A 56,680-nucleotide genomic window follows, 5' to 3' on the forward strand; every position below is an offset into this window, starting at 1 on the left:
CGTTCCATTTTTTATAGCTGCTCTAAACATGTCTCCTGTCGAAATATGAGGAAAACCAAATTTTTCGACGAGTGGACTAGCCTGCGTCCCTTTTCCTGCCCCGGGGCCACCCATTAGAATGATTTTCATATCTCTTCCTCCTCTTTACTTCATAAAACCTTGATAATGCCTCGACATAAGTTGGGATTCAATCTGTTTCATCGTCTCGAGCGCAACCCCAACTACGATCAGTAGGGATGTTCCACCAAAATAGATGTTCTTGAGTCCAGTGAGTCCGATAACTAGTGTCGGTAGGACTGCGATCAAAGCAAGAAATAAACCACCGGCTAACGTAATACGGCTTAATATTTTAGACAAGTACTCTGCCGTAGGACGCCCGGGTCGAAGTCCAGGAATGAATCCTCCATACTTCTTCAAATTGTCTGCTACATCAACTGGATTGAATGTAATAGATGTATAGAAGTAAGTAAAGAATATAATGAGCACTCCGTAGACTAACAAGTATGGGATTGACGTAAGCTGACCGTTCATGCTAAACCATTTGGTAACGAATTGCGAAAATCCTGAAGTTGGAACCCACGTCGCAATTTGCTGCGGGAATGCCAGCAAGGAAATAGCAAAAATGACGGGAATAACGCCAGCCTGATTGACTTTCAACGGGATATGGCTACTTTGTCCTCCATAAACCCGACGTCCGACCACTCGCTTAGCATATTGCACTGACACTCGACGTTGGCCTTCCTGAACATAGATAACACCTGCAGTTATAAATATCACGATAAGAATCAAACCGATAATGGAGAATAGATTTATTTCCCCGACTCTTAACATGCCCCACAGTGATGTAATCGCTGAAGGGACTCGTGAAACGATTCCTGCAAAGATGATCAGTGAGATGCCGTTTCCGATTCCCTTCTCAGTGATTGCCTCTCCGACCCACATTAAGAATGTGGTTCCAGCGGTCATAACAAGTGCAATCAGTAGATAAGTTGGCCACTTCAGAGCTGGGCTAGGAATCATCAAGGCACTTCGTATCCCGAAGGTCAGTCCGAATGCTTGAATAAATCCAAGCACAACCGTACTGTATCGAGTATACTGTGTGATCTTTTTGCGACCATAGTCACCCTCTTTAGACAGCCGTTCAAGGGATGGAAGGACAATCGTCAGAAGTTGAAGAATGATGGAAGCTGTAATGTACGGAGTAATACTCAGTGCCAATACAGACAGATTTTTAAACGATCCGCCAGAAATCGTATCCATGAAATTCATCATGGCTCCCGATCCAAACATTTGATTCAGGATCTCTCGATCAATAAAGGGGGTTGGAATATGCGCTCCGATACGAAAGATCAGGAACATCAACAAGGTGTAACCAATCTTCTTCCTGAGATCAGAAACATTCCATGCATTCTTCACGGAATCGGCAATCATCCTATTCCACCTCTACTTTTCCACCCGCCGCAACGATTTTCTTGGCTGCAGCGGGGCTGACTTTATCCATTCGAATGGTCAGTGATTTGGTCAGTTCCCCCGTTGCAAGAATCTTTACGCCGTCCTTGACAGCCTTGATAAGGCCGCTTTCCAAGAGGCTTTCAATCGTTACTACAGTGTCGTTCTCAAAACGTTCCAAATCACGGACATTTAAGGCGACAATGTTTTTCCTTGAGATATTATTAAAACCTCGCTTAGGCATTCTACGGAACAATGGATTTTGTCCGCCTTCAAAACCTGGACGGACACCGCCGCCTGCGCGCGAGTTTTGACCTTTATGTCCCTTACCAGATGTTTTTCCATGTCCAGATCCAACACCGCGGCCCAATCGCTTAGGTGCATGTGTTGATCCTTCAGCAGGCTTAAGTTCATGCAGTTTCATGCTTGCCCACACCTCCTTCTATTGAGCTTGAGTCTCTACAGTAACCAAGTGCATGCATTTATGAACCATCCCTAGAATACCAGGGCTGTCTTCATGAACTGCACTTGATCCGACTTTTCCTAAGCCAAGTGCTTGTAACACTTTGTGTTGTGATTTTGAATATCCGATCGGACTCTTTGTCAGTGTCACTTTTACTTTCATGACCGACCCTCCTTAACCTAGAACTTCTGCTACGGTCTTACCTCGGAGTTTGGCAATCTCTTCTGGACGTTTTAGAGATTTTAGCGCCGCCATCGTCGCATTGACCATATTGTGGGGGTTTGCCGAACCTAAAGACTTTGTCAGAATATCGTGTACTCCGGCAACTTCGAGTACCGCACGGACTGCGCCGCCTGCGATAACTCCAGTTCCTTTAGAAGCAGGCTTTAATAGCACTTGTCCAGCTCCAAAAACTCCTATGATGGGATGCGTAATCGTGGTTCCGTGCATAGGAATGCTAAAAAGGTTCTTCTTTGCATCTTCAATACCCTTGCGAATCGCCTCAGGCACTTCGCCAGCTTTACCCAGTCCTGCACCGACGCGACCTTTACCGTCTCCGACCACTACGAGTGCGCTAAAGCTGAAACGACGTCCGCCCTTTACAACTTTGGCAACACGAGCAATATGAACGACCTTTTCATTCATATCTGACTTGTTAGCTTCGAATTTAGCCAATTTGATTTTCCCTCCTTTACCCTAGCTTAGAAGCTGAGACCAGCTTCGCGTGCTGATGCTGCCAACGCTGAGATTCTGCCGTGATAAATATTTCCTCCACGATCGAATACAACTTGCGTAATTCCTTTTTCAAGGGCTTTCTTCGCCACTAATTCTCCGACCTTTTGAGCGCCAGCGGTATTTCCGCCTAACAAATCAGCAGCTTTGAACTCTGCATCGAGGGAAGAAGCAGCAACAAGTGTTACACCCAGCTCATCATTGATAATTTGAGCATAAATATGATTCAAACTTCGGAAAACTGCCAAACGCGGGCGTTCAGCAACCCCGATAATAGCTTTACGGATGCTCTTATGCTTTTTAATGCGAAGAGCTTTTCGATCAATGCGCTTAATCAAAGCGAACACTCCTTTCACGATTGGCAAGAGATTTTGCCCTTGCCTATTTTAGGTTACTTCTTAGCGCCTTTTTTACCACCAGTTTTACCAACCTTACGACGGACGACTTCCCCTTCATAGCGAATGCCTTTGCCTTTGTAAGGTTCAGGTGGTCGCTCTGAGCGTACAACCGCGGCAAAAGCACCTACAAGTTCCTTATCCATCCCTTTAATCAAAATCTTATTAGGAGCAGGAACATCAAAGTCAATCCCTTCAAAGGGAGTGAGTTCAACAGGATGAGATTTACCAACCGTTAATGCCAGCTTATTTCCTTTTTTGGCAGCACGATATCCGACACCGACCATATCCAGGCCCTTAGTAAATCCATTCGTAACCCCTTCAACCATATTGGCGATTAGGGTCCGGGTTAATCCATGTAAGGATCGGCTAAATGGTTCATCGTTTGGTCGTGTGACAATGATTTGTGAGTCTTCGACCGCAATATTCATTAATGAATGTAACTCTCTGGTTAAGGTTCCTTTCGGTCCCTTAACTGTGGCCACATTTCCTTCTATTTTGAAGTCCACTCCACTGGGAATCCCAATGGGGCGCTTGCCAATTCTGGACATTACTGCACCTCCGTTGCGAAAATTACCAAATGTAGGAGATTACTTCTCCGCCTAAGCCTTCTTTTCGGGCTTTCTTATCTGACATAATCCCCTTAGAAGTCGAAATCACTGCGATTCCGAGTCCTCCAAGAACTTTCGGCATTTCATCCTTTTTCGCATAAACGCGTAGTCCCGGACGGCTTATCCGTTTTAGCCCGGTAATAACACGCTCACGGTTAGGACCGTATTTCAAATACATCCGGATCATGCCTTGTTTGTCGTCTGCAATATATTCTACATCCTTGATATACCCTTCTGCTTTAAGCAGTTCAGCAAGTTCTTTCTTAACGCGAGATGCTGGCACCTCGACTTTGTCGTGATAAACCATTCCCGCGTTGCGAATACGTGTTAAAAAGTCTGCAATCGGATCTGACATTGACACTTCAGTCGTCCCCCTTCCTTACAATGTTTTACCAACTGGCCTTAGTTACTCCAGGAAGTTCACCCGCGTGAGCCAAATCCCGGAAGCAAATCCGGCACATTCCGAATTTACGCATGTAAGCATGGGGACGTCCACAAAGTTTACAACGGTTATGCGAACGCACGGCAAATTTTTGTCCACGGTTTTGGCGGACAACCATTGATGTTTTAGCCACGCTCTTGAACCTCCTTTTCTTTAATCACGGTACGGCATTCCGAACCCTCGAAGCAACTCGCGCGCTTCTTCGTCCGATTTTGCCGTTGTTACAAAGACTACATCCATTCCACGAAGTTTGTCGATCTTGTCGTACTCCATCTCTGGGAAGATCAACTGCTCCTTGATTCCTAGCGTATAATTACCACGTCCGTCAAACGCCTTGGCGGAAACACCACGGAAGTCACGAACACGTGGTAAAGCCACATTTAAAAGGCGATCCATGAATTCATACATCCGTTGTCCACGCAAGGTTACTTTACAGCCGATTGGCATACCTTCACGAAGTTTGAAAGCTGCAATAGATTTCTTAGCCTTCGTGACCACTGGTTTTTGACCTGAGAGTTTCATCAGATCTGCGACAGCGGAATCAATCGCTTTTGAGTTTTGAACCGCTTCACCGACACCCATGTTGATAACAATTTTATCAACTTTGGGAATTTGCATGACATTCGTATAAGCAAACTTCTGCTGTAAGGCAGGAGCTATTTCGTTTTGGTATCTATCCTTCAGACGAGCCACTATGGTCCCTCCTTTCGCGATTAGTGTTTATCCGGTAAATTCACGCCGCATTTCTTGCAGACGCGTGTTTTTCCGTCTTCCGTTACTTTGAAACTTGCACGTGTCACGGAATTACACTCTTGGCAATATAACATGACGTTCGAGCTGGCCATTGGTGCTTCTTTGGAAACAATGCCACCTTGAGGCATGCTTTGAGAAGGTTTTGTATGACGCTTAATCAGGTTGGCCTTCTCAACGATCACGCGACCTTTCTTGAGAATCACATCGATGATCTTGCCTTTTTTGCCGGCGTCTTTACCGCTGATTACCATGACGAAGTCGCCTTTTTTGACGTGTATCTTCGCAGTTTGTACTTTATGCTTTGTAGCAGCCACTTTCTTCACCTCCACCTATCATGGTGTCTTAGATAACTTCCGGTGCCAGGGAAATAATTTTCATGAAATTATCACGCAACTCACGAGCAACTGGTCCAAAGATACGGGTGCCTCGAGGACTTTTGTCATCTTTAATGAGTACAGCCGCGTTTTCGCTAAACCGAATATAAGAACCATCCGGACGTCTAATTTCTTTTCTTGTCCGCACTATAACGGCCTTAACTACTTCCCCTTTTTTGACAACGCCCCCTGGCGTTGCTTGCTTAACAGAAGCAACAATTATATCGCCAATCGATGCATACCGACGCATTGAACCGCCCAGTACACGAATACACATTAGCTCTTTAGCGCCTGAGTTGTCACCAACCCTAACCCTGGTTTGTACCTGGATCATTCCCATTGACCCCCTTCCGAACTAAATATAAAACCTATTAGAGAGCAATTGCTTTCTGAGTAATCTCAACCACACGCCAACATTTATCTTTGCTCAAAAGGCGAGTTTCCATGATCGAGACAGTGTCTCCAATGCGAGCCTCATTGTTTTCGTCATGAGCCTTAAACTTTTTGGTGTGGGTAATCGTTTTTTTGTAAATCGGGTGACGTTGAGTAATATTTACAGCTACCACGACGGTTTTATCCATCTTGTCGCTTACTACCTTACCAATTCGGACCTTGCGCTGGGCTCTTTCCAATCTAAAAAGCCTCCTTTCTCAACTTAGGCACGTTCAAGCTTTAACTCGCGTTCACGAAGAATCGTTTTACCGCGAGCGATTCCTTTGCGGACTTCTCGAATTCGCATCGGGTTATCGAGTTGTCCCGTTGCCAATTGGAAACGCAAATTAAACAGTTCTGTTTTGAACTCGTCGATTTCCTTTAGTACTTCTTCGGTAGTCAGGTCACGGAAATCCTTAGTTTTCATTTGCGTCACCTCCTTCTTGATCCGCACGGGTAACGAACTTACACTTGATCGGTAGTTTGTGCATAGCTAGGCGCAGGGCCTCACGTGCTTGTTCTTCCGTTACGCCGTTCAATTCAAACATCACACGACCGGGCTTAACAACAGCAACCCAGTACTCCGGTGAACCTTTACCACTACCCATACGGGTTTCTGCCGGTTTCGCCGTAACAGGCTTATCCGGGAATATTTTAATCCAAACTTGACCACCACGCTTAATAAAGCGGGTCATTGCGATACGAGCTGCCTCGATTTGACGGTTGGTAACCCAGCCACATTCTAGCGCCATAAGACCATATTCACCAAAAGTGATGGTGTTACCGCGTGTTGCCTTACCGGACATCCGTCCACGATGTTGTTTACGATGTTTCACTCTGGATGGGACTAACATTTAGTTTCCTCCTTCCACCTGAGCGACGACCTTCTTGGCGGGAAGAACCTCACCTTTATAAATCCAAACCTTGATACCAATTTTGCCATACGTGGTATTGGCTTCCGCAAAACCGTAGTCAATATCAGCACGCAAGGTGTGAAGGGGTACTTTCCCTTCATGATACCATTCGGTTCGGGCAATTTCGGCTCCAGCTAGACGGCCGCTGCATTGAATTTTGATACCTTGAGCTCCTGTACGCATTGTCCGGCCAACAGTTTGTTTCATTGCCCGACGGAAGGACACTCGTTTTTCAAGTTGTAGTGCGATGTTCTCTGCTACCAGTGTAGCATCCATTTCAGGTTTCTTGATTTCTACGATATTGACAGCGACTTGTTTACCAGTTATCGCTTCAAGTTGCTTGCGAAGATTTTCGACTTCAATACCACCTCGACCGATAACAATACCGGGTTTAGCTGCATGAACCGACACCTTAACGCGACTAGCTGCTCGTTCAATCTCTACTTTTGGGCATCCAGCTTGCTTGAGTTTATTTTTAACAAACGCACGGATCTTCAAGTCTTCATGAAGAAGTTCCATATAGTTTCTGTCTGCATACCATCGGCTTTCCCAGTCCCGGATAATTCCGATTCGAAGGCCTTTGGGATTAACCTTTTGACCCACGGTTTAGCCCTCCTTCTTCTCGCCCACAACCACGGTTATGTGACTTGTCCGTTTCCGGATTTGGTCTGCACGTCCCATGGCTCGAGGCTTGATGCGTTTTAGAGTTGGTCCTTGATCCACACAAATTTCAGTAACATACAGGTCATCGACATTCATGTCATAGTTGTGTCCTGCATTTGCGACTGCAGACTTCAGTACCTTGGTCACATCATCTGTGGAACCATTTGGTGTAAACTGAAGAATAGCGAACGCATCACTGATCTTTTTGCCGCGAATCAGATTGACAACCTGGCGCACCTTGCGAGGAGAGATACGTACATATTTTGCCACTGCTTTTGCTTGCATATGCCTTTAGCCTCCTCTCGAATTAACGTAAGCCGCTGGATTTTTCGCTTCCAGCATGGCCCTTATAGGTGCGAGTAGGCGAAAACTCTCCGAGTTTATGCCCTACCATATCTTCTGTAACATAGACAGGAACATGTTTCCGACCATCATGAACTGCAATGGTGAGTCCGACCATTATCGGAAATATTGTTGAGCGTCTGGACCACGTCTTAATAACGCGTTTTTCACCTGATTTGTTCATCGCTTCTACGCGCTCGAGCAAACGAGGTTCGGCGAAAGGTCCTTTTTTCAGAGATCTGCTCATTTATGGGCCTCCTTTCGACTACTTAGTCCGCCGTTTCACAATAAAGCGATTCGACGATTTCTTCTTCTTGCGAGTTTTTGCTCCAAGTGCTGGTTTTCCCCAAGGTGTGCATGGGTTACGACCAATCGAGTTACGTCCTTCACCACCACCGTGTGGGTGATCGCAAGGGTTCATTACCGAACCACGAACTGTTGGGCGAATACCCATCCAACGTGACCTTCCAGCTTTACCGACGTTAATGTTCTCGTGATCTAAATTTCCAACTTGGCCAATGGTTGCACGACATTCAATACGAATCATGCGCATTTCACCAGATGGAAGACGAAGCGTTGCATAAGAACCTTCTTTGGCCATCAATTGAGCTGATCCACCAGCAGAGCGAACCATTTGTGCCCCTTTGCCAGGTTTCATTTCAATGTTATGGAGCAAAGTACCAACTGGTATATTTATCAGTGGTAAAGTGTTGCCTACCTTAATGTCAGCATCCGCACCGGAAACAACCATTTGATCAACTTGCAATCCGTTCGGAGCTAAGATATAAGTTTTAAGTCCATCCTGGTAGAACAATAAGGCGATATTAGCAGAGCGGTTTGGATCATACTCAATGCTCGCTACACGAGCAGGAATTCCATCCTTATTCCGCTTGAAATCTATAACGCGGAACATTCGTTTATGTCCGCCGCCTCTGTGGCGCACACTTAAACGTCCGTCATTGTTGCGACCAGCCTTTTTAGTTAAAGGCATTAGCAAAGAACGTTCAGGTTCTGTTCGAGTGATTTCTTCAAAAGTCGACGAGGTCATATTACGACGACTTGGTGTGGTGGGTTTATATGTTTTTAATGCCATCGGTTTTCATTATCCTCCTTTACTCCAAGCTGCTTACAGGCCCGCGAAGTTTTCGATCTTATCTCCAGCTTTAAGCGTAGCAATCGCTTTTTTGCGGTTAGAAGTTTTCCCAACATACTTGCCAACCCGCTTCTCTTTGCCTTTGACACTCATAGTACGGAGTTCGACAACCGATACTTTAAACATCTTTTCTACCGCAGCTTTGATTTCGATCTTGTTTGCAGCAGGATTTACCCAGAAGGAGTATTTGTTCTCCTCGACAAGCCCTACAGACTTCTCTGAGATTACTGGACTTTTGAGGACATCACGTGCGTCGCGCATTACGCTAACACCTCCTCTGTTTTTGTTACTGCTGCTTTGGTCATGACAAGAATATCATAATTGAGAATATCTACAACATTCATTCCTGCAACATCCGTTGTCTTTACACCTTCGATGTTTCGAGCAGAGCGTTGTACCGCATCATCAATATCGTCCATCACGATCATAGCCTTCTTGCCAATTTGAAGAGCTTTCAGTACTTTCACCATTTCACGGGTTTTTGCTTCACCCATGCTTAAGGTGTCTAGTACAATCAGCTGTTGCTCCATAACCTTTGAAGAAAGTGCCGAGTGCAAAGCCAATCGGCGAACTTTTTTAGGTAATTTAAATCCGTATTTGCGAGGTTTGGGTGCGAAGACAACACCACCGCCTCTCCACAACGGGGAGCGCGTGCTACCTGAACGTGCACGACCGGTTCCTTTTTGACGCCATGGTTTGCGTCCACCTCCGCGTACTTCTCCGCGCAACAAGGCAGATTGAGTGCCCCGTCTTGCTCCTGCTAGTTGTGACACTACTGCAGAGTGTAATACATGGATATTTGGGGTAATTCCAAACACGCTTTCGCTGAGTTCAATCTCACCGACAGCAGCACCTTGCATATCTAATACTTGAACTTTCGGCATTGCTTATTCCTCCTTTCTCAGTGTTACTTCGCCTTGACAGAAGGCTTCAGAATGAGCAACGATTTATTGGCTCCTGGGACAGACCCTTTGATCAAGATCAGATTCTTATCTACATCTACTCGCACGACTTCCAGGTTTTGTATCGTAACACGTTCGCCACCCATACGTCCGGGTAGCTCACGACCTTTAAATACTCGAGCCGGGCCCTTCGCGCCAAGGGAACCTGTACGACGGTGATATTTCGATCCATGCGCCATCGGTCCACGACTTGCATTATGACGCTTGATCATTCCTGCGAAACCTTTACCCTTAGAAGTGCCGACAACATCAATTTTGTCGCCAACCGCGAATAAATCCGCTTTTACTTCCTGACCGATTTCATAACTCTCAACATCACTGATCTTAAACTCTCTAACATACCGCATTGGCTTCAATGAAGCTTTTTGGAAATGCCCTTTGCGCGGCTTATTACTTAAGCTTTCGCGAAGTAGTGAGAATCCAATTTGAATAGCGTTGTAGCCATCGGTCGCTACAGTCTTCTTCTGTACCACTGGGCAGGGACCCGCTTCAACCACTGTGACTGGGACTACTTGCCCTTCGGGTGTGAAAATCTGAGTCATACCAATCTTTTTACCTAAAATTCCTTTTGACACGAATGCCACCTCCTAAACGCTTTGAAGTGCGCCAGATCATTTCCAGAGCACGAGAGCGTCGTTTTCTTATTTTGTCGCGATCCCCTCGGTAACTACTCCACGCTACCGGGCGTTTCTCGCACCAAACATAACGACAGTATATCACATAACTAAAAGTTTGGCTACTCAAAAACATAGCAAATTATGCTAAATCTATAGCTTGATTTCTATGTCCACGCCTGCAGGTAAGTCTAAACGCATAAGGGCGTCTACAGTTTTCGGTGTAGGCTCGAGAATATCAATCAAACGTTTATGAGTGCGCATCTCAAACTGTTCACGAGAATCCTTATTGACATGAGGAGAGCGTAAGATTGTATAGATGCTTTTCTCTGTCGGTAGAGGAATAGGTCCACTGACCTGTGCACCAGTTCGCTTTGCAGTTTCTACAATGCGTTCCGCAGATTGGTCAAGTGTTTTGTGGTCAAAGGCTTTAAGACGAATCCTAATTTTTTGGCTCATAAGTTGATAACTACCTCCTCATATTTCCCGTTACACGGGTTTCGAGCGTAAAAATTCCCTAGCACAAGCGGAGTCACCTGTCTAGCAACCTTCTACGCCAAGTCAGAATTCAGATTCCAGAGGCCGGATGAGTACTGCACTCAATAGTCCAGCGCAATTTCACCTGACTCGTGCTAGTAGAGAGGAAGAAATCTTCCTCTCTACTAAATCCACTAAGTTAACGATTAAGCATTAATCTTAGCAACAATACCTGAACCAACGGTGCGGCCACCCTCACGGATAGCAAAGCGAAGTCCTTCTTCCATAGCGATTGGGGTGATGAGTTCAACGTCAATCGTCACACGGTCTCCCGGCATAACCATTTCAGTACCCTCTGGAAGAGTGATAACACCAGTTACGTCCGTTGTGCGGAAGTAAAATTGGGGACGATAGTTGTGGAAAAACGGAGTATGTCGTCCGCCTTCTTCTTTATTCAAGATATAAACCTCACCAGAGAATTTTGTATGAGGTTTAATTGAACCAGCCTTAGCTAAAACTTGTCCACGCTCAATGTCTTTACGCTCAACTCCACGTAGAAGCGCACCGATGTTGTCGCCAGCTTGTGCAGAATCAAGGAGCTTACGGAACATTTCAACCCCGGTTACAATAGTCTTACGAGAAGTATCTGTCAAACCAACGATTTCAACTTCATCTCCAACTTTAACTCTTCCGCGATCAACACGACCGGTCGCAACTGTACCCCGACCAGTAATCGTGAAGACGTCCTCAATAGGCATCAAGAAAGGCTTATCTGTATCACGCTCAGGAGTTGGAATGTAGGAATCGACGGCATCCATCAATTTCCAGATATCTCCACACCATTCGCATGTGCGTAATCCGCAACCGCATTGCAGAGCCTTGAGACCTGAACCTGGGATAATGGGAACATTATCGCCATCAAACTCATACATCGTTAAGAGTTCGCGAATTTCCATTTCGACGAGTTCAATGAGTTCCTCATCGTCAACCATGTCTCGTTTGTTAAGCCAAACAACAATACTTGGAACACCAACTTGGCGAGCCAAGAGAATGTGTTCACGTGTTTGTGGCATAGGGCCGTCAGCAGCAGATACACAGAGGATTGCACCGTCCATTTGAGCTGCGCCAGTAATCATGTTTTTAACATAATCCGCGTGTCCTGGGCAGTCCACATGAGCGTAGTGACGATTTTCAGTCTCATACTCAACATGGGCCGTGGAGATCGTGATTCCACGCTCGCGCTCTTCAGGAGCTTTGTCGATTTGATCAAAGGCTGTGGCTACTGCGCCACCGACTTTGGATAGAACAACGGTGATTGCCGCTGTTGTAGTGGTTTTACCATGGTCGACGTGACCAATGGTTCCAACGTTAACATGTGGTTTAGTTCTTTCGTATTTCGCTTTTCCCATTTTTTTCACTCCCTTAAAATAATTATTTAATATCTCTATAACAATGAGGTTTAGAAGCTCGAATTTTGACCTTTTAATTTCAAGCCTCGATCATCGAACCTCGAACCTTGCTTATGAACCTTGGCGTTTGGCGATGATACCTTCGGCAATGCCTTTAGGCACTTCTTCGTAGTGGTCAAACTGCATCACATAGACACCACGCCCTTGGGTAGCGGATCGCAGGTCTGTCGAATAACCAAACATTTCGGAAAGGGGAACAAAGCCACGTACAATTTGTGCATTACCACGCGCTTCCATTCCTTCGATCCGTCCTCGACGTGAACTTATGTCCCCAATCACATCTCCCATGTAAGCCTCAGGAACAGTCACTTCAACCTTCATAACTGGTTCAATAATCGCAGGATCTGCTTTGAGGGCACCGGCTTTGAAAGCCATGGATCCAGCAATCTTAAAGGCCATTTCTGAAGAGTCAACATCGTGGTAAGAACCGTCATAAACGGTAGCACGTATGTCAAGAACAGGGTATCCAGCCAAAATACCATTTTGCAAGGCTTCTTGGATACCAGCACCAATAGGGTTAATGTATTCCCTAGGAATAACTCCACCGACTACTTTATTGACGAATTCAAAGCCGCTTCCTGGTTCTAGTGGCATAAGTTCGATCCAACAGTGTCCGTATTGTCCACGACCGCCCGATTGACGTACAAACTTACCTTCAGATTTGACAGTCTTCCGAATGGTTTCTTTGTAAGCGACTTGAGGACGTCCTACGTCGCATTGTACCTTAAATTCCCGCTGAAGACGGTCAACAATAATTTCAAGATGGAGCTCGCCCATTCCTGCAATAATCGTTTGCCCTGTTTCCGTGTCCGTGTGCATTCTAAATGTCGGATCTTCTTCAGCAAGACGAGCAAGTGCGCCACCCATTTTTTCCTGGTCGACTTTCGTCTTAGGCTCAATCGCTACATCGATTACCGGTTCAGGAAACACCATTCTTTCCAGAATGATAGGTGTCTTTTCATCGCACAAGGTATCTCCTGTTGTTGTGTCTTTCAAACCAATTGCGGCAGCAATATCTCCAGAACGCACCTCAGCGATATCTTCACGGTGATTAGCATGCATTTGAAGAATCCGACCAATACGTTCTCTCTTGCCTTTAGTTGAGTTGTAAACATAAGAGCCTGAACTCAGCACACCGGAATACGTCCTGAAAAATGCTAATTTGCCCACGAATGGGTCAGACATAATCTTAAAGGCCAACGCAGAGAATGGTTCTGTGTCAGAAGCTGTCCTTTGATCTTCCGCTCCGGTATCTGGATGTACACCTTTAATAGGCGGTACATCCAGCGGCGAAGGCATGTAATCAACGACACAGTCCAGCAGTGGTTGTACTCCTTTGTTCTTAAATGCTGAACCACAAAGGACTGGAATGAATTTGTTCCCGATGACTCCGCGACGGATACCGGCGCGAATTTCTAATTCAGTAATTTCTGTCCCTTCGAGATACTTCATCATGAGTTCTTCACTTGTTTCAGCGACTGCCTCAATCAGTTTCTCACGATATTCAGCGGCTAACTCGGCTAAATCTTCAGGAATCGCGCTATGCACTTCAGTTGTGCCTAAGTCATCCGTATAGACAGTAGACGTCATCGACACTAAATCGACAATTCCTTTAAAGTTATCCTCCGCACCAATCGGTAATTGGATTGGAACAGGATTAGCGCCCAACCGGTCCGATATCATTGAAACACCGCGGAAGAAATCAGCACCCATCCGGTCCATTTTATTAATAAAAGCGATACGTGGAACTTTATATTTGTCCGCTTGGCGCCAGACTGTTTCGGATTGAGGTTCAACTCCGCCGACAGAACAGAATACTGCTACTGCACCATCAAGCACCCTCAGAGAACGTTCAACTTCTACTGTGAAGTCCACGTGCCCTGGTGTGTCGATAATGTTAACACGATTACTCTTCCACTCGCAGGTTGTAGCCGCAGAAGTAATGGTAATACCACGCTCTTGCTCCTGAACCATCCAGTCCATTGTTGCTGCACCATCATGAACTTCACCAATTTTATGAACTCGTCCAGTATAAAATAGGATACGTTCAGTGACCGTTGTTTTCCCAGCATCAATATGTGCCATAATTCCAATATTACGAGTATTTTCTAATGCAAATGCTCTTGCCACTGTGATTCCCCCTTTCTGTCAAAATCAGTATGCATCAAATTACCACTTGTAATGCGCAAAAGCTTTATTAGCCTCTGCCATTTTATGCATATCCTCTTTCTTCTTGACAGAACCGCCCGTATTGTTCGAGGCATCGAGTAATTCTCCAGCAATCTTTTCCTGCATTGTCTTTTCGCCGCGCTTACGCGCCATAGCGACAAGCCAGCGCAGACCAAGTGTTGTGCGTCGCTCAGCTCGAACTTCAATAGGCACTTGATAATTTGCACCACCAACACGGCGGGCCTTTACTTCCAATACCGGCATAACGTTTTTCAAAGCAGTACCAAAGACTTCAATTGGATCTTTACCAGATTTCTCCTGAATCATGTTAAAGGCACTATAACAAATAGCCTCAGCCGTTCCCTTTTTACCATCTAACATAATTTGATTAATAAACTTAGTTAGAGTTTGATTCTTGTAAATCGGATCTGGCAAAACATCGCGTTTTCCAATATATCCTTTACGTGGCATTAGTTTACCTCCTTTTTAACGTATTTCTCTATAATTCAGTAACATATTAAGCTTTTTTCGGACGTTTTGCTCCGTATTTTGAGCGTCCTTGCGCACGTTTTTGAACAGCTGTTGTGTCTAGTGCGCCACGAATTACGTGATAACGTACTCCCGGAATGTCCTTAACACGGCCACCACGAATGAGTACCACGGAGTGTTCTTGCAAATTGTGCCCAACGCCTGGGATGTAGGTGGTTACCTCAAATCCATTAGTCAAGCGAACACGAGCAACTTTTCGAAGTGCTGAGTTAGGTTTCTTAGGAGTCGTTGTGTAAACTCTGATACAAACCCCACGCTTTTGAGGAGACCCTCCTGATGGATATTGCTTTCGCTTAAGAGAGTTATAGCCCCACTGTAAAGCTGGAGCTGTTGATTTTGTAGCGATTGAGGCACGTCCATTACGGATAAGTTGATTAATTGTCGGCATATCTCTACCTCCTTTCTGATCAGATACATATACAAGGAATTGCTTGCAGCAGCATTTAGCAAGCAATTCCAAAACCTACGCTAAACAGTCTACTTGAAATGTTTAACCTGTAACTAGTCTAGCAATGTGGCTGCAACAGCAGTACCTACTTCAATTCCACATGCTTTCCCGAGTTCCTTCATAGACGGAACCTCAATTCGCTCCACATTATGAGTAGCGCACCATTCTACGACTGGTCGAAGAACATGAGGTTCTGCATCGTTCGCTGTAAATAACAGTCGAACGAGTCCTTTTTCCAGAGCCCGTTGGGTTTGTTTTAAACCCACAGTTTTACGTTTGGCGTTTTTGAAGGTTTCATCAAGCACCAAAATGCTTTCCCCCTTAATCACACTTTAATATTTTAGCATTAGAGATCTGGCGTGTCAATAATTCATTTACTTTGGTTCTAAAGTTTTTATTGTCCGATACCTCGACATGCCAGTTCCAGCAGGTATTAATTTACCGATGATCACATTCTCTTTGAGTCCAAGAAGTGGATCAACCTTTCCTTTTATAGCCGCTTCCGTGAGAACTCGAGTTGTCTCTTGGAAAGAAGCCGCAGATAGGAAGGAGTCTGTTGCCAGGGAGGCCTTCGTAATCCCTAATAATACTGGGTGAGCTACTGCAGGTTCTCCACCTCCAGCAATCGTCCGAGCATTCTCATCTTGGAAGTCAAAGACATCAATTAGACCACCAGGGAGCAAGCTCGTATCTCCGGCATCATCGATTTTAACCTTGCGCAACATTTGACGAACCATTACTTCGATGTGCTTATCATTAATATCTACCCCTTGAAGGCGATATACGCGCTGGACTTCACCTAACAGATAGACTTGAACTCCGCGTTGACCTTTGACTTTCAGCATGTCATGAGGATTAATGCTTCCTTCTGTCAGCTCATCACCTGCTTCGACCATTTGACCCTCTTTAACACAGAGTCGTGATCCGTAGGGGATGGTATACGTCAAATGTTCCTCGGTTTCCGTGAGGAGATCTATTTCCCGTCGTCCTTTTACTTCACTAATGGACACCTTACCGATTGCTTCCGAGATGATCGCTTGCCCTTTCGGTTTACGGGCTTCAAACAGCTCTTCTACCCGCGGCAGACCCTGGGTTATATCATCTCCCGCAACTCCACCGGTATGGAACGTACGCATCGTTAGCTGAGTTCCAGGTTCCCCAATGGATTGTGCTGCAATAATTCCAACAGCCTCGCCCATCTCAACAGGATGTCCAGTTGCGAGATTGCGACCGTAACACTTCTTGCAGACACCATAGCGTGATTTACAGGTGAGCACTGATCGGATAATGGCGGAATCAGAAGCTTTAACCATTTCTTCCGCCTGTTCCTCAGTGATTTCATAATCGGGTGAAGCGATTACTTCACCTGTCTCTGGATGAATAACATCTTCCAAGACAAAACGTCCGACAAGGCGATCAATTAGTGGTTCAATAATTTCTGGGCCATCTTTAATGTCTTCCACCATGATGCCCACCAAAGTACCGCAGTCTTCTTCGCGCACAATTACGTCTTGAGATACATCGACTAAGCGTCGAGTCAAATAACCTGAGTCGGCTGTTCGCAGGGCTGTATCTGCCAAGCCTTTCCGTGCACCGTGAGAGGAGATGAAGTATTCCAAGACGGTTAGACCTTCACGGAAGTTTGCTTTGATCGGCAACTCAATAGTTCGTCCAGACGGATCCGCCATAAGTCCCCGCATTCCTGCTAGTTGCCTCAGTTGCTGAATATTACCCCGGGCACCAGACGTCGCCATCATGTACACCGGATTAAATTGATCAAGGGTATCCATCAACGCCTGGGTCACTGTCTTAGTAGCCTTCGCCCAAGTATCGATGACGAGGTTATAACGCTCTTCGTCTGTAATCAAACCGCGACGATATTGTTGCTCTGTTTTCGCAACCGCTAAGTCCGCTTTAGCAAGAATCTCCGCCTTTGCCTCTGGAACTGTTATGTCCGTCAGTCCGACAGTCATACCTGCTCGAGTAGAGAACTTAAATCCTTGATTTTTTAAGCCGTCTAACAGTGAAGCTGTCGCTTCATAGCCACACCTGCGATAGGTTTTAGCCACAATGTCCCCAAGGCCCTTTTTGCCGATAACTTCGTTAAAATAACCGACTTCAGGAGGGATGACAGAATTGAATATCAATCGTCCTACGGTCGTCTCCAAGAGTGCTCCATTCCGCCGAACTTTGATACTGGCCTGCAAGTGGACTGCTTTTGAATCATAAGCTAGGACTGCTTCATCATAGTCTTTAAATATTTTACCTTCACCAAAGGCGCCTGGACGATCCATAGTTAGGTAATATGATCCCAAAACCATATCTTGAGTCGGAGTTTGTACGGGCCGACCATCTTTAGGGTTCAAGATATTGTGGGACGCCAACATCAGCAATCGAGCTTCAGACTGAGCTTCTGCAGACAAGGGAACGTGCACCGCCATTTGGTCTCCGTCAAAGTCCGCGTTGTAGGCAGTACATACCAACGGGTGGATCTGCAAAGCCTTACCCTCGACTAAAATAGGCTCGAATGCTTGGATTCCCAAACGGTGAAGAGTTGGGGCTCGGTTTAGCATGACTGGGTGATCCGAGATAACTTCTTCAAGGACATCCCACACCTCTGGTCGTACTCTCTCTACCATGCGTTTAGCGCTTTTGATATTGTGGGCATGACCATCTTGAACAAGTTTTTTCATCACAAAGGGTTTAAAAAGTTCCAAAGCCATTTCCTTAGGAAGACCGCACTGATGAAGTTTAAGGTTCGGGCCAACAACAATAACGGACCGACCAGAATAATCTACGCGTTTTCCCAAAAGGTTCTGACGGAAGCGCCCTTGTTTTCCCTTTAACATATCGCTCAAAGATTTAAGGGGTCGGTTGCCAGGACCAGTCACTGGACGTCCACGACGACCATTGTCAATCAAGGCATCGACTGCCTCTTGAAGCATTCGCTTTTCATTCCGTACGATAATGTCGGGTGCTCCGAGATCTAAAAGACGCTTCAAACGATTATTCCGATTAATGACTCGTCGATAGAGATCATTCAGGTCGGATGTAGCGAATCGGCCTCCATCTAACTGTACCATCGGACGCAATTCGGGCGGAATCACCGGGACAACATCCATAATCATCCAGTCTGGACGGTTTCCAGACGTTTTGAAGGCCTCGACAACTTCGAGACGACGAATCGCCCGGATCTTTCGCTGTCCAGATACTTCCTTTAACTCTATGCGAAGTTCATCATTAAGCTTGTCTAAATCCATCTCGCCGAGCAATAGTTTAACAGCTTCTGCTCCCATGCTGGCTTGAAAACGATCCCCATACTTATCGCGATATTCACGATATTCAGTTTCAGTCAGGAGTTGTTTCTTCATTAACGATGTATCTCCGGAATTGGTCACAATATAGGAAACAAAATACAGAACTTTTTCTAAAGCTCGTGGAGACATGTCCAAAAGTAATCCCATGCGGCTCGGGATCCCTTTAAAATACCAAATATGGGATACCGGAGCAGCGAGTACAATGTGGCCCATTCGTTCACGACGAACTTTAGAGCGGGTTACTTCAACTCCGCAACGGTCACAAACAATTCCTTTATACCGAACGCGCTTATATTTACCACAATGGCATTCCCAGTCCCGAGTCGGACCAAAGATTTTCTCACAAAACAAGCCTTCACGCTCCGGTTTTAAGGTCCGGTAGTTGATGGTTTCTGGCTTCTTTACTTCTCCAAATGACCACTCACGAATCATATCTGGAGAGGCTAAGCCGATTCGCATGCGGTCGAAGTTATTGACGTCTAGCAATCCTTATCGCTCCTTTCGTCCGGGGGACTATTTGAGATCGCCGAGATCTATATCTTCTTCCACAAGGGATTCTACAACAAATCCATCGAGCGATTCTTCCTCGTCGGCAACGAGATCATCCTCATCCTTGGTGGCAATTATGCGCGTCGCCGGGGGAGGGAGTTCCTCATGTAAATCAATGCCGAGTTCCTTTGCGGTTTCCGTAATATCCTCATCGGTGTCATGGATCTCAATTTCCCGATCATCTGCTGCTAAGACTCTAACATCAAGTCCTAAACTCTGCATCTCCTTGATCAAGACCTTAAAGGATTCCGGAATGCCTGGTTCAGGGATGTTTTCTCCTTTGACGATCGCTTCATATGTCTTAACGCGGCCGACTACATCATCTGATTTTACTGTTAATATCTCTTGTAAAGTATAAGCTGCACCATAGGCCTCTAAAGCCCAGACTTCCATTTCTCCAAAGCGTTGGCCTCCGAATTGTGCTTTACCACCCAACGGTTGCTGTGTCACTAGGGAGTATGGACCCGTGGAACGGGCATGAATTTTATCGTCAACTAAATGGTGAAGTTTAAGAACATACATATAGCCAACCGTGATCTTGCTGTCGAAGGGATCTCCCGTACGACCGTCAAATAACAATGTTTTCCCATCCTTCGGGAGTCCTGCTTTCTCTAGAGTCTCGAAAATGTCATCTTCCGTAGCACCGTCAAAGACCGGAGTCGCTATGCGGATTCCTAGAGCCTTAGCAGCCAAGCCTAAGTGCGTTTCAAGAACCTGACCGATATTCATCCGAGAAGGGACCCCTAGCGGATTAAGAACAATCTCAATCGGAGTACCATCTGGCATAAACGGCATATCTTCTTGCCGCATGATGCGGGAGATAACCCCTTTATTTCCGTGACGCCCCGCCACTTTGTCCCCTACAGATATTTTGCGCTTTTGAGCAATGTACACGCGAACGAGTTGATTAACACCAGGAGACAGTTCGTCCCCATTTTCGCGGGTAAAAACCTTCACATCGACAATCTTACCAGCTTCTCCATGAGGCACTCGCAACGAGGTATCACGTACCTCACGGGCCTTTTCGCCAAAGATTGCACGAAGTAGGCGTTCTTCTGCCGTGAGTTCAGTCTCCCCTTTCGGGGTTACTTTTCCGACCAAAATATCACCTGGCCGAACTTCTGCACCGATTCGAATAATTCCTCGTTCATCGAGATCCTTCAGAACATCCTCCCCAACGTTGGGAATATCACGAGTAATTTCTTCCGGCCCAAGCTTTGTATCACGTGCATCTGATTCATACTCTTCAATATGAATAGAGGTGTAGTAATCTTCTCTAATCAGCTTTTCGCTAATGAGGATAGCATCCTCATAGTTATACCCTTCCCAAGTCATGAAGGCTACCAACACATTGTGACCTAAAGCAAGTTCTCCATGGTCAGTCGACGGGCCATCCGCAATAATCTGATTTGCTTCAACAATTTCCCCTTTTTTAACTATGGGGCGTTGGTTAATGCATGTGCCTTGATTAGAACGAGAATATTTGAGCAACTTATGTTTTTCTGTCGTCCCGTCTGCATGAAGGACTATAATTTCATCCGCGGTTGATCGCTCAACAACACCAGCTTGTTTAGTAATCGCACAAACGCCAGAGTCCTTAGCTGTCTTGTATTCCATCCCTGTCCCTACGTAAGGCGAAGTGGTACGCAAGAGAGGTACAGCTTGTCTTTGCATGTTAGAACCCATCAAGGCTCTGTTCGCATCATCATGCTCCAGGAACGGGATTAAGGCCGTTGCGATAGATACCATTTGTTTGGGAGAGACGTCCATGTAGTCGACGTGGTTTGGCGAAACATGAACAAAGTCCACACCGTGACGACCGTCAACTTTTTCTCCAAGGAATTTACCATCTTTATCTAGTGGAGCATTGGCCTGTGCTACGACATAATGTTCTTCCTCGTCAGCAGTTAAATAATGGATTTCATCCGTAACTCTACCATTCTCTTTATCTGCCTTACGGTATGGAGCTTCTATGAAACCATAAGGATTAATACGTCCAAAAGTTGCTAACGAACCGATCAAACCAATGTTCGGTCCTTCTGGTGTTTCTACCGGACACATCCTACCATAGTGGGAAAAGTGAACGTCACGCACTTCAAAACCTGCACGTTCCCTACTTAATCCCCCAGGTCCTAAAGCACTCAAACGACGTTTATGTGTTAACTCAGCCAAGGGATTTGTTTGGTCCATAAATTGTGACAACTGGCTACTACCAAAAAACTCCTTGATTGCAGCTACAACAGGTCTAATATTAATCAGTACTTGAGGGGTAATTACTTCAACGTCCTGAATAGTCATCCGCTCGCGGACTACTCGTTCCATTCGCGACAAACCAATACGGAATTGATTCTGGAGGAGTTCCCCCACCGAACGCAGACGACGATTCCCTAAATGGTCGATGTCATCTTTATGCCCCTGTCCTTCCATCAAAGCCAACATGCGCTTAACTGTAGCCACGATATCGCCGCGGGTCAAATGTCGGATGTCCATCGGAGGTAAGTCGTCAGGTTCTTGGAAATCTATTAGTTTCTTATTTAGTTTATACCGACCTACCTTCGCCAGATCATAGCGTTTAGCATCAAAGAATAACGCTTCAAGCAATGATCGCGCACTGTCGACAGTTGGAGGTTCACCTGGTCTTAACCGTTTGTAAATCTCAACCAAAGCTTCTTCGGTTGACTCGGAGTTGTCTCTTTCTAATGTTGCACGAATATATTCATTATCATTAAAGAGCTCTAGAATCTGGCCGTTGCTTGCGTACCCCAAAGCACGAATTAGAACTGTACCTGGTAATTTCCGTGTTCGGTCAACCCTTACAAAGATATTATCATTAACATCCGTTTCGAATTCCAACCATGCTCCACGATTCGGAATAACCGTCGCTCCATAAAGTTTCTTACCACTCGCATCGATTTGTTCTGCATAATAGACTCCAGGCGAGCGGACAAGTTGGCTGACGATGACACGTTCTGCTCCATTAATAATAAACGTACCTTTGTCAGTCATCAACGGGAAATCCCCCATAAAGACTTCCTGCTCTTTAACTTCCCCTGTTTCCTTATTGATCAGGCGTACCTTTACGCGCAGTGGCGCAGCAAACGTGACATCGCGCTCTTTACACTCCTCCACCTGATACTTAGCCTCGCCTAAGCTATAATCAATAAATTCCAAGACGAGATTGCCGGTGAAATCTTGAATAGGGGAAATGTCGCGAAACATATCGCGCAACCCTTCATCGAGAAACCAGCGATAGGAGTTCTGCTGAATTTCAATCAAATTTGGCATATCAAGGACTTCCCTGATTCTGGAATAGCTCCATCGTTCCCGTGTCCCTACCTTAACAGGATAGAACATAATGTTTCACCCCTCAGTGCGGTTTCCTCTCAACGAGGTATAAATATATTGACATATACAGCCAAAAGCAAGGCCTTTTAATAGAACCTCGCTTCACTGTTTATGGTATTCCGCCTCATTTCAACAAAATCAAGCTAATATCTCCTCAATATCCAATGCTTTCAAATAATTACCAGAGCATGGACAGATTAAGTAATAATTCCAGTTACATGTATTGTAACATCTATAGAGTATAACAAAACATAATAGTGCTGTCAAGTAATATTCATTAATTTTATATCAAGTATAAGAAAGAAGGTACCCTCTTCGAGAGAGAGTACCTTCTTGGATCTATTAAGCTTATTTCACTTCGACGGTTGCACCGGCTTCAGTTAATTTTGCTTTTAAAGCTTCTGCTTCGTCTTTGGAGATTTTTTCTTTTACTGCTTTAGGCGCATTGTCAACGAGATCCTTAGCTTCTTTCAGACCAAGGCCAGTCGCTTCGCGAACAACTTTGATAACACTGATTTTAGAAGCTCCACAATTCATGAGCATAACATCAAATTCTGTTTTTTCTTCTACTTCTTCAGATGCAGGAGCTGCTGCTCCTCCGCCTGCAACTGCTACTGGAGCTGCTGCACTTACGCCGAATTCTACTTCAAACGCCTTTACGAGTTCAGATAGTTCGAGGACAGTTAAACCTTTAACGGATTCGAGAATTTCATTTACTTTAGACATTATTAATTTCCCCCTTAAAATATGAGTGTTTTAGATTTATAACTAATGAACATTAAATTACTGAGCAGCCTTAAGCTTACGCACTTCTTCCAATGCATAGCCCATTTTTCGGATCGGTCCTTGAAGAACGTTGACCATACCAGTAAGTGGCGCCTGCATACCACGCAAGACCATAGTCAGTAGCACTTCGCGGGAAGGAAGAGCTGCAAGAGCTTTGACTTCCTCAGATCCAATTACTTTCCCATTGAGCACTCCAGCTTTGATTTGGAACTTTTTCAGCTTATTTACTTTGACAAACTCCATTAAAACTTTGGCTGGAGCGACAGGATCTGCACAAAAAGCAAGTGCAGTTGGTCCCTTAAGATAGGAATCCAGGCCTTCTACTCCTAGTTCAGCAGCGGCGCGGCGTACTAGTGTGTTTTTCATCACCCTGTACTCCACTCCAGCATTACGAAGCTGAGCACGCAATTGCGTTACTTGAGCCACGGTCAAACCACGATAGTCAGCTAAGACAATCCCAGAGGCATTTTGGAACTTTTCCTTGATTTCTGAGACTACTAGACTTTTTTCTTCAATATTAGGCATTATGTGTACCTCCTTCCTTCAGATAAACTTAGCAAAAAACCTCCGCGTTTGCAGAGGTTAAGAATGCCAAAGAAATATCCATCGGCGTATCTTCCAACCTCGGCAGGACATTAAGCCTTACGGCACCTGCTTTCTACAGCGGACTTATATAGTAGGGACAATACGTGAATTGTCCGTACGTGCTAGTGTATCTTCTCTACTGACTATTGTCAAGAATATACCGATGTTACTGAGCGAGAGCTTTTGCAGGGTTAATGCGTACGCCAGGTCCCATTGTTGAAGACACGGTAACACTACGTACATATTGGCCCTTAGCAGCAGCAGGCTTAGCTTTAGCTAAGGTCTCAGCTAAAACACGATAGTTTTCTAACAGTTGTTCAGCAGTAAACGAGGCTTTCCCGATTGGAGCTTGAATGATACCAGCTTTCTCCGCGCGGTATTCAATCTTACCAGCTTTGATCTCTTTAATTGCCCGAGCTACATCTAGGGTAACTGTTCCGGTTTTAGGGTTAGGCATAAGGCCTTTTGGTCCGAGAACTCGGCCCAACTTACCCACCATTCCCATCATATCCGGTGTTGCAACTACTACTTCAAAACCGAACCATCCTTGCTCGATCTTAGCAATCATGTCTTCAGCACCGACAAAGTCTGCGCCAGCGAGTTCTGCTTCTTTAGCTTTCTCCCCTTTAGCAAATACCAACACGGACCGAGTTTTTCCAGTACCATTCGGAAGCACAATTGCGCCACGAATTTGTTGGTCAGCATGACGGGTGTCAATACCCAGCTTGAAAGCAACTTCAACTGTCTCATCGAACTTTGCTTTTGCGTTAGTTAGAACGATTGTTAGAGCCTCTAGTGGTTCGTAAAGAGCAATACGATCAAAAGATTTTACTGCCTCTTGATACTTTTTACCGACTTTTGCCATTCTTTTAACCTCCTTGTGGTAATGCGGGCTTAGCCCTCCCACAATATTTTTTAGCCTTCGATGATATCGATTCCCATGCTCCGCGCTGTACCTTCAACCATACGCATTGCAGCTTCGATGCTTGCAGCATTCAAATCCTTCATCTTAATGTCCGCAATCTCGCGAACCTTCGATTTTGGGACAGACGCTACCTTTTTACGATTTGGTTCTGCTGAACCCGAAGTGATATTTGCTGCTTTTTTTAACAATACAGCAGCTGGTGGAGTTTTGGTGATAAAGGTAAACGAGCGATCTTCATACACTGTAATTTCAACAGGAATGATAAGTCCTGCTTGATCTTTGGTGCGTTCATTGTATTCTTTGCAGAAAGCCATAATGTTGACACCATGTTGACCCAGTGCTGGACCAATTGGAGGTGCCGGTGTTGCCTTTCCTGCATTAATCGCTAATTTTACCAACCCAATTACTTTTTTTGCCATTGTCATTACACCTCCTTATCAGGATAACCCTTAATCGAGTCTTTGAACCTGCGCAAACTCCAATTCGACAGGAGTCTCTCTACCAAACATTGACACTTCTACTCGCAATTTGCCTTTGTCTGCAAGAATTTCACGAACCACTCCTACAAAGTCCTTAAACGGACCCGCAATGACCTGGATACTCTGATTGATCTCAAAATCAATTCGAGTGTGAACTTCATCCATACCCATTTGTTGTAGAATCTTAACAACCTCACTGTCCAGTAATGGAATCGGCTTCGTTCCCGTGCCAACAAACCCAGTTACACCAGGCGTATTACGTACAACATACCATGAGTCGTCTGTCATTTCCATTTCAACGAGCACATAGCCTGGATACACCTTGCGTTTGGTGACTTTCTGCTTCCCATTTTTGAATTCGATTTCATCTTCCATGGGAACGAGTACGCGAAATATCTTCTCTTCCATGTTCATGGACTCGACACGTTTTTCAAGATTCATCTTTACTTTGTTCTCATAGCCGGAATAAGTATGAATAACAAACCAGTCTTTTGCCATTTCTCAAGGACCTCCTCAGACACTGCCGTAGGATCTCACAGGTTAGGGCAGTAACTTGGTCAAGGCCAGACTTAACCCGCTATCCACAATCCACATCAGAATGGATACAATCACCACCGCAAAGAATACAACTCCTGTATAGGTGAGTAATTGCCTACGGTTTGGCCAATGAACTTTCTTTAACTCGCTCAAAACCCCGCGTAAATACTCTGCAGCTTTTTCTGTCTGCCGCTGAGTATTGGCTGGTTTCTTCAACGCGCCCATCACTTCACATCCTTACACGACATCGAATGTCATTGACACTGTGACAACGCTTCCTGGCGTACAGTATAAACCATTACAAAAAAAAATTACTTAGTCTCTTTATGGAGAGTATGGGTTTTGCAAAACTTACAAAATTTTTGGGCTTCCAAGCGATCAGGGTTATTCTTCTTATTTTTGATAGAAGCGTAGTTACGGTGCTTGCAATCCGTACACGCCAATATAATGCCAACGCGCATTCACGAACACCTCCCGGACAACGGTAAGACGCTGTATTTTAATTCATTACTCAAAATACTTTATCATAAGATAATTTCCGTGTCAAGAATAACATCTTATCATAAAGAAAACTCGGCTAGCAATAGCCAAGTTGCGCTTATACGCCAGTCATGGCGAGTAGGGACACTTCTGACTAGTATAAAAAAGACAGCTTCGCTGTCTGATCGCACTTGGTTGCGGGGGCCGGATTTGAACCGACGACCTTCGGGTTATGAGCCCGACGAGCTACCACTGCTCCACCCCGCGATGTTAGATAATTCAGTTGTCCATTAATGGAGCCAACGATGGGACTCGAACCCGCAACCTACTGATTACAAATCAGTTGCTCTACCAATTGAGCTACGTCGGCATTTCTCAAGTGCCTTAATCTCTGTATCTTCGCTAGGCACTTGTGTAGTCTAACATTTCTCACTGCCGAATGCAAGCATTTTATTTGTGATGACCTATGTAAAATTATCCATCACGGCGTTCTAGATAGCGTTCAAGCTTTCTCTTAACCCTCTGCAACGCATTATCAATCGATTTCACATGTCTTCTCAGGTCAACTGCAATCTCCTGATAGGATTTCCCTTCCAAGTAGGACATCAGTACTTTCCATTCCAATGAGCTGAGGATTTCACCCATTTTTTCCTCAATATCGTCGAATTCTTCCCGGCTGATCATAAGTTCTTCTGGATCTGTGATTCTAGTTCCGGAGATTACATCAAGTAGTGTCCGATCAGAATCTTCGTCGTAGATGGGCTTATTCAAGGAAACATATGAGTTGAGCGGAATGTGTTTCTGACGAGTTGCCGTTTTAATCGCCGTAATAATTTGGCGAGTAATGCATAATTCGGCAAAAGCTCGAAAGGAAGAAAGTTTGTCGCCACGAAAATCTCGAATAGCCTTATAGAGTCCAATCATACCCTCTTGGATAATATCTTCACGATCGGCTCCAATTAGAAAATACGAACGGGCTTTTGCTCTGACAAAGTTTTTATACTTGTTGATTAGGTACTCTAGTGCTGTAGCGTCGCCTTTCTTGGCAAGCTCAACCACCTGTTCATCCACTATTACATCGATGCTTTCGCAATCCAGTAGCTCTGGTTGGGCTTGAAGAGTCAAGTTGATACCCCCTAATGTCGTCATGAAACAGACGCAAATCTCGCTCGCCCTTGTCCACGAGAACATTCTTATTATACTCGACCCTAAAGAAAAGCGTCAAGGCGAAGTTTTGGTTGTTCTGTCGGTTCTCTGCCGAAGAACTTCATAAAGCATGACAGACCCAGCAACGCTAGCGTTTAGCGAACTGACTTTCCCCCTCATTGGTAGACTGACAAGCTCATCACAATTTTCTCGTAGTAAACGGCTTATGCCTTTCCCTTCGCTACCAATGACAATAACTCGCGAACCGGTGAGGTCTGCTTCAAAAGCTACTTTTCCTCCTGCTTCAGCCCCAGACACCCAGCAACCTTTCTTCTTGAGTTCCTGTAAGGTTTGGACCAGATTGCTCACACGCGCTACGAGCACATGCTCAACAGCCCCGGCAGAAGTTTTAGCGACAGTACCTGTCAAGGTAACACTGCGTCTTTTAGGAATAATCACCCCATGGGCTCCGACAGCATCTACTGTCCTCAATAACGCCCCCAAATTATGAGGGTCTTCGATCTCATCCAGCATCAAAATAAAAGGGGCTTCCTGCCTTTCTTCAGCCAAAGCAAGCATGTCCTCTACACTAGCATACTCTCGCGCTGCAATATAGGCAAGCATTCCTTGGTGGCGCTCACGGTTGGTTAAGCGGTCAAGAGACTGACGATCGACAAATTGATAAGGTATGCTCCGTTCACGCAATAACGAAATGATATCTTGATTTCGTCCACCTGGTCCTTCCGTTACAAAGAGTACCTTATTAACTGGTTTCCCGCTTTTTAAAAGCTCCAATACGGGATTTTTGCCGAAGACCATTTCATCGTTCAAGTCGCTCAAGTCGTTCACTTCTTTCCTTCTAGGGTTTTCAATCTCCCACAACTATACTTGCCCTGACGGCAGATACCTTGCGTTATGCAAGTCGGGCCAGCCTCGCTAAAAAGATTGGGAGCTACAACTCGGACCAACTCCAACATCTTTTCCGCTAAAGAACGGATCTCCCACTGAGCTCTTATACAAGTGCGGTGCTCAAAAAAATTTAGTAAAGATCTAACATTAAACGTAGCCATCAAAGATGTTGTACAAGCATTTGGTAAAACATAACGGGCATCCTCTGCTGGCACACTATTCAAGAGCTCTTGATAGTCCTCCTGAAGGCGAGCCATAACCATCTCAAAACGTTCTAATGCCTGAGGACTCCGCTTTACACTTGGTGGAACGACAAAATCAAACCCTTTTTCTTCGACATAGCGTTGAGAACGCTGAGAATAACTTGCGATTCGGTGGCGGACGAGTTGGTGAGACAAGGCCCTTGAGACACCATCTATTGAAAACTGAAAACTCACATGCTCAAAGGTAGAAAGATGACCCATCTCCCGCAATTTACGAACAAAACTTGCCACCACTTCATCATCTAAGCGTTCTAATAAATCAGGGACTGGATCCGAAGAGTAACATAAGCGGGCAGCTGCCGCAACTACTTTTTCTGGCTCAGGGGTATGTTGAATAAGTTCCACTCGCATAGTCTTGTTTCTCTCTCCCCTCTATCTTTTTAATCCAGTCGTGATACTCCCACTTCTCCAAGTGGCAACGGTATCTCGTACACTGCTTCGGTGGAGATTGACTCCCCCTCAATTATGCCATCCACTTGATCGAACGCCCATTGCAGGCGATCGTTTAGTTGATTCAAATGCCAATAGCCCACTAAACTTTCAAACGCCGTCGCATGACGGTAAGTAACAACATCTACGTTCTTAGGATGCCCTCCCTTGGCATTTCGCCCGCGCATAACAACTTGCTGTTCCACCTCGTTAAGATCAGGTAAAAGGGCACGTAAAATTAGGGCTTGGGTACTAGCACGAACATAGCCAACTGCTTGTTTGTGGAGTTCCTTAACCTTTTCATGCCCCAGCTCCAGCATATGAGTACGTGCCCAAAGTTCATAGACCGCATCTCCCAAATACGCTAATGTTAAGGCATTCATTTCCTGCCAATTTTGCATAAAACCCCACCTCAACTACTTCTTAATTTGCCATCTCGCCCCTTGCGGAGTATCTTCAATAATTATGCCTTTTTCCTTGAGCGCATCTCGGATAAAATCTGCCATTTCCCAATCTTTTTTTAGGCGTGTCCGTGAACGGATCTGCATAACGACCTCCATTACCTGACTGAGAATTTCATCGTTTTCGACAGGAACACGAGCCGGATGAAGTAGGTCAAACCCGAGCACTCCTCCAAGTTCTAAGAGGGTCTTTTGGGCTTCTTCTAATCCTTTAGAAGGGCCAGGGTTCTCCTGGACACACCCATTCATCGTTTTAGCTAGTTCAAAGAGCGCTGCATAAGCGAGCGCTGAATTAAAATCATCATCCATGGCCTTCCCAAATGCCTCACGAGCATCTTTGCCCGCTTGAAATAATTCAGCCTCAATCCGTTCGTTCACAGAAGATCCCTCACGCTCCAACGCTTGCTGGGCTAAACGGATACTGGTCTGCAAGCGCTCTAGCCCTTTTTGGGCCATAACCAAGTTCTGATCATCGAAATCCAACGGACTACGATAATGAGTGCCCAGTAAATAAAAACGGATGACTTCTCCTGCTGATTTTTCAAGTAACTCCCGGGTTGTAAAGAAATTGCCTAAGGACTTGGACATTTTTTCCTGATTGATGGTCAGAAATGCGTTGTGCATCCAATAATGAGCAAAGGTCTCTCCTTTTAAGTACCCTTCCGTTTGAGCAATTTCATTTTCATGATGAGGAAAAACAAGGTCTCCTCCTCCACCATGAATATCGAAACCTGCCCCCAGATATTTTAACGACATTGCTGTGCATTCGATGTGCCAACCTGGACGGCCCTTGCCCCATGGGCTTTCCCAAGAGGGTTCTCCTGGCTTGGCGTTTTTCCATAGTGCAAAGTCCATCGGATGATGTTTGCGTTTGTCCACCTCAACCCTAGCTCCGGCCTTCATATCATCGAGCGTTCTGCCAGACAGCTTCCCATAGTTGGGAAAATGATCTACCGCAAAATAAACATCCCCATCCACTTCGTACGCTAATCCTGAGCTTATAAGCCCTTCAATAATCCCAATCATTTCCGGAATATGTTCCGTAGCCTTAGGATGTACGGTCGCCGGTAGGATATTCAGGGCCAAGGCATCCTTGAAATATTCGGCAATATATTTCTGGCCTAAAGCCAAAGGCTCCATCCCTTCTTCGTTTCCCCGTTTAATAATTTTGTCATCCACATCAGTGAAATTCTGTACGTAATTGACATCATATCCTTTATACATGAAATAACGCCTAATCATGTCAAATACGACAAACATCCGCGCATTCCCCACATGGATAAAGTTATAGGTCGTCGGACCGCATACGTACATCGCAACCTTCCCGCTCTCCCGTGGCTGGAACTGCTCTTTTTGACGAGTCATTGTGTTGTATAATTTCAAAGACATTGTATCCACTCTCCTCTTTAATTAGGCGTTGTTCCAAATATTCCACACGATGCATTAAGCATTTTAACATTTCATTGACTGGATCGGGTAGGTCATCATGTCTTAAATCAGGGTCTTTGATCGGGACTCCGTGGTGAAGAACAATCCTGCCTGGAACCCCTACTACAGTCGTGTCACTAGGGATTGGTTTATTCACCACCGACCCTGCTCCTATTTTTACATTATCCCCAACTTTAAAAGATCCCAAAATCTTTGCACCCGCTCCAATCACGACATTATTCCCAATGGTCGGATGCCTTTTACCTTTTTCTTTACCTGTCCCACCCAGGGTAGCCCCTTGGTAGATGGTAACATTGTCTCCAACTTCTGCAGTTTCACCGATGACTACACCTGTTCCATGATCAATAAAAAAGCCTTGTCCGATCTTCGCACCTGGGTGGATTTCAATCCCGGTAAGGAATCGAGAGAGCTGGGAGATCATACGCGGTATAAGCACCATTTTGTGCAGATACATCCAATGTGCCACTCGGTGAAAAAGTACGGCATGAAACCCTGGATAACAAAATATGACCTCCCAAATACTTTTTGCTGCAGGATCTCGTTCAAAAATAACTCGCACATCACGCCTCAATTGTGGAAATAACATTTACCTCACCCCACTCCCTCAAAATTATCCAAATAACCTGTAAATAAATACAAAAAGCGGAGCCCTTCGTCAGAGACGAAAGATTCCGCGGTTCCACTCTGTTTGAACGATACTTCGTTCCAACTTAAAACTTTAACGCAGTCAAAACGGATTGGAATACTTTTCTTCTTCCAATCAACTCAGAGACGCACTTCCAAAAATTCCTTGCTAATGGCTTCCACTATCCCATCTTCGCTTGTTGCAATTCCTCTTTGTACTCTTTCTCGTCATCGCCTTATCACTATGAATTGTGATTATTATAGACCAGAGTTCAAAACACTGTCAACATTACGGTGTGTATTCTTATTAGTCTACCCCAATTTTTGTATACCGACTTCAAGACGACGCAATGTTTCACCCTTACCTAAGAGTTCAGCTAGCTCAACGGCGCCCCCGGGAGTTGAAGCTTTTCCGGAAAGTGCAATACGAACAGGCCATAATACTTGGCCGTTTTTCACCCCTAAGGTCGCCGCTAAAGTGGTCAGACATCCCTCGATCCCATCATGTCCCCATTGATTTAACAGCGAAAGTTCTTCCTTCGATGCCCTTAAATTATTTAAAGCGATTAATAAATCAGTTTTCATTTTTTTATTCAAATACAGCTGGGGGTCATAGTTAGGCAATTCCGCTAAAAAATCGATCTTCTCAGGTATTTCTAATAAAATTTCCGTGCGGGGTTGCAGAAGTACGCTAACCTTTTTTAAATCAATTTCAGAATGAACTAGTTCCGTATAATATGGAACCGCCACTTGGTGGAAATCCTCCGTACTCATACGACGAAGATACTCACCGTTCATCCATTTTAGCTTGTTGATATCAAAAATCGCCGGTGATTTGCTTAATCCTTTTATTGAAAACTGCTCTCTTAAGTCATTTAATGTAAAGAACTCTTCATTGGTGCTAGGGCTCCACCCCAATAAAACAATATAGTTAATAATTGCCTCTTTGAGGAACCCCTTTTCTATAAGATCTTGGAATGAGGCATCCCCCTCTCGCTTACTCAGCTTTTTTTCAGCGGTCTTCATAATTGGAGCTACGTGAAGATAAGAAGGAATTTCCCAACCAAACGATTGATAAATGAGATTATATTTTGGAGTAGAGGACAGATATTCAGACCCTCTTACGACGTGAGTGATTTCCATAAGATGGTCATCAATGACGTTCGCAAAATTATAGGTGGGCATCCCATCCGCTTTCAACAAAATTCCGTCAGTCAGCGTCTCGTTTTCTACAGTAATTGTCCCGTAGACCAAATCCTCAAATGAAGTGGATCCTGTTTTAGGGACCTTTTGTCGAATTACATATGCCTCGTTGTTTTGAAGTCTGCTCTCAACTTCTTTGTTTGTGAGTATTTTACAAAATCCATCATACTCAAATGCTCCACTCTGAGATTCAGACCCTTTCCTAAGCTGGTCTAAGCGCTCCTTTGAGCAAAAGCAGTAATAAGCCCCCCCCAGCTCGACAAGTTTTTCAGCGTATTCTTTATAAATTTCTTTTCTTTCACTTTGAACATAGGGACCAAATGCTCCACCTATATCTGGCCCTTCATCATAATTCAGATTCACCGACCGAAGCGTTTCGTAAATGACCTCTCTTGCGCCTTCTACATAACGTTCCTGGTCGGTATCCTCAATCCTTAGAATAAATGTTCCATTTTGAATCTTAGCTATTAAATACTCGTATATTGCAGTCCTCAAGTTTCCAATATGCATATAACCCGTTGGGCTCGGGGCAAATCTCGTCCGAATTTCTTTACTCATTTCCAATCCTCCGATTCTGTTTCTAAGTCACCGATTCACTGCAAGGCAATTCATGAATCGCCCTTACAGAAGAGCTTTCAGAAATTTTCTCTGCTCAACTTAAGGTGAACAAGTTCACTATACTCAAACTGATTCAGATTTCCCTTACTATATTTTCTAAGATTAGCTCTCAAATCCTATTAAACACACAATGGCTTGAGAACTAATCCCTTCCTCTCGACCTTCAAATCCAAGGCGTTCAGTAGTCGTTGCCTTCACTGAAACACAGGATTCCTCAACTCTCAACACCTTAGCCATATTCATTCTCATGTCCATTATGTAAGGGGCCAATTTAGGGCGCTGCGCTACAATGATACTGTCAACATTTCCAACGCGATAACCCTTTTCTTGAATGAGCCTTACAACATGTTCCAGCAAAGTAATACTGGAAATGCCCTGATACTGGGGATCATGATCCGGAAAATGAGCACCGATATCCCCTAAGGCTAAAGCACCTAAAAGAGCATCCATGATTGCATGAATTAGAACATCCGCATCCGAGTGCCCAAGCAAACCTCGATCATAGGGGATTTCCACCCCTCCCAGAATCAAAGGTCGCCCCTCAACTAAGGCGTGTACATCATAACCTATTCCAACTTTAATAAGTAACACCTACTTTCCGAATTCCCGAGACAAGCACGAGACGAGAGCGCAAGACAAGAGGGGGACACGCAAGACAAGGGGACGGTTCTCCTGTCTGACTTGAAAGGTTAGACAAGAGAACCGTCCCCTTGTCTTGTTCTTGTCTCATGACTTGGAGGGTTAGACAAAAGAACCGTCCCTCTGGCTTCCTCGAAGCCCCCTGTCGCTCTCCAGTCTTTCGCGCCTCTTATCTCACACCTGCTCGAGCGTCACGCTTCACGCATTGCAAGAATTCGTTCAGCTAACCACAAATCATCAGGTGTAGTCACCTTAATATTCTCCTGTGAGCCTTCAACCATCTGGACTGGATACCCCATCCACTCTAGCAAAGCGGCATCATCCGTGCCATAGTATCCAACTTTTTCCGCCTGATGATGCGCTTCCTCTAATATCCCTCGGTCAAAGATTTGAGGTGTTTGGACAGCTCGCAACCCTTCGCGTGGCGGGGTTTCGAGCACTTTACCAGATAGGTCTACTCTCTTTATCGTATCCTTTAGCTGGATGCCCATAATTGCAGCAGAAAACTCTTCAGTCTCTTCTAAGAATCGATGAAATGCTTGTAATGTCAAAAGGGGCCTCGCCCCATCATGAACCACTACCCGTTGAATAGTGGAACTAAGAGCTTGAACCCCTGTACGAACGGAATCTTGGCGTTGCGCTCCCCCTTGAATTATCGCAACAACTTTAAGGAACTTATGATGATAGACAAGTTCTTTAATAACAAGGAGATCGCTTTCCGCCCCTACAATAACAATTTCAGAAACATAACTGGATTCTTCGAAGAGTCTAACCGTATGGACCAAGATAGGTTGTCCCCGTAGTAACAAAAATTGCTTGTTGAATCCGGCCCCCATCCGTTTGCCTTGACCTGCTGCAGGGATAACAATCCCAATCTCAGCCAATCGCATTCACCTCGTCAATTGTACGAAGGCCCATCGGCTTTTTTTCAAGAACACTTTTTGGCTTGGCAAAAATCATACGTCCAGCTGCGGTTTGCAGAACGCTCGTTACTAGAACTGTAACATTTTGTCCCATAAAGCGTCGTCCCGTGTCTACAACAATCATAGTTCCGTCATCCAGATAGGCTACGCCCTGGCCCGGTTCTTTTCCTTCTTTCATAACTTGAACTAACATTTCTTCGCCGGGTAAAACTATCGGTTTAAGGGCATTGGCCAATTCATTGATGTTTAAAACCTTAACCCCTTGTAGTTCAGCCACTTTGTTAAGATTATAGTCATTTGTCAAAAGGGGCGACCCTAAAACTTGCCCCAAGCGCACTAGTTTACTATCAACTTCATTAATATCATCAAAGTCTTGTTCATGAATATGAACTTTGATTGCCGTTTCCTTGGAGATCTGATTGAGTATATCAAGGCCTCTACGCCCTCGATTTCGTTTGAGCAAGTCCGAAGAATCTGCGATATGTCGAAGCTCCTCTAGGACGAATCCTGGAATGAGTAATACTCCTTCTACAAACCCAGTTTTGACAATGTCTGCAATCCGACCATCAATAATTACGCTGGTATCAAGAATTTTATAATTCACCCGCTCAATAGGGGCGTCCACTTTAGTTTCCTTATTTTTGTCTGTTTTTTCCGCCTTATCTCCACGAAATTTCGGTAAGAAGCTGAGAAAACCCACGACATCCTCTTTCCGCTTCATGCCAATCGTCAAACCCAAATAACCCAAGAGAATGCTTAGTAAAACCGCCAAAATTGGTCCAAAAAATTGTATGTCGCGAAATGAATTACTAAATAAACTTGAAATAATAAGTCCTATGATTCCCCCAACGGCTCCACTCATAAGATCATGTGTTGGGACCCGGGTTAAACGTGAATCTATCCATCTCATTAAGGAAAGAAAAGAACGAATACTAACTGGAGCAATTAAAAATCCGATAACAGCAAATAAAACAACCATCGCGGCATAGGTCCAAACAGGAGAAATATTCCATCCTAAGGATTGTAAAAGATTGAGGCGTAAAAATAAATAACTTAGATAAAATCCAAACGCCCCTACTAACAGAGTGATGATCCCGCGTATTAAGTTGCGAATCATCATTTCACCTCCTTTTTTACCTATTGTGACTAAAAGTCTTTCCAATTATACTTTACATTAGTATATAATTTCAAGTAAAGGATATTTAAGTATATTTTCGACTTCCAATAGGACTTTTTTTGTTTACATAACACAGAAAGTATATGTCTTCTTGTGCCTAAGTGCAACTAGAAGACCAAACTCTATACATAAAAAACACATTTCGACGTATTGCGGCTACGCTAAAACTAAAGCCTTTACAAGCCATTGTCTTACATCTGCTTCTTCTGATCCCTCTGTCAACACGAGTTCACTGATTAAAATTTGGCATGCATTCTCATACATCTTTTTCTCTCCAGTAGAAAGGCCTTTTTCATTATCCCTTTGAGCGAGGCTACGCACAACATTGGCAACTTCAAAAATATTGCCACTCTTGATCTTTTCCAAGTTCGCACGATAGCGTCGGTTCCATGCTAATGTGGCAGCCGTGTCTTTAGTTCTTAGTACTTCTAACACATCTTTAACCATAGTCGGAGAAATTACTTGCCGTAAACCTAAGTTCTCCACATTGTTTAAGGGAATAAACAATTTCATATTCCCTACTGGTAAATGCATGACATAATATTGGTGCTTTTCCCCGAGAACTTCACGCTCTTCAATCGATTCAATAATACCGGCACCATGCATCGGATATACAACTTTGTCACCAACCTTAAACATTTAGCCACCCCCTTATATCTTATTATAGCAAGGAACAAAGCCCGGGTCAAAATTTTAAAATTATATCATACAAGTCTTAAGGCTGTCAATTTCCCTTTTTATCCCTTAATCCTCTTGAAAATTGACAATAGCCTAGCCGTCTCGTTATAATAGAGTAGGCAGAAAGGAGTGAGGATAGCACACATGGAACAACTCACTGACCAATTCCAAAGCACTGTAAAATCCCTGTTAATCCGTCATCAAAGTATTTTGGATATCCTGTCTAAAGGACAAGAAACGTCTGCGCGTGTTAACCGTGCCGTTGTTAAATCGGTGACAAGTTGCGGTTGCCATTCAGTCAATGCGCAAAAGAAACCCATACCGCCAGATGCCAACCTTGCTGATCTCAAAGAACTCTTGAACAGCCAACTCGAAGGCTTTATTTGCGATAACTGCCGAGACATCATAGAAGCGGAATTAGGCAAGCAGCTCTTTTACATAGCAGCTCTATCCAATGCCTTAGATATCTCGCTGACTGATGTACTAGACCACGAGAACAAAAAACTTCAGACTTTAACAATTTTCAACTTGACCTAAGTCACCCCCCCAATATGTAATAATGATTTAAGTCTTTAAGCTCCTGCAGTGCAGGAGCTTTTATATTATACCACTTATCCAAGAATGCTATGAATTATTAATATTATCCAATCAAGGAAATTATTAATAATCGAGAACTTTTTAGATACTTTAAGGCCCCATTGATATCAAGTTCACTCATGAAATGCATTTTTCTTTGCAACTCACCTGTCAAATAAGGCGAGTATTTTGTTACCAGCCACTCATTTTCCCGGATAAAGAAAACAAGATCCGAGTCCTCCCAAGTTTGCTTTTGGATCTTTTCGATAAGATCTTGAAAGTCGACATGCCTAGGCAAAACAATACGTTCTATTTGACTCGGTCTGCGTTTGATATCTAACCCAGATACAGCTCTGAGCATCCAGATCAACGTATTGCAAATTACAGTTCCTACGTAAGGTTCAAATACCAGAGCATCACGAACCTCCCAAACAACACGCTGATTTGAAGATACATGATATAAGGAATACTTTTTCCTTGCACCCGCGAGACACTCGCTAGCGTTGTCATCAAGATATTGAAATTGATCTTCCGAACACAATACCTCATACATTGTTTCTGCAATTTTACGATTGATCTTACCTGGATCACTCAGATACTTTGGTTTCTTAGCATTCACGGCAGTGTGGACAAAAATCTTATTCTTTTTGGAATCCATTTCCTTAATCGTCCATAATTTCCCTGCTAAGATGACGTTTTCCCCAATATCAAACCTTACCCCTCGATCGAGTTGACCGATCTTGCGCATGCCACAGTATACATCATAATATGAAGCCATCATGAATACTGAGTAGAAATCTTTCCCTCTTAACAATCGCTCTCCCTCGAGCCCTACAATATACTCATTGAGTCCAGGAACAACCTCCAACATTTCCGTACTCACCATATGCTCAATTAGGCTTACTAAGTCCTTCTTGGGAAGTTTATAAAAGGTCGCATTATTTTCGAGGGCATGAAGGAGCCTGCTCCAAGTTACACCATTGTACTCCTGACAGAGAGAGATGATCTGGTGGAAGGCAATATCATAGGGTGCAGGACAACCCACAGCTGGCTCAATCCAGCCTTCTAGCAAGAGCTTCATGACGGCAATAGACTGTATCAGGCTGTCTTCACGGGTCGTATACATCTGAAGGATCTGAGCATCCTCTTGTTTTCTGCCAGAACGTCCAATGCGTTGCTTAAGAGAGGAAACCGTAAAGGTCGTATCCAGTTGACAGACAAGATCAAGCGCTCCTATATCTATGCCGAGTTCGAGAGAACTAGTACAGACAATACTTTGGGGGGTCTTTGAGGTTGCCAACCTTTTCTCCACGTACTCTCTTTCTGCTTTGTCGATTGAGGAGTGATAAGCAAAGTACCCTTCTTGGATTCCCTCCTTTTCCGCCAAACGGTTAAGCATGACTGTCGTTTCTTCCACCGTGCCTCTACTATTGCAAAAGATCAGAGATTGATAGTCTCGAGTAACCTCTCTCAGGTCTTCTAAGAGCTCTAAGGGCATTTTCCCGTCCTTTCCAGCCGGAAAATGCAATAAGGAATACTGAAGTTCCTTGTCCTCGTCAGAGACTTCGACCACTTCAACCTCTTCAGGATGATGAGGATTAACCCATTGTTTGATGAGGTTAAAATTTCGGATGGTTGCCGATAAACCTATGATACGTGGTTGAACCCTTGTATACGAATACATCCTTGATAACAGAGAACGTAGTTGCGCCCCTCGCCGAGAATCGAGAAACGAGTGGATTTCATCAATCACGATGAATTCTATCCCCTGGAAAAGGGGTAATAAATGTCCAGTCTTGTTAATAAACAAGCTTTCTAGGGATTCAGGCGTGATCTGAAGTATTCCGGAAGGATTTTTAAGGAGTTTGTTTTTTTGACTTTGCCCTACATCCCCATGCCAACGATGAATGTTTATCTCACTGTTTTGGCATAAGCGTTCAATCCGTTCAAATTGGTTATTGATTAACGCTTTAAGGGGAGAAATATAGAGTACCTTCAGCTCCGCCTGGGCACGATCTTCTATCTTAGTGATAATAGGTAGAAAAGCCGCTTCGGTTTTTCCCGAAGCTGTGTTTGCAGAAACTATGATATCTGATTCCGTCTGCATGATCAGCGGGATCGTTTGATCCTGAACCGAGGTGAAATTTTCCCATTTCATAGCCCAGATCCGTTGTTGCATTTTCTCTGATAAAAGCTTAAAGGTATCCACGATATTCCAACCCCCATTTTACCCTACGATCTACAACGTTTGTTGCTCATTAATTCAGTTGTTCCTATACGTTTGTAGGGACAATTCATGAATTGTCCCTACAAACTAAATCTTTGTTGAACTAAACCGGCTTACTACCGGGTTTTTAGGAGGCAGAGATTTCGCATTTTCCTGTTCTCCAAAGATCTTCGAGCGATCAAACCCTGGATTCTGCTGCAATATATTTAATCCACCAATAAAGGTTCGAATGATATCACTTGTTGTTAAATTTTCTAAAGCTCCAGGTCTTGAATATTCCCGAATGATAAACGAACGGATTTCTTCTCCACTAACCTTGAGTTCATAGTCATAATGGAATGCATGGATTTCTACCAGGTTCTTGAGCAAGAGGTACAACTCTTCCTGTTTAAGAGGGGTGAGCTTAATCACGGGTTGAGATAAGTCCCTGAACTCATTACTTTCAAACTTATTTAGGACTAGTCTTCGTTTGATGGCTTCATAACTATAAAGCCCTCTCCGTTCGTCTTCGAGAAACTCAGGGGTGCCACTAAAAATGATATACAGACCTGAGACATTGCCTTGTAGTGTATCGTTAAAAATCTTGAGAATAGTCTCGTAATTCTTATCTCTAGATTGTGGATGGGTTATTTTATAAAGGTTAATGGCCTCATCAAAATTGACGACCAAACCAGAATACCCGATTTGGCGGACGAACTGAGCTATGACCTTAATATAATCATAAAAGTTAGAGTCATCAATAATGTCTCTGACTCCTAGATCCCCTCTAGCCTCAGTTTTAGTCGAATATTCCCCCCGTAACCAACGCAGTGCGTTGCGCTGTAGAGAATTGTTATCTTCTACAAAGCCCTTAAAATATTGCATTAGGACTCGTACGAAATCAAATCCACCCACGAGTCGATCCATTTTATTTGCTGTCTCCGCAATCTCGTTTTCCACATCAATAATAAATTGTGGATTATCATACGCTACAGACCCATACCCTTTTTCTTGCATGGTTTTGGTCTGTACGTCACTGATCCATTGATCCAAAATCATAGGCATTGCATTTCCATCGGGAGAAGTAGCCACCGCTAGATTTTTCATCATTTCTGAGTAAGTAGCCACCGCCTTACCCTCAGAGCCATACAGTCGGCGATTGGCATCAAAATCAACCTTGCCGACCACGAATTTTTCACTAAAGGCAACTTGTTGGATTAAGGCTTGCAGAAACGTTTTACCCGAACCAAAGGGTCCAATAATAAATTTAATAACCGAGGCTCCGTCCTTCACAGTCTCTAAATCTTTCAAGATTTGAGTAGCCTCTTCTTTGCGCCCGACCATAATATGCTCCAGACCCCTATTAGGGACAACTCCGCCATAGAGTGAGTTTAGAATTGCTGTTGAATCTTTTTTACGAAGTTTTCCTGCCACGAATCTATTCCTCCTCGGTAAGTCTTTGAAGCACTTGCTTGAAATCTTCATTAAACCTTAATACGTCTCCCTCTTGTTCAATGAGGTTGTCCCCCAAATAGTCCAACGACTTCTCGTTGAGGGAGCTCATAAAGACCCCCATCATGACCCCACGAGTTTTAAGGTAGTTAATCCCCTCTTGCTTGACCCTTATGAGATCTTTGAACCCAAGGAGAAAATCGCATTCCAGCTTGCTAAGCTTGTCCATGAAAAGCTCAAAATCCTCGTCCTCGGACACCTGTGTCAACAAATTCAGGACAATTTGCTTTTCTCTCGGCTTTTCCTTGTCTATCTCCGATTTTTTCTCTTGCTCTGATATGTGCAGCTTCTCAAGCGAATCATTTCCTTTTTCCAGATCCGATATTTCTTGATGCTCAAATTCCTCCTCATCATACCGAAGAGCAAAAATCTCTTGCAACTCCTTGCTTTCCTTATCCAGCGTATCAATCCGTTCTAAGTCAAACTCAATTAGAGGGATCACCGTAACGTCTTGTTTTAGAGTTTCAGGAGGCTCCGGAATCGAACTACCCAAGCCCGCATACCCTTTACCTCGAGCCTTTACAAAGCGACTCTCAGACAATAGTGAAGGCTGCCCTTTCTCCTGAAACAACTCTTGGAGAGCATTTTTGAAACCCTCTGGGAAGAGAGTTTCATCGACGTTTAATTGACGCTTTTCTCCAGCTTTAATTCTAGCAATGTTTTTCGCTAGGACAAATAAGGCTGATAGATCTGTTCTCATTTTTAACGATGGAAACCGCTTGGCTTCCAGTTTATTCTGAACCCTGCGAGCAATCACTGCATTTGAGAATAATCGTCGTTCAAAACTGGCCGATGCATCGAGTGGTATCCATACGTCTATGAGTTTTTCCCCTTGCACTTGATACTCCCTCTCTAAAAGCGCAAGCGAAATTTTGAAGACTTTATAAATAAGATTTCTATTCGATTTAAAGAAAGCTGTTTTATTATATCTGATAAATCGTTTCCAAAAGGTAATAGAAACCGTCTCTAATTTATTCTCAAATTGTTTGAGTGTCTCATAATCGGAAGACTCATAGTTACGTATCTTAGCGTTCCACTTCTTTTCAAGCTCATACTCCTCTAACTCATAGCAAAAGTCACAAATCCAGCGTGGCAGAAAATGATCCAAACTATAATGCTTATCCTGATAATTCAGGAAAATCCGATCTAACATGCTTAAATTAAAGGCTGCATTATCGTTAAATGTGTAATTTAGAAGTTCATAAACAAATATAAAGACGTAACCCGAGCCTGTATTTAGGTAGTTACCACTCAGTACCTCTTTTCTCCAGTAGAAGTACCATTCCTTTTGGGCCTTATTCAGAGTGTCAAACAATGGCTCGTAAGTATTAAGAAATACCGGTTTTACAGGTTTTCCCGGTGTCTCCTGTCGCCTAGAATAGGTTAGAGAATCCTTGCAGAACTTAAAACTATCTCTTTGAAAATCTGCCTCTTGAAGAGGCTTTCCCTTGATAGTTTCGAGAAATTCTTTAACTGGCAGTGGTGTTTTGACATGTCGATATTCTGGTAGAATCAAGGCTTCCACAGAATATGTTAAATTACCAGTAGCAGATATTTTGTTATTGCCAAGCTCTGTGGCCCGTTTGATATCAAACTTATCCAACATGTTCAAGAGTTTATCGATCATCCCAGTCCTTCGCCCTTCTATTCGTAAAGTTCTACCGTAACATAGCCCTGTTTAATAATTATAGCATTAATTGATGCCAATGGTATGTTATCTACATTTTGAATTAGGAAGTGCTCGGAAAATCCAGCCAAATGTCACGAATTCATCCAATCCTGACTCCTACTCCTACAAGTAGGATTGGTACCTCGAGCTCTGCTTTGGTGTGGGTAGACTCGCTCCAAAGTCGATGTTCAACTATAGTTGAACGAGATCCTGGTGAGTAGTTCAAAGTATAAAAAAGGTACCCGTTTTAATAACGAGTACCTACTGCCGCTGAAAGATCAGCAAACGTCCCTTACATGGGTTTAAACATTGTTTTGTTGGCACCACATAATGGACATCTCCAAGTATCTGGCAACTCCTCAAAGGGAACATCCTTCGGTATTTTGCTTTTTTTACAACCTTTTTCTGAGTTGTAGATATATCCACAATTTGGCATTTGGCATTGGTGAATTGTACTCTCTTCGCTCATTTTATGCTCACCCCCTGTCCCATTTTATCATCAAGTTTGGGAAACTCCAATACTTTACCTTGATAATACAGCCCATCTGGTTCTGCACCTGCAAAAAAAGTTCTAGGTCCCATGAATGGATAATTATTATTTATCCAATCGTGAGACCCCACTTATTGTAAGATTAACTATTAGCAGCTTCCACCGCAACTTCCGCACATGGTCTTTCGTCTAATATAGCTTCAGTAGCTTTGTCTATTCCCCGCCTAGGACAAGACACTTGGACTTTGTTATTTTACGTAATCCACTATTATTTTCTTTACGCATTCTTCGCAATTTAGTATTTCTAATGAGTTTGGCAATTTGCTTCTTATTGTGCAATCTCGGTTATACTGCTCGCATGCTGCACCACTTACTTTACCTTTTGAAGACTGCATCATCGTTATTCCTCGATAGATTACTTCGCATCTTGCGATACTATCTGAATCGAGTGTCCAATCATCAAAATCGGATAGTGCCTCCAAGACTGAATTATATTGAGAATACTCTGGATTTCTCGCACGTATTGGGCTCACTACGACCCATATCTTATTAGGATTGTCTTTCACTTTAGTTGGCCTCCAATAATTTGACTCACATCTGCTGAACTAGACTCTAAGTATTCTACATCATATCCTTCACATAGTCTACGCGTTTTGCTAGTTTCCTACAATAAAGCTCACCTCTTTGGAAACATCCTCCCGTCTTGCTTTTTACATCGAGTATTTTTTCTCTTTCTATAATAATATCTCTCCCCAAAATTCTCATTGATAAGTGTACTTATTATATTTATTTTGAGAATAGCACTTGCTCCTTAAGCAAGTGCTATTCTCAGTTTTTATGCAAGTAATGCTGCACCTAAAGCAGCGGTTAATTCGGGTTCTGGTGGGATCACAACCTTCCCCTTTAACTCCTGTTCGAGGAAGCTGACAAGGAGGGTATAATGTGCCCCTCCCCCAGTGAAAATCAAACGTTCTGGATGTCCCACCGACTCGACAAAAATCGCGAGACGTTTTGCCGTACTTTTAAAAAGTCCTGCTATTACTTCAGGCTTAGGGATCCCTTTAGCAAGCATCGTGATAACTTCCGATTCGGCAAACACTGTACACATGGAATTAATGGGCATTGGCTTAGCTTCTGCAGCTAAAGCCAGTTCCTCAGTCGTTAAATCTAGTCCTTTAAGTATAACATCTAAAAAACGCCCTGTTCCAGCAGCACATTTGTCATTCATGATAAACTGGACAACTTTTCCCGCGCTGTTTTTCCTAATGACCTTAGCGTCTTGTCCCCCTAAGTCGAGAATGTACGCGTTATCGGGAAAATAAGCATGACACCCTCTACACTGACAGGTGATTTCTGTAATCACCCTTCCTTCGGGAAAGTTTACTCGTCCATACCCTGTGACCACGAGTTTTTCGGGTTTTTCCCCGTGTTCTTGGACGTAAGACTTTAAGAGGGTCAAACCCGCCTGGACAGAATCGAAACGGGAGAGTATGACTTGGCTGTATATCCGTTCTCCGTTTTCTAACACGACCAATTTTGTGTTAACAGAGCCGAGATCTAACCCAGCCTGCTTCATGCACGAATCATCTCGATTAAAGCCTCAATCCGGGTCAAGAGCTGCCCTTGATCTTCTTCGGAAAAATCACTTTCTAGTCGCAGGAAGGGGATCTTTTGCTTCTCCATTTCTTTGCCCACAAAATAACCTTCCACGCCATAGGTCTGGCAGAACTGGAGGGTAAAATCAATCACGGCGTCTGCTTTTAAGTTTTCAGCCATAAATGTTATATCTTCCATGCGCCCTTGATTCGGGGTGAAGCAAGCGCAATTCACCTTTAAAGGGCGCTTGGCAATATTGGCGAGCATATCCGACACGTTATCTGCGGGCTCAGTGATATCCTTATAATAGCGTTCCCCCGTACAGGTTTCCTCCCCAACAACGACTGCCCCTGCTTGTTCGATTAAGGCATGAAGTTTCCATGCTGGAAGTGGTTGCGGAGTTCCCGTAACTAAAATCCTTGGTGCATCAACGGGTGCAACTCCGATTCCCTCTTTAACCCGCACATCAAGTTCATCACACAGAGCATTAACTTGAGTAGCGAAGCGAACTGGATCGTCAAAGAAAGAGAGTTGATTGATCAGCAGTACATCTAAGCCGTGAATAGGAGCCGGTTTATGTTTCCTTAAATCTGCTAACCTTTGGAGCGCTTGGCGTTTAGCGTTGATCTTCTGAATTCCCTGAGCAAGATTCTCCTTGGTTAAGTCCACCTTGGTCTCACGTTCAATGAATGAGGCAAATTCACGCACTTCTTCTTCCCATAAACGGGCATCTTTGGATTCTTTCTTTTGTGGAAGGTCCATCACATAGGTTGGAATATGTTCATTGAGAATTTCCCACGCCTTCTTCTTCCCATCACAGGTCGTCTCCCCAATGACCCAATCGGAAACTTGAAAGTACGGGCAAATTCGGTCTAGTTTAAAGCCCATGGTGGACTTAATCAATGGACAGAGGTTTCGAGGCAAAACCTTTTCCCCCGATGAAACCGTATACTGGGCCCCAGCACATAATCCGATACTGGCGCTCCCCGTCGCTACGACAATTTCCTCCGGAACATAGACGCAAAAGGTCGAGAATACCTTAGCGCCAGCTTCTTTCATTGCATAGAGTTCATGTACGCGAATTCCATGAACATCTCCGACTATCATATCAAAATACCCCATCGCTTTTGGGCGATTAGGCCGATCCAAGAATAGGCTCGTAAAAATCGCGGGTACAGGTGCTAAGAACTCATCGTGCTTCTCTAAATCCATACCTAGGGCTGTCCATAATTCTCTGTTATCCATTTTTCATCCTCCTCATACTCTACTGGTTACTCAAATTCATGAACTTTTAAATATGTATCACTTTATCGCTTTCATGCATAATGGCGATAATCTCAACCATCGTAGAAACCTTTCCAACCTCGATCTTATCCTTAATACCGTAATAATCCAAACAGGTCACACAAGCCAATAGAGTGACACCCGACTCCTCAGCTAAACTTTTCAGGGCATCGACACCGGTAAATTCGGGTAGCAAAAGCTGCACCCCTTTTTCTAAGAAAAGAATATGGGACGGTTTCTCAGTCGCCTCCATGAGCTTCAAAAAGAAACTATGCATCAGGCGTTTGCCCAACTCTGGGTCTTGATGACCAATGGTGTCTGAGCTGATAAAGTAGGTAAAGGACATAATAATCTCCCCTCTATTCATAACATTTAACTTATTTAATTGTATCACTAAATATGCATGTACGAAAGACCCAACTTAGCATTATGAGCCCCTCTAAGTTTATCCAATCATAGGATTCCCGCTTCAAGTGGGAGCGGGAATCTTATGGGAAGTCCTTTTAAAAAAACAAAAAAGTCCGGATTTGACTCCGGGCTTTGGGATATCATACGATTTTAGTTTCCTCGTGTTTGATCAGACTATAAACTTGATTTAACAGTTTGTCCAACTCACGACTAGATGTAACTACTTCTTCAGAAGTTAGTTCTTTACATAAGGCAAATTTATTCAGTTGGTCGCGTTTTGTTTCAACGGCACTTAGTAACTCTAGTAAATCGTCCCTCATGAGATCACCTTCCTCAACTTCCAATTGGCTAAGATACAAAAGCTTAGAAGTATAAGGTTAATCCGCTTTAATTAAATAAGACACTCGGTGACAATATGATATTACTAGGAAAATGCCAAGATAGATTGAAATCAAGAAACAACTATGAATAACTACCTTCTCTCAAAATAAAACTTAATTTTATTCTTTATTTAATATTATTACTAATTTATTTAATTGGCAAGAAATTATTATCCATAAATAGGAAAAATGCTGTTGAATTATGGAGTATTTTCTGTTTTAGCTGAGCTCGTTTGCTCCTTGGCGTTATATTCTGCGATATTGGACAAAATAGCTGTGAGGTGATTTAAATGACATGTAATGTTGGTAAAACGGAGCAAATTGCAAGAATTGTAATTGGTGTAGGAATCGTTCTTATAGGTATATCCTACAAAAGCTGGTGGGGAATAATTGGACTCGCGCCTATCATAACCGGTACAATTCGTTATTGCCCCGCTAGCGATGCCTTAGGGATTTCAACTTGCGACGCTAATAATAAGCAATAGTTTTCAGCCTACGGCCTTATATAAGGCCATTTTTTTTGCAATTAAGGAGTTACGAGTTCATCTTAAACTATCTTCCGTCATTGGAAATTCGGTTTCAATCTTAGCTGGACTCTTCATGTTTAAATCCAGAATGACGTCATACAACGTGTTGAGCTCGATGATTTGAAGATTTTTGTATTTTGAAGAATCTCTAAGAGCATTCTTTGCTATGTAGACACGCTTAAATCCCATTCTGTCGATTTCCCGAATTCTCACTTCTATAGAAGGAACTTTCTTAAGTTCTCCAGTAAGTCCTACATCTGCTACAAACAAAGTATCATTGGGAATCGCTTTGTCTTTCACAGATGAAACAATACACATGATAATAGCTAAGCTTACGGATTGCTCTTTGAGCTGAAGTCCACCTGTCGTTTTAATGACAACATTTTTATCGTACAGGTTAATCTTGCCTCGTTGTTCCAGGATAGAAATCAAGGTATTTAATTGATCTCGTCTCAAACACTCCGCAATTCTTGATGGATAGGGCGTGAACGACTTAGAGACGAGACTTTCAATTTCAACAATAATGGGGCGAGTTCCCTCTTTGATCACAGTCAATGCACTACCTGAAACCTTTTGCCCCTCTCCCCTTTGAGTCATAAAGAATTCAGATGGATTATCAATTGATAACATCCCTTGTTCAGTCATCGAGAAGAAACCGATTTCTCCGGTGCTCCCGAACCGATTCTTCGAGCACCATGCCCCCCTCAATTCTTCCCCATTTTCCCCATTGAGAATTAACACGGCGTCGACCAGATGTTCTAACGCTCGAAGCCCCGCGATTTCATCGTCTTTCGTCATTTGACCAACCATGATCACGGCCCTGGGGCGGCCGTTATTTTTCGCAATTTTTAAGAGTTCATTAGCGCACTCCATCGTTTGGATCGGTGAACCAGGCCGGGAATTATGTTCTTCAAGAGTGAACGTTTGAATTGAGTCAATAATAATCAAATCTGGGTCAAGCTCCTCAATTGAGTCCAGAACATGGTTCATACTTGTATCAGAATAAATCCAGATGTTACTGTTGCTTCCCTTCAGAATTCGATCAGACCTACTTTTGATTTGACTATCACTCTCTTCTGCTGAAGCATATAAAACCTTGTAGCCCTTGTTGGCAACATCATCGGCCACTTGTAAAAGCAAGGTTGATTTTCCCGCACCAGGTTTTGCAGTCAAGATAATGATGGAATCTTTAACGATACCACCACCCAGAACTCGGTTAAATTCACTGATACTTGTCACGATTCTATCGCTGTTGCCGGCTAAGACCTCAGATAACCTCTTCGGAGAAGTCTTTCTCTTACTCGACGACGATGCTGTTTTTGGTTTATTTCCAAATTCTTCAAATGTATTCCATTCTTCACAGCTTTGACATTTACCCAGCCATTTTGGACTTTCTGATCCGCAATTAGAACAGCGATAAATCACCTTGATTTTCATCCCGCACCCCCGTTCCGTTTTCGTTTCTGAATAGATTGTAGGGGCAATTCATAATTGCCCCTACAATCTATATATACCCCTACCTTAAATCTCTGTTACCCTTCCTGTGGGGATTTATGAATTACTCAGGGTAGTGAACTTCATTTTTCCATCCTCGGCTTCTACACCAATCTTGTCCCCGGTTTTAAATTTCCCTTCTAGTATCTTCTCAGAGAGTGCATCTTCAATCAAGCGTTGGATGGCACGACGTAATGGTCGGGCTCCAAAAACTGGATCATTGCCCTCTTTGGCAATTAGTTCAACGGCACTCTTTTCAACCTTAAGCTCCAAGCCATGCTCAAGCAATCGTACATTTACCTGATTCATCAATATTTCCGTGATTTTTTCCAGGTGTTCCCCTTGAAGAGCATGAAATACTACAAGCTCATCGATACGGTTTAGAAATTCTGGGCGGAAGGTGCGTTTGAGTTCTTCCATAACATGTCCACGCATATTTTTATAATCTAATTTTTCATCTTTTTTTGCCGCGAATCCCATTGCTTCCTTCCTGAGGAATGACGATCCCACATTGGAAGTCATAATTATCACAGTGTTTCTGAAATCAACGGTCCTCCCTTTAGTATCCGTTAGCCGTCCATCTTCAAGCACTTGCAGTAAAATATTAAACACTTCTGGGTGTGCCTTTTCGATTTCATCCAACAGCACTACACTATAGGGTTTACGCCTTACCGCTTCCGTTAATTGACCACCTTCATCATGCCCAATGTATCCTGGAGGCGCTCCTACAAGCCGTGAAACTGCGTGTTTCTCCATATATTCCGACATATCAATGCGAATCAGCGCCTTCTCATCTCCGAACATCGCCTCTGCTAATGCGCGGCCGAGCTCGGTCTTCCCCACCCCAGTTGGTCCAAGAAAGATGAAAGAACCAATTGGACGTTTCGGATCTTTTAACCCTGCTCGTGCACGGCGAACTGCCTTAGACACTGCCGCAACCGCATCTTCCTGGCCTATAAGCCTTTGATGCAAAAGCTCCTCTAGATGCAGGAGGCGTTCACTTTCTTCCTGAGCTAGTTTCTTGACAGGTATTCCCGTCCAGCTAGCTACAATCTGAGCTATATCGTCCGGTGTGACCATGGCATTTTCTTTGTAACGTTTATTCTGCCATGCTTCACGTTGTTCAGCAAGATCAACTCGAAGTTTGTGCTCCTGATCACGTATTTGTGCTGCCTTCTCAAACTCTTGGCTAGAAACGGCAGCTTCTTTTTCTTTTTTCAAGCGTTCAGTTTCGTCTTCGAGTGATTTCAAATCTGGAGGTGCGGTAAAACTAGTAAGTCGAACACGTGAAGCAGCCTCATCCATCAAGTCGATGGCTTTATCTGGCAAGAATCGATCTGAAATATATCGGTCAGACAGTCGGGCAGCAGCCTCAATCGCTTCATCCGTAATTTTAACTCGATGATGAGCTTCGTAACGATCCCGTAAACCACGAAGAATCAAAATTGCTTCATCAACAGTTGGCTCACCAACCGTGATAGGTTGGAAACGTCGTTCTAAGGCCGAATCCTTCTCTATATACTTACGATATTCTTCTAATGTTGTCGCCCCAATGCATTGAAGTTCTCCTCTCGCTAGGGCAGGCTTTAGAATATTTGCGGCGTCGATAGCACCTTCAGCTGCTCCTGCTCCTATCAAAGTATGCAATTCATCAATAAAGAGAATGATGTTTCCATCCGCTCGGATCTCCTCCATGACTTTCTTTAAACGCTCTTCAAATTCCCCTCGGTATTTGCTTCCGGCGACCATAGCCGAAAGATCTAAGGTAATAACACGTTTGCCAACCAGTATTTCTGGTACTCTATTACTGATAATCCCCTGAGCTAATCCTTCAGCTATGGCTGTTTTACCAACGCCGGGCTCCCCTATAAGTGCAGGATTATTTTTAGTCCGACGACTTAGGACCTGAATGACCCGCTCTATCTCTTTCTCTCGCCCAATTACTGGATCAAGACGGCCTTCTCGAGCCTGCAAAGTAAGGTCACGCCCAAACTCATTGAGGGCTGGCGTATTCGCAGGTCCAGAATTTTTAGTAGTAAGAATAGAGTTTGGCGATGGAATCGCAGATTCATCTAATTCCCCACCTAATAGTTTAACGACTTGTTTCCATACCTTTTCCGGACTCACGTTGAGATTCGCTAAGATTCGAGCAGCGATCCCTTCTCCTTCCATAATTAACCCCAAAAGCAAATGCTCAGTTCCAATATAGTTAACATCTTGACGGTGTGTCTCTTCATTCGCCAACTCTAAAACCCTTTTAACTCGAGGGGTAAGCCCCACTTCTCCGTTAAAGGGCTGACCAAGCCCCGCAATTTCTTCAACTTGACTACGTATTTTTACAAGATCTAAGCCCATCCCCACTAGCGCCTGAGCGGCAATTCCTTCGCCCTCTTGAATCAAGCCAAGCAAGATGTGTTCAGTCCCTACAATTTGATGTCCCATCCGCTTCGCCTCATCGTGAGCTATTGTTAAGACTTTCTCTGCACGTTCTGTATAACGTCCCTTCATGATTTCTTCATCCTTTCATTTATGCAATGTAATCGATATTCAACTTTAGTTGAACGAGTTCACTGAAAAGCTTTCATAATTATTTAAGAGTAAATCTATTTTACGCCAATGTCGTCCGAGCACGCACCAGTCTAGCCCGTTCTTCGTCCCGTTGACTAGGGTCAAGTTCCCGATCAAGGATGTATTGCAAGCATCCAGAACGAGTATCAACGATTAACGAAGCAAAGCAATCTTTAATCTTGGGTAACAATCCTAGATCCGTCCCTAGCCTGTCATGGGACAATAAATGCATTGCATCTTCAGAAGAGAGAAGGCGGGAGTTTTGCAAGGTTCCCCGTGCTCTCCAAACTTTGTCTTCTAGAAACATTGGCATTTGAACCTTGAGGAGTTCTCGTGCCTGAAGTTCATGTTCTACAATTTGCCCAGTTACTGCATCTAGATGAGTTAAGATATCTTCTTCACTTTTGCCGAGCGTAATCTGATTAGAGACTTGAAACATGTGTCCAAAGGCTTGAGAACCCTCACCGTATAATCCTCGCACTGCTAGACCTAAGCGTGTTAATGTTCCAAGGACCTGTTGCACCTGTTTCATTATGACCAGAGCTGGCAAGTGCACCATAACGGAAGCTCTGAGCCCTGTACCCACATTCGTAGGGCATGCCGTTAGATATCCTTGAGTTTCTCGGTAAGCAAAATCCAGTTTTGCTTCTAGGGCATCATCTAACTCCGTTGCTAAACGGTGCGTCTCTAAAAGTTGATTCCCAGGTAAAAGCACTTGAATTCTAACATGGTCTTCTTCATTAACCATCACCGCATAGCGGTGGTCAGGAGCCAAAGCAACGCCACGTGCTCCTGTTGACCCGCCCAGACTCGGGCTGATCAAGTGTTTTTCAATGAGCACTTGCTGTTCAACGCTGTTTAGTTCTGTTAAAGATATATAATCTAATTGTCCGATATCCCCCGCTATACTCATTAGAACTTGGGAAACAATTTTCTCAACCTGTCCCGCACCTTCCTCCCCCAGAACATGTGGAAAGGGGAAATCTTCAAGGTTGCGGGCTAATCGAACCCGACTACTGATGACAACCGGAGAATCTGTTTCGGTCATCCAGGCGCTATGCTGTAAGAGGAGTTCCTTATGCGTCATGGTTTCCCTCTCCCTTCGTTTGCTCAAGTTGACGAATCTCATCCCTTACCACGGCTGCTTCTTCAAACGCTTCTTGCTGAATCAAGAGTTGAAGTCTCTCCTTTAGGTTTCTTAGCTCCATGCGACATTTGATAGCAATCCCGCGTCGTGCAGGAACCTTTCCCATGTTTTTCCCGCCACCATGAACCCGGCGAAGTAACGGTTCAAGCTGGGTTTCAAAAGTTTCGTAACATGCACTACATCCCAGCTTGCCTACTTGGGTGATCCTAGAAAAGGTAATTCCACATTTAGGACAAGTTGTCTCGGAAGGTTGTTCTATTAACGAAGGATTGAACCCAAACAAGGCTTTTAAAAATTCTGGCACAATGGCCGGGTGAAAAACAAAACCAATTTCCTGATTTTTCTTAGCGCATGGTTCACAAAGATAAACTTCACGAGTTTTTTCATTTTCTGTTATTGATAAATGCACAATTGCTTCCCGCTGTTGACAGTGTTGACAAAGCATGTTAACTCCCCCTTTATAATAAATCATCCCGACTTAGAGTAGTCAAAATAGTCTTCATCAGACGGGCTCGAAGCACGTCCCAATCTTTAAATTCTCCCCCCAAATCATTTCCGGAAAGCACACATTTTATCATCGCCGCTTCCCTTATCGTCACCAGTTCTTCTTCCACTAAACGATCCACAAGGCCGTTTGTACGTTCGCGGGAAAGTTGATCTCCTATTAATTGGCGCATAACCTGTTGATACTGCCCCTCGATGCCCATCCCTAAACGAATAATTCTCAGATACCCTCCGCCTCCCCGACGGCTCTCAACTAAGTAGCCCCGCTCTACTGTAAAGCGAGTGTGCAGAACATAGTTAATCTGAGACGGGACACAGGAAAATTCACCTGCCAGCTCGCTTCGTTGCAAAATAATAAAGCCTTCTGACGTTTGTTCTAAAATTTGTTTTAGATATTTTTCAATACGATCCGCAAGGTTTCCCATTGTTGATGTACTCCTTGTTTATATAATCTTAACTCAATTAATCTTCCAATCCCTCGTCTTTGACCTTTCCTGACCTTCAACCATATCATACTCATTTTTATATAGATTTGCAAACAATTTTAGAAAAAAATTAATTGGGAAGGGGCAAGTCTATAACTCACCCCTTCCCAATTATTCTTAACAGCTACTTTGTAAATAAAACATAATAAAACCAAGAAGATAATGTCAGAAGACCAACACTCCCTAATAACCAAATAACAGGTTGACCTTCAAGCTGTTTATAGGGTTTACTTTTTTCCATTGGAAGATAATCAGTCGGCTGCATAGTTTGCATGGAAGTCGATTCTTTTTCATAGATGGTTTCACCCAACTTACGAATCCCGTTTTTAGCTGTAGTTACCCGGGTAGCCACATCTATCCATTGCAATGAACCTTGAAGCATATCTTGAAGTTCTTTAGGACTCAGCCAAACATTAGTTTCTTTCATGGGTATCCTCCATGTATCTATCTATAATCGGTGAATTTGCTTAAGGTTGCACGTAATTCTAAGCGCTTAATCAACTCTCCTATTCATTCGCTACCAACGAAAAAAATCCCTGCCACATGAGCAGGGACCTTAGTCCTAATATCTACACGATTCATCCAAAGTTGCTATGAATCTCTCTCGACAAGTATGAAATGCGTTGTCGGGACTTTTTTCCCCAAAGGTTCCAACATTGCAAACTTCACTCTACTTAATAATAAGTACAGGGCAACTCGCTCGCTGCAACACCCGTTGACTTACACTTCCAAGAACCGAACCTGCTATTGCTCCGTAACCATGGCTTCCCATGACCACCAAATCAATATTATCTTTCTTAATTTGGTCTACTATCATGGTCACCGGATGCCCAGATTCTACTCTTTTGTGGATAACAACTTGTTCGCTATCGATTCCAGTCAGCGTTGCTTCTAAAGCCAGTTCTCCGTTTTGATCCAGTTGTTCTTGCGTTACTGTTATGCCATAAGAGATCGTATACCCCCAATAAGCTTGCGGCGTGTAGCTAACATGGAGAAGCACTACCTCAGCTTGAACAGATCGAGCCATTTCTAATGCCACCTTTAAGGCACGACGCGAGTATTCTGAGGCATCTGTAGGGACGAGGATCTTTTTAAACATAGCTAAATCACTCCCATATATTATACTATTATTCTCGAGCACCATTAATAAAAATAAAGTTACCTTTATCTTATCCTATTTATCCGATATCCTCAACTTCTAATCTGCTTTACGATTAGCGTAGCCGAAAGCCCCTAACTTCAGTCACGCGTCGCAAAAGATTTCTAAGCCGGGATCCATAAAGGAATACATAACGGCGTAGAAGTACTATTCGCCGAGCAACCTATCCCAAAATAAACACTTAAGGCGAAGTCCCCCTGCCGAAGCAAGTACGGGGTACCACTCTTACTTGCAGAAGTGAGAGTCTCACGATTGGATGGATAATTCTCGAGAACTTGATGATATATACTTTGCCCCCTCTTCATCCACGATAACTACTGTATCCTCGATCCCGACAACCCCAAACCCTGGGAAAACAAATTTCGGTTCGATCGCTACCACCATTCCTGGCTTTAACACTTCTTTAGCTCCTTTGCTAATGGTCGGGAGTTCATCGAGGTCCAGTCCCACCCCGTGTCCGACAAAACGGACCCGACTTGACCCATAACCCATGAAGTTTTCCTCATAAGGGGTATTCTCCCGAACCCAAGTTAAGATTTCTTCATAGACTTCCCCAGCCACCCTCCCGGGAACTAAAGCGCGCCGAATCTTTTCTTCAACCTGCTTGGCCACCTCGTAGACCTCCCTTAACTCCTTTGATAATGACCCGAGACTTAAAATTCGAGTTTGATCAACCTGATAGCCATGCACTACTGTCACCATATCCACAACAATCGGCTCACCTAACTTAATTTGAGCCATTGAGGCGCCAGTTGGATGCGCAATAGAAACCCCTTGCCCTGTGACCGCTCCATCAAAACAACTACTCACTGCAGCCCTAGCCCCAGAAGTGATCGCGCCGACATGGAATTCAGAGTCAAAGCCACGCATCCGCACATGACCACCGTGTCCAAGCGACCGTGCCTTGCCAGCTAATAGTCCCTCTAACTCAACCTCAGTCATACCTTCATGAAGCACTTCCTTAGCAAACTCTAAAACTAAAGTATGAATTTGTGCACTTTCTTCGAGCCGAGCTAATTCCCACTTAGACTTTACCGCACGTTGTAAACGAACCTCCGGGGAAACATCTACAAACTTAACGTCTGGGAATATTTTTCGATAGCGCTCAAATTGATTAACCGGAAGAACATCCAGTTCCAGTCCCATTATTTCCGGTATAGGGAGCCCTGCCTCCTTAATATACTTCGGAATCTTAGACATGCCCTGTAACTGAACAACCTCCCACGAACTTTCTGACTTAGCTCTGAGAAAATCCCGATAAGCCATAACGATAGGTTTTCCGCTAGCTGGAATATATACATGAACATTCTGGGCCGTTCCTGAATAATACAGGGTATCCGCCCTCTGGACTAACAACGCCCCTTCAATCCTGCTTTTCTGCAGAAGATCCTGAAAAATCAAAAGGCGCCCCTCTAGCTCTATCATAGGTACTTTCATTTTTCTCCGCTCCAATCTATTTAAATATTCAGAATTATACTTTTATTAATATTATGTTCGGATTATAACATTTTTGCAAGTATTAAATATAAGTACTTTGAATCAAAGAACCATCTCTATCTCATTATTTATACTTTTCAACTGACAGGAATTGTTATATCTGTAAATAAAGCTGAAACAATTATTAGATGCACACCTATTATTATTTGGGAGATCTGTTGACGAGAACCGTGACTTCTGGGATGTGGTGGGGCTTATGAATGAACCCCTGAAAACTAATACCCCCTATGGTAGAATAAAACATC

Annotated in this window: 67 protein-coding genes, 2 tRNA genes and 2 other annotated features (1 of these 71 running past the window's edge); of the genes, 2 read left to right on the top strand and 67 right to left on the bottom strand. The window is 43.9% G+C overall.

Features of this window, described 5'->3' with window-relative positions; translation table 11 throughout:
* From E4K67_RS22755 to E4K67_RS23000, 50 genes are all read right to left on the bottom strand, one after another.
* Positions 1 to 129 carry the start of an adenylate kinase gene (locus E4K67_RS22755; protein WP_135550946.1) on the bottom strand. It extends 513 nt beyond the left edge of the window, so only the first 129 of its 642 coding nucleotides appear in the window; it begins with the start codon at positions 127 to 129; its stop codon lies beyond the left edge, outside the window.
* A gap of 15 nt (positions 130 to 144) precedes the next feature.
* Positions 145 to 1,431: a preprotein translocase subunit SecY gene (gene secY, locus E4K67_RS22760; RefSeq protein WP_135550948.1), complete on the bottom strand. Its 1,287-nt coding sequence runs from the start codon at positions 1,429 to 1,431 to the stop codon at positions 145 to 147.
* A 1-nt stretch (position 1,432) separates the two neighbouring features.
* Complete coding sequence (rplO, locus tag E4K67_RS22765) at positions 1,433 to 1,873, bottom strand: 50S ribosomal protein L15 (RefSeq protein ID WP_135550950.1); 441 nt, start codon at positions 1,871 to 1,873, stop codon at positions 1,433 to 1,435.
* An 18-nt stretch (positions 1,874 to 1,891) separates the two neighbouring features.
* Positions 1,892 to 2,074 (bottom strand): 50S ribosomal protein L30, encoded by a 183-nt coding sequence (gene rpmD, locus E4K67_RS22770; RefSeq protein ID WP_135550952.1) that lies wholly within the window; start codon positions 2,072 to 2,074, stop codon positions 1,892 to 1,894.
* Between the two features lie 12 nt (positions 2,075 to 2,086).
* On the bottom strand, positions 2,087 to 2,557 hold the full coding sequence (gene rpsE / locus E4K67_RS22775) for a 30S ribosomal protein S5 (RefSeq protein WP_420841580.1): 471 nt from the start codon (positions 2,555 to 2,557) through the stop codon (positions 2,087 to 2,089).
* Positions 2,558 to 2,613: 56 nt separating this feature from the next.
* The gene (gene rplR, locus E4K67_RS22780; RefSeq protein ID WP_135550956.1) at positions 2,614 to 2,982 is read right to left on the bottom strand and encodes a 50S ribosomal protein L18; all 369 of its coding nucleotides are present in this window, start codon (positions 2,980 to 2,982) and stop codon (positions 2,614 to 2,616) included.
* A gap of 53 nt (positions 2,983 to 3,035) precedes the next feature.
* Entirely contained in the window at positions 3,036 to 3,590 is a 555-nt protein-coding gene (rplF, locus tag E4K67_RS22785; protein WP_135550958.1) for a 50S ribosomal protein L6, read from the bottom strand.
* A gap of 22 nt (positions 3,591 to 3,612) precedes the next feature.
* The gene (gene rpsH / locus E4K67_RS22790; protein ID WP_135550960.1) at positions 3,613 to 4,011 is read right to left on the bottom strand and encodes a 30S ribosomal protein S8; all 399 of its coding nucleotides are present in this window, start codon (positions 4,009 to 4,011) and stop codon (positions 3,613 to 3,615) included.
* A 28-nt stretch (positions 4,012 to 4,039) separates the two neighbouring features.
* On the bottom strand, positions 4,040 to 4,225 hold the full coding sequence (locus E4K67_RS22795; RefSeq protein WP_135550962.1) for a type Z 30S ribosomal protein S14: 186 nt from the start codon (positions 4,223 to 4,225) through the stop codon (positions 4,040 to 4,042).
* Positions 4,226 to 4,245: 20 nt separating this feature from the next.
* Positions 4,246 to 4,785, bottom strand: a complete 540-nt coding sequence (gene rplE / locus E4K67_RS22800) for a 50S ribosomal protein L5 (protein ID WP_135550964.1) — start codon at positions 4,783 to 4,785, stop codon at positions 4,246 to 4,248.
* Positions 4,786 to 4,805: 20 nt separating this feature from the next.
* On the bottom strand, positions 4,806 to 5,159 hold the full coding sequence (gene rplX, locus E4K67_RS22805) for a 50S ribosomal protein L24 (RefSeq protein ID WP_274594905.1): 354 nt from the start codon (positions 5,157 to 5,159) through the stop codon (positions 4,806 to 4,808).
* Positions 5,160 to 5,187: 28 nt separating this feature from the next.
* Entirely contained in the window at positions 5,188 to 5,553 is a 366-nt protein-coding gene (gene rplN / locus E4K67_RS22810; protein ID WP_135550966.1) for a 50S ribosomal protein L14, read from the bottom strand.
* A 37-nt stretch (positions 5,554 to 5,590) separates the two neighbouring features.
* On the bottom strand, positions 5,591 to 5,851 hold the full coding sequence (rpsQ, locus tag E4K67_RS22815) for a 30S ribosomal protein S17 (RefSeq protein WP_135550968.1): 261 nt from the start codon (positions 5,849 to 5,851) through the stop codon (positions 5,591 to 5,593).
* 23 nt (positions 5,852 to 5,874) lie between these two features.
* The gene (rpmC, locus tag E4K67_RS22820; protein ID WP_135550970.1) at positions 5,875 to 6,078 is read right to left on the bottom strand and encodes a 50S ribosomal protein L29; all 204 of its coding nucleotides are present in this window, start codon (positions 6,076 to 6,078) and stop codon (positions 5,875 to 5,877) included.
* Positions 6,068 to 6,505: a 50S ribosomal protein L16 gene (gene rplP, locus E4K67_RS22825; RefSeq protein ID WP_135550972.1), complete on the bottom strand. Its 438-nt coding sequence runs from the start codon at positions 6,503 to 6,505 to the stop codon at positions 6,068 to 6,070. Before rplP ends, rpmC begins: the two co-directional genes overlap by 11 nt.
* Positions 6,506 to 7,168 carry a 30S ribosomal protein S3 gene (rpsC, locus tag E4K67_RS22830; protein WP_135550974.1) on the bottom strand — a complete coding sequence of 221 codons (663 nt, stop codon included), beginning with the start codon at positions 7,166 to 7,168 and terminating at the stop codon, positions 6,506 to 6,508. It abuts the gene before it with no gap.
* Between the two features lie 3 nt (positions 7,169 to 7,171).
* A complete protein-coding gene (rplV, locus tag E4K67_RS22835; protein ID WP_135550976.1) occupies positions 7,172 to 7,513 on the bottom strand; it encodes a 50S ribosomal protein L22 in 342 nt (113 codons plus the stop codon).
* A gap of 22 nt (positions 7,514 to 7,535) precedes the next feature.
* Positions 7,536 to 7,817, bottom strand: a complete 282-nt coding sequence (gene rpsS / locus E4K67_RS22840; RefSeq protein ID WP_135550979.1) for a 30S ribosomal protein S19 — start codon at positions 7,815 to 7,817, stop codon at positions 7,536 to 7,538.
* Positions 7,818 to 7,835: 18 nt separating this feature from the next.
* Positions 7,836 to 8,663 (bottom strand): 50S ribosomal protein L2, encoded by an 828-nt coding sequence (gene rplB, locus E4K67_RS22845; RefSeq protein ID WP_135550981.1) that lies wholly within the window; start codon positions 8,661 to 8,663, stop codon positions 7,836 to 7,838.
* A gap of 33 nt (positions 8,664 to 8,696) precedes the next feature.
* Positions 8,697 to 8,984, bottom strand: coding sequence for a 50S ribosomal protein L23 (locus tag E4K67_RS22850; RefSeq protein WP_135550983.1), 288 nt, complete (start codon positions 8,982 to 8,984; stop codon positions 8,697 to 8,699).
* Positions 8,984 to 9,607: a 50S ribosomal protein L4 gene (gene rplD, locus E4K67_RS22855; protein WP_135550984.1), complete on the bottom strand. Its 624-nt coding sequence runs from the start codon at positions 9,605 to 9,607 to the stop codon at positions 8,984 to 8,986. The genes E4K67_RS22850 and rplD overlap by 1 nt, the downstream gene beginning before the upstream one ends.
* A 23-nt stretch (positions 9,608 to 9,630) precedes the next feature.
* Complete coding sequence (gene rplC / locus E4K67_RS22860; protein ID WP_135550986.1) at positions 9,631 to 10,260, bottom strand: 50S ribosomal protein L3; 630 nt, start codon at positions 10,258 to 10,260, stop codon at positions 9,631 to 9,633.
* A 192-nt stretch (positions 10,261 to 10,452) separates the two neighbouring features.
* A complete protein-coding gene (rpsJ, locus tag E4K67_RS22865) occupies positions 10,453 to 10,758 on the bottom strand; it encodes a 30S ribosomal protein S10 (RefSeq protein ID WP_007778414.1) in 306 nt (101 codons plus the stop codon).
* Between the two features lie 224 nt (positions 10,759 to 10,982).
* Positions 10,983 to 12,185, bottom strand: coding sequence for an elongation factor Tu (gene tuf, locus E4K67_RS22870; protein ID WP_135550988.1), 1,203 nt, complete (start codon positions 12,183 to 12,185; stop codon positions 10,983 to 10,985).
* A 111-nt stretch (positions 12,186 to 12,296) separates the two neighbouring features.
* Positions 12,297 to 14,375, bottom strand: coding sequence for an elongation factor G (fusA, locus tag E4K67_RS22875; RefSeq protein WP_135550990.1), 2,079 nt, complete (start codon positions 14,373 to 14,375; stop codon positions 12,297 to 12,299).
* Positions 14,376 to 14,414: 39 nt separating this feature from the next.
* Entirely contained in the window at positions 14,415 to 14,885 is a 471-nt protein-coding gene (gene rpsG, locus E4K67_RS22880; protein WP_135550992.1) for a 30S ribosomal protein S7, read from the bottom strand.
* Positions 14,886 to 14,931: 46 nt separating this feature from the next.
* Positions 14,932 to 15,351 carry a 30S ribosomal protein S12 gene (rpsL, locus tag E4K67_RS22885; protein WP_135550994.1) on the bottom strand — a complete coding sequence of 140 codons (420 nt, stop codon included), beginning with the start codon at positions 15,349 to 15,351 and terminating at the stop codon, positions 14,932 to 14,934.
* Between the two features lie 113 nt (positions 15,352 to 15,464).
* Positions 15,465 to 15,716: a ribosomal L7Ae/L30e/S12e/Gadd45 family protein gene (locus E4K67_RS22890; RefSeq protein ID WP_135551135.1), complete on the bottom strand. Its 252-nt coding sequence runs from the start codon at positions 15,714 to 15,716 to the stop codon at positions 15,465 to 15,467.
* Positions 15,717 to 15,785: 69 nt separating this feature from the next.
* Positions 15,786 to 19,214, bottom strand: a complete 3,429-nt coding sequence (gene rpoC / locus E4K67_RS22895) for a DNA-directed RNA polymerase subunit beta' (RefSeq protein WP_135550995.1) — start codon at positions 19,212 to 19,214, stop codon at positions 15,786 to 15,788.
* Positions 19,215 to 19,241: 27 nt separating this feature from the next.
* A complete protein-coding gene (rpoB, locus tag E4K67_RS22900; protein ID WP_135550997.1) occupies positions 19,242 to 22,631 on the bottom strand; it encodes a DNA-directed RNA polymerase subunit beta in 3,390 nt (1,129 codons plus the stop codon).
* Between the two features lie 339 nt (positions 22,632 to 22,970).
* Complete coding sequence (gene rplL, locus E4K67_RS22905; RefSeq protein ID WP_135550999.1) at positions 22,971 to 23,348, bottom strand: 50S ribosomal protein L7/L12; 378 nt, start codon at positions 23,346 to 23,348, stop codon at positions 22,971 to 22,973.
* Positions 23,349 to 23,405: 57 nt separating this feature from the next.
* Entirely contained in the window at positions 23,406 to 23,933 is a 528-nt protein-coding gene (gene rplJ / locus E4K67_RS22910) for a 50S ribosomal protein L10 (RefSeq protein WP_135551001.1), read from the bottom strand.
* Positions 23,934 to 23,957: 24 nt separating this feature from the next.
* Positions 23,958 to 24,090: a sequence feature (ribosomal protein L10 leader region), on the bottom strand.
* Between the two features lie 69 nt (positions 24,091 to 24,159).
* Entirely contained in the window at positions 24,160 to 24,858 is a 699-nt protein-coding gene (gene rplA / locus E4K67_RS22915) for a 50S ribosomal protein L1 (RefSeq protein WP_135551003.1), read from the bottom strand.
* Positions 24,859 to 24,908: 50 nt separating this feature from the next.
* Entirely contained in the window at positions 24,909 to 25,337 is a 429-nt protein-coding gene (gene rplK / locus E4K67_RS22920) for a 50S ribosomal protein L11 (protein WP_135551005.1), read from the bottom strand.
* A gap of 30 nt (positions 25,338 to 25,367) precedes the next feature.
* Positions 25,368 to 25,895 carry a transcription termination/antitermination protein NusG gene (gene nusG, locus E4K67_RS22925; protein WP_135551007.1) on the bottom strand — a complete coding sequence of 176 codons (528 nt, stop codon included), beginning with the start codon at positions 25,893 to 25,895 and terminating at the stop codon, positions 25,368 to 25,370.
* Between the two features lie 42 nt (positions 25,896 to 25,937).
* Positions 25,938 to 26,159: a preprotein translocase subunit SecE gene (gene secE / locus E4K67_RS22930; protein WP_135551009.1), complete on the bottom strand. Its 222-nt coding sequence runs from the start codon at positions 26,157 to 26,159 to the stop codon at positions 25,938 to 25,940.
* A gap of 86 nt (positions 26,160 to 26,245) precedes the next feature.
* Positions 26,246 to 26,395 (bottom strand): 50S ribosomal protein L33, encoded by a 150-nt coding sequence (gene rpmG, locus E4K67_RS22935; RefSeq protein ID WP_135551011.1) that lies wholly within the window; start codon positions 26,393 to 26,395, stop codon positions 26,246 to 26,248.
* Positions 26,396 to 26,606: 211 nt separating this feature from the next.
* Positions 26,607 to 26,681: transfer RNA gene (locus tag E4K67_RS22940), tRNA-Met, on the bottom strand.
* A gap of 27 nt (positions 26,682 to 26,708) precedes the next feature.
* Positions 26,709 to 26,784, bottom strand: a tRNA-Thr gene (locus E4K67_RS22945).
* Between the two features lie 104 nt (positions 26,785 to 26,888).
* On the bottom strand, positions 26,889 to 27,539 hold the full coding sequence (sigH, locus tag E4K67_RS22950) for an RNA polymerase sporulation sigma factor SigH (protein ID WP_135551013.1): 651 nt from the start codon (positions 27,537 to 27,539) through the stop codon (positions 26,889 to 26,891).
* A 96-nt stretch (positions 27,540 to 27,635) separates the two neighbouring features.
* Positions 27,636 to 28,391 (bottom strand): 23S rRNA (guanosine(2251)-2'-O)-methyltransferase RlmB, encoded by a 756-nt coding sequence (gene rlmB / locus E4K67_RS22955; RefSeq protein ID WP_135551137.1) that lies wholly within the window; start codon positions 28,389 to 28,391, stop codon positions 27,636 to 27,638.
* Positions 28,392 to 28,405: 14 nt separating this feature from the next.
* The gene (gene thyX, locus E4K67_RS22960) at positions 28,406 to 29,083 is read right to left on the bottom strand and encodes an FAD-dependent thymidylate synthase (protein WP_135551015.1); all 678 of its coding nucleotides are present in this window, start codon (positions 29,081 to 29,083) and stop codon (positions 28,406 to 28,408) included.
* Between the two features lie 29 nt (positions 29,084 to 29,112).
* Positions 29,113 to 29,562: a Mini-ribonuclease 3 gene (locus E4K67_RS22965; protein ID WP_135551017.1), complete on the bottom strand. Its 450-nt coding sequence runs from the start codon at positions 29,560 to 29,562 to the stop codon at positions 29,113 to 29,115.
* A 15-nt stretch (positions 29,563 to 29,577) separates the two neighbouring features.
* The gene (cysS, locus tag E4K67_RS22970; protein ID WP_135551019.1) at positions 29,578 to 31,011 is read right to left on the bottom strand and encodes a cysteine--tRNA ligase; all 1,434 of its coding nucleotides are present in this window, start codon (positions 31,009 to 31,011) and stop codon (positions 29,578 to 29,580) included.
* Positions 30,908 to 31,657, bottom strand: a complete 750-nt coding sequence (gene cysE / locus E4K67_RS22975) for a serine O-acetyltransferase (RefSeq protein WP_135551021.1) — start codon at positions 31,655 to 31,657, stop codon at positions 30,908 to 30,910. The genes cysS and cysE overlap by 104 nt, the downstream gene beginning before the upstream one ends.
* Before the next feature lie 68 nt (positions 31,658 to 31,725).
* Positions 31,726 to 31,936 (bottom strand) — a binding site (T-box leader).
* Between the two features lie 71 nt (positions 31,937 to 32,007).
* Positions 32,008 to 33,456 carry a glutamate--tRNA ligase gene (gltX, locus tag E4K67_RS22980; RefSeq protein WP_135551023.1) on the bottom strand — a complete coding sequence of 483 codons (1,449 nt, stop codon included), beginning with the start codon at positions 33,454 to 33,456 and terminating at the stop codon, positions 32,008 to 32,010.
* Between the two features lie 162 nt (positions 33,457 to 33,618).
* Positions 33,619 to 34,107, bottom strand: a complete 489-nt coding sequence (gene ispF / locus E4K67_RS22985) for a 2-C-methyl-D-erythritol 2,4-cyclodiphosphate synthase (protein ID WP_135551025.1) — start codon at positions 34,105 to 34,107, stop codon at positions 33,619 to 33,621.
* A 239-nt stretch (positions 34,108 to 34,346) separates the two neighbouring features.
* Positions 34,347 to 35,039, bottom strand: a complete 693-nt coding sequence (ispD, locus tag E4K67_RS22990) for a 2-C-methyl-D-erythritol 4-phosphate cytidylyltransferase (protein WP_135551027.1) — start codon at positions 35,037 to 35,039, stop codon at positions 34,347 to 34,349.
* Entirely contained in the window at positions 35,032 to 36,195 is a 1,164-nt protein-coding gene (locus E4K67_RS22995) for a PIN/TRAM domain-containing protein (RefSeq protein WP_135551139.1), read from the bottom strand. Before E4K67_RS22995 ends, ispD begins: the two co-directional genes overlap by 8 nt.
* A gap of 216 nt (positions 36,196 to 36,411) precedes the next feature.
* Complete coding sequence (locus E4K67_RS23000) at positions 36,412 to 36,894, bottom strand: CarD family transcriptional regulator (RefSeq protein ID WP_135551029.1); 483 nt, start codon at positions 36,892 to 36,894, stop codon at positions 36,412 to 36,414.
* 183 nt (positions 36,895 to 37,077) lie between these two features.
* On the opposite strand from E4K67_RS23000, the gene E4K67_RS23005 reads away from it, so the two are divergent.
* A complete protein-coding gene (locus tag E4K67_RS23005; RefSeq protein ID WP_135551031.1) occupies positions 37,078 to 37,470 on the top strand; it encodes a nucleoside triphosphate pyrophosphohydrolase family protein in 393 nt (130 codons plus the stop codon).
* A 103-nt stretch (positions 37,471 to 37,573) separates the two neighbouring features.
* Here E4K67_RS23005 and E4K67_RS23010 read toward each other — a convergent pair whose 3' ends face one another.
* The 9 genes from E4K67_RS23010 to E4K67_RS23050 form a co-directional block, all read right to left on the bottom strand.
* The gene (locus E4K67_RS23010; protein WP_243454588.1) at positions 37,574 to 39,718 is read right to left on the bottom strand and encodes a DEAD/DEAH box helicase; all 2,145 of its coding nucleotides are present in this window, start codon (positions 39,716 to 39,718) and stop codon (positions 37,574 to 37,576) included.
* A gap of 105 nt (positions 39,719 to 39,823) precedes the next feature.
* Positions 39,824 to 41,149, bottom strand: a complete 1,326-nt coding sequence (locus E4K67_RS23015; protein ID WP_243454589.1) for an ATP-binding protein — start codon at positions 41,147 to 41,149, stop codon at positions 39,824 to 39,826.
* Positions 41,150 to 41,153: 4 nt separating this feature from the next.
* Complete coding sequence (locus E4K67_RS23020; RefSeq protein WP_135551036.1) at positions 41,154 to 42,854, bottom strand: TerB N-terminal domain-containing protein; 1,701 nt, start codon at positions 42,852 to 42,854, stop codon at positions 41,154 to 41,156.
* Positions 42,855 to 43,188: 334 nt separating this feature from the next.
* Entirely contained in the window at positions 43,189 to 43,365 is a 177-nt protein-coding gene (locus tag E4K67_RS23025; RefSeq protein WP_135551038.1) for a rubredoxin, read from the bottom strand.
* Between the two features lie 269 nt (positions 43,366 to 43,634).
* Complete coding sequence (locus E4K67_RS23030; protein ID WP_135551040.1) at positions 43,635 to 43,952, bottom strand: hypothetical protein; 318 nt, start codon at positions 43,950 to 43,952, stop codon at positions 43,635 to 43,637.
* A 269-nt stretch (positions 43,953 to 44,221) separates the two neighbouring features.
* Positions 44,222 to 44,962: an acyl-CoA dehydratase activase gene (locus E4K67_RS23035; RefSeq protein ID WP_135551042.1), complete on the bottom strand. Its 741-nt coding sequence runs from the start codon at positions 44,960 to 44,962 to the stop codon at positions 44,222 to 44,224.
* Complete coding sequence (locus E4K67_RS23040) at positions 44,959 to 46,227, bottom strand: double-cubane-cluster-containing anaerobic reductase (RefSeq protein ID WP_135551044.1); 1,269 nt, start codon at positions 46,225 to 46,227, stop codon at positions 44,959 to 44,961. The genes E4K67_RS23035 and E4K67_RS23040 overlap by 4 nt, the downstream gene beginning before the upstream one ends.
* 46 nt (positions 46,228 to 46,273) lie before the next feature.
* The gene (locus E4K67_RS23045; protein ID WP_135551046.1) at positions 46,274 to 46,612 is read right to left on the bottom strand and encodes a DsrE family protein; all 339 of its coding nucleotides are present in this window, start codon (positions 46,610 to 46,612) and stop codon (positions 46,274 to 46,276) included.
* A gap of 202 nt (positions 46,613 to 46,814) precedes the next feature.
* A complete protein-coding gene (locus tag E4K67_RS23050; RefSeq protein ID WP_135551048.1) occupies positions 46,815 to 46,994 on the bottom strand; it encodes an aspartyl-phosphate phosphatase Spo0E family protein in 180 nt (59 codons plus the stop codon).
* A gap of 350 nt (positions 46,995 to 47,344) precedes the next feature.
* Here E4K67_RS23050 and E4K67_RS23055 point away from each other — a divergent pair, with 350 nt between their 5' ends.
* A complete protein-coding gene (locus E4K67_RS23055) occupies positions 47,345 to 47,539 on the top strand; it encodes a YgaP family membrane protein (RefSeq protein ID WP_135551050.1) in 195 nt (64 codons plus the stop codon).
* 57 nt (positions 47,540 to 47,596) lie between these two features.
* Here E4K67_RS23055 and radA read toward each other — a convergent pair whose 3' ends face one another.
* From radA to E4K67_RS23095, 8 genes are all read right to left on the bottom strand, one after another.
* On the bottom strand, positions 47,597 to 49,018 hold the full coding sequence (gene radA, locus E4K67_RS23060) for a DNA repair protein RadA (protein WP_135551051.1): 1,422 nt from the start codon (positions 49,016 to 49,018) through the stop codon (positions 47,597 to 47,599).
* 114 nt (positions 49,019 to 49,132) lie between these two features.
* Entirely contained in the window at positions 49,133 to 51,583 is a 2,451-nt protein-coding gene (locus E4K67_RS23065; RefSeq protein ID WP_135551053.1) for an ATP-dependent Clp protease ATP-binding subunit, read from the bottom strand.
* Positions 51,584 to 51,683: 100 nt separating this feature from the next.
* Positions 51,684 to 52,730, bottom strand: a complete 1,047-nt coding sequence (locus tag E4K67_RS23070) for a protein arginine kinase (RefSeq protein WP_135551055.1) — start codon at positions 52,728 to 52,730, stop codon at positions 51,684 to 51,686.
* Entirely contained in the window at positions 52,720 to 53,235 is a 516-nt protein-coding gene (locus tag E4K67_RS23075) for a UvrB/UvrC motif-containing protein (RefSeq protein ID WP_135551056.1), read from the bottom strand. Before E4K67_RS23075 ends, E4K67_RS23070 begins: the two co-directional genes overlap by 11 nt.
* Before the next feature lie 13 nt (positions 53,236 to 53,248).
* Positions 53,249 to 53,719 carry a CtsR family transcriptional regulator gene (locus E4K67_RS23080; RefSeq protein WP_135551058.1) on the bottom strand — a complete coding sequence of 157 codons (471 nt, stop codon included), beginning with the start codon at positions 53,717 to 53,719 and terminating at the stop codon, positions 53,249 to 53,251.
* Between the two features lie 184 nt (positions 53,720 to 53,903).
* Positions 53,904 to 54,206, bottom strand: a complete 303-nt coding sequence (locus tag E4K67_RS23085; RefSeq protein WP_135551060.1) for a hypothetical protein — start codon at positions 54,204 to 54,206, stop codon at positions 53,904 to 53,906.
* 243 nt (positions 54,207 to 54,449) lie between these two features.
* Positions 54,450 to 54,878, bottom strand: coding sequence for a universal stress protein (locus tag E4K67_RS23090; RefSeq protein ID WP_135551061.1), 429 nt, complete (start codon positions 54,876 to 54,878; stop codon positions 54,450 to 54,452).
* Positions 54,879 to 55,184: 306 nt separating this feature from the next.
* Positions 55,185 to 56,375: a M24 family metallopeptidase gene (locus E4K67_RS23095; RefSeq protein ID WP_135551063.1), complete on the bottom strand. Its 1,191-nt coding sequence runs from the start codon at positions 56,373 to 56,375 to the stop codon at positions 55,185 to 55,187.
* Positions 56,376 to 56,680 lie beyond the last annotated feature (305 nt).

It is taken from the genome of Desulfosporosinus fructosivorans (assembly GCF_004766045.1).
In the GTDB taxonomy this organism is placed as follows: Bacteria; Bacillota; Desulfitobacteriia; order Desulfitobacteriales; family Desulfitobacteriaceae; genus Desulfosporosinus; species Desulfosporosinus fructosivorans.

Bases quoted from the DNA above. Each gene is read 5' to 3' on its own strand.
- secY (WP_135550948.1), bottom strand. From the start codon at position 1,431: ATGATTGCCGATTCCGTGAAGAATGCATGGAATGTTTCTGATCTCAGG.
- rplO (WP_135550950.1), bottom strand. From the start codon at position 1,873: ATGAAACTGCATGAACTTAAGCCTGCTGAAGGATCAACACATGCACCT.
- rpmD (WP_135550952.1), bottom strand. From the start codon at position 2,074: ATGAAAGTAAAAGTGACACTGACAAAGAGTCCGATCGGATATTCAAAA.
- rpsE (WP_420841580.1), bottom strand. From the start codon at position 2,557: ATGAATGAAAAGGTCGTTCATATTGCTCGTGTTGCCAAAGTTGTAAAG.
- rplF (WP_135550958.1), bottom strand. From the start codon at position 3,590: ATGTCCAGAATTGGCAAGCGCCCCATTGGGATTCCCAGTGGAGTGGAC.
- rplN (WP_135550966.1), bottom strand. From the start codon at position 5,553: ATGATCCAGGTACAAACCAGGGTTAGGGTTGGTGACAACTCAGGCGCT.
- rpmC (WP_135550970.1), bottom strand. From the start codon at position 6,078: ATGAAAACTAAGGATTTCCGTGACCTGACTACCGAAGAAGTACTAAAG.
- rplP (WP_135550972.1), bottom strand. From the start codon at position 6,505: ATGTTAGTCCCATCCAGAGTGAAACATCGTAAACAACATCGTGGACGG.
- rplV (WP_135550976.1), bottom strand. From the start codon at position 7,513: ATGCAAGCAAAAGCAGTGGCAAAATATGTACGTATCTCTCCTCGCAAG.
- rpsS (WP_135550979.1), bottom strand. From the start codon at position 7,817: ATGAGCAGATCTCTGAAAAAAGGACCTTTCGCCGAACCTCGTTTGCTC.
- rplB (WP_135550981.1), bottom strand. From the start codon at position 8,663: ATGGCATTAAAAACATATAAACCCACCACACCAAGTCGTCGTAATATG.
- E4K67_RS22850 (WP_135550983.1), bottom strand. From the start codon at position 8,984: ATGCGCGACGCACGTGATGTCCTCAAAAGTCCAGTAATCTCAGAGAAG.
- rplD (WP_135550984.1), bottom strand. From the start codon at position 9,607: ATGCCGAAAGTTCAAGTATTAGATATGCAAGGTGCTGCTGTCGGTGAG.
- rpsJ (WP_007778414.1), bottom strand. From the start codon at position 10,758: ATGAGCCAAAAAATTAGGATTCGTCTTAAAGCCTTTGACCACAAAACA.
- tuf (WP_135550988.1), bottom strand. From the start codon at position 12,185: ATGGGAAAAGCGAAATACGAAAGAACTAAACCACATGTTAACGTTGGA.
- rpsG (WP_135550992.1), bottom strand. From the start codon at position 14,885: ATGCCACGTAAAGGATATATTGGAAAACGCGATGTTTTGCCAGATCCG.
- rpsL (WP_135550994.1), bottom strand. From the start codon at position 15,351: ATGCCGACAATTAATCAACTTATCCGTAATGGACGTGCCTCAATCGCT.
- rpoB (WP_135550997.1), bottom strand. From the start codon at position 22,631: ATGTTCTATCCTGTTAAGGTAGGGACACGGGAACGATGGAGCTATTCC.
- rplL (WP_135550999.1), bottom strand. From the start codon at position 23,348: ATGTCTAAAGTAAATGAAATTCTCGAATCCGTTAAAGGTTTAACTGTC.
- rplJ (WP_135551001.1), bottom strand. From the start codon at position 23,933: ATGCCTAATATTGAAGAAAAAAGTCTAGTAGTCTCAGAAATCAAGGAA.
- rplA (WP_135551003.1), bottom strand. From the start codon at position 24,858: ATGGCAAAAGTCGGTAAAAAGTATCAAGAGGCAGTAAAATCTTTTGAT.
- rplK (WP_135551005.1), bottom strand. From the start codon at position 25,337: ATGGCAAAAAAAGTAATTGGGTTGGTAAAATTAGCGATTAATGCAGGA.
- nusG (WP_135551007.1), bottom strand. From the start codon at position 25,895: ATGGCAAAAGACTGGTTTGTTATTCATACTTATTCCGGCTATGAGAAC.
- secE (WP_135551009.1), bottom strand. From the start codon at position 26,159: ATGGGCGCGTTGAAGAAACCAGCCAATACTCAGCGGCAGACAGAAAAA.
- rpmG (WP_135551011.1), bottom strand. From the start codon at position 26,395: ATGCGCGTTGGCATTATATTGGCGTGTACGGATTGCAAGCACCGTAAC.
- thyX (WP_135551015.1), bottom strand. From the start codon at position 29,083: ATGCGAGTGGAACTTATTCAACATACCCCTGAGCCAGAAAAAGTAGTT.
- E4K67_RS22965 (WP_135551017.1), bottom strand. From the start codon at position 29,562: ATGCAAAATTGGCAGGAAATGAATGCCTTAACATTAGCGTATTTGGGA.
- cysS (WP_135551019.1), bottom strand. From the start codon at position 31,011: ATGTCTTTGAAATTATACAACACAATGACTCGTCAAAAAGAGCAGTTC.
- cysE (WP_135551021.1), bottom strand. From the start codon at position 31,657: ATGTTATTTCCACAATTGAGGCGTGATGTGCGAGTTATTTTTGAACGA.
- gltX (WP_135551023.1), bottom strand. From the start codon at position 33,456: ATGAGTAAAGAAATTCGGACGAGATTTGCCCCGAGCCCAACGGGTTAT.
- E4K67_RS22995 (WP_135551139.1), bottom strand. From the start codon at position 36,195: ATGATTCGCAACTTAATACGCGGGATCATCACTCTGTTAGTAGGGGCG.
- E4K67_RS23000 (WP_135551029.1), bottom strand. From the start codon at position 36,894: ATGTTTAAGGTTGGTGACAAAGTTGTATATCCGATGCATGGTGCCGGT.
- E4K67_RS23005 (WP_135551031.1), top strand. From the start codon at position 37,078: ATGGAACAACTCACTGACCAATTCCAAAGCACTGTAAAATCCCTGTTA.
- E4K67_RS23020 (WP_135551036.1), bottom strand. From the start codon at position 42,854: ATGATCGATAAACTCTTGAACATGTTGGATAAGTTTGATATCAAACGG.
- E4K67_RS23025 (WP_135551038.1), bottom strand. From the start codon at position 43,365: ATGAGCGAAGAGAGTACAATTCACCAATGCCAAATGCCAAATTGTGGA.
- E4K67_RS23035 (WP_135551042.1), bottom strand. From the start codon at position 44,962: ATGAAGCAGGCTGGGTTAGATCTCGGCTCTGTTAACACAAAATTGGTC.
- E4K67_RS23040 (WP_135551044.1), bottom strand. From the start codon at position 46,227: ATGGATAACAGAGAATTATGGACAGCCCTAGGTATGGATTTAGAGAAG.
- E4K67_RS23045 (WP_135551046.1), bottom strand. From the start codon at position 46,612: ATGTCCTTTACCTACTTTATCAGCTCAGACACCATTGGTCATCAAGAC.
- E4K67_RS23050 (WP_135551048.1), bottom strand. From the start codon at position 46,994: ATGAGGGACGATTTACTAGAGTTACTAAGTGCCGTTGAAACAAAACGC.
- E4K67_RS23055 (WP_135551050.1), top strand. From the start codon at position 47,345: ATGACATGTAATGTTGGTAAAACGGAGCAAATTGCAAGAATTGTAATT.
- radA (WP_135551051.1), bottom strand. From the start codon at position 49,018: ATGAAAATCAAGGTGATTTATCGCTGTTCTAATTGCGGATCAGAAAGT.
- E4K67_RS23065 (WP_135551053.1), bottom strand. From the start codon at position 51,583: ATGAAGGGACGTTATACAGAACGTGCAGAGAAAGTCTTAACAATAGCT.
- E4K67_RS23070 (WP_135551055.1), bottom strand. From the start codon at position 52,730: ATGACGCATAAGGAACTCCTCTTACAGCATAGCGCCTGGATGACCGAA.
- E4K67_RS23075 (WP_135551056.1), bottom strand. From the start codon at position 53,235: ATGCTTTGTCAACACTGTCAACAGCGGGAAGCAATTGTGCATTTATCA.
- E4K67_RS23080 (WP_135551058.1), bottom strand. From the start codon at position 53,719: ATGGGAAACCTTGCGGATCGTATTGAAAAATATCTAAAACAAATTTTA.
- E4K67_RS23085 (WP_135551060.1), bottom strand. From the start codon at position 54,206: ATGAAAGAAACTAATGTTTGGCTGAGTCCTAAAGAACTTCAAGATATG.
- E4K67_RS23090 (WP_135551061.1), bottom strand. From the start codon at position 54,878: ATGTTTAAAAAGATCCTCGTCCCTACAGATGCCTCAGAATACTCGCGT.
- E4K67_RS23095 (WP_135551063.1), bottom strand. From the start codon at position 56,375: ATGAAAGTACCTATGATAGAGCTAGAGGGGCGCCTTTTGATTTTTCAG.